Source organism: Psychrobacter sp. 16-MNA-CIBAN-0192, from assembly GCF_040309565.1.
GTDB lineage: Bacteria > Pseudomonadota > Gammaproteobacteria > Pseudomonadales > Moraxellaceae > Psychrobacter.
In genome coordinates, this window is record NZ_JBEOOX010000007.1 from 57,672 (window position 1) to 115,342 (window position 57,671).

Sequence of the window (57,671 nt, forward strand, 5' to 3'; positions counted from 1 at the left end):
TGATCAAGGTGATAGTCACCACTGATGCGACTGCTATTTGGCAATTGGCGAAGTTCTTATTAGCCTCTTATGTCGCTCTATTTATCATGTTATTGGTGCACGCCTTCATTATTGCATTGACGGGTCGCTCACCGATTACCCATTTTAAGAAGATTGCACCGGTCTTAACTTTTGCCTTTACTTCACGTAGTTCGGCGGCGTCTATTCCATTGAATATTGATGCGCAGATTAACGAGCTGGGCGTGGCCAAACCTATTGCTAACTTCTCTGCATCTTTTGGCGCGACTATTGGGCAAAATGGCTGTGCCGGTGTCTATCCTGCTATGCTGGCGATTATGATTGCGCCGACGATGGGTATTGACCCTTGGTCGTTTGGTTTCCTCGCCTCTGTGATAGGTATTTCTATGATTGCCTCATTTGGCGTAGCAGGCGTGGGTGGTGGCGCGACGTTTGCTGCTATTATCGTGTTATCGACTTTAGGTATGCCGTTAGAGCTTGCCGGATTGTTGATTTCGATTGAGCCGTTAATCGATATGATGCGCACGCTGGTGAATGTCAGTGGCTCTATCACCTCAGGTGTCGTCGGTAACCGTGTCCTCGGTAAGTCTATCGGAGCAGATGATTTTGCAGGGACTACGATTGGTAATGAAAGTTATAATGCAGCGAATAAGGCGGCCTAACTTTTCTTTATTGACCTAATCATAAAACAGGCTATGAAGTGGCTTCCTTGCTGCTTCATAGCCTGTTGTCTTAGCAGACTTTCAATAGTAGTAGAAGATAAATATCTTTAATGTTCATTTAGCTTTAGTTGCGCTTTAGCTATAACCTATTGATCTTATTTACCTACCACCCTACATACATCCCTAACTATTCCAAAATATTCTTATATCTGCCTAATGACCGTTGCGTTGTATCACTCTTTACTTCCCTGCCAACATCTTTTGCAATTTTGCCAATATCACACCGTATAGCGGCAAAAAGACACATACTCCTATCACCATCTTAAATAGATAATCCATAGTACCGATTTCGATCCAATGTGTTGCCATAAAAGGGTCTGGACTTTTATAAAAAGCAATGGCAAAAAAGCAAAGGCTATCGATTAAATTACCAATAAACGTTGAGGTAAGCGGCGCAATCCACCAAGTTTTAAGCTGACGTAATCTATTAAACACTTGAATATCTAAAAGTTGACCAATGACATAAGCGGCAAAACTTGCCAAGACTATGCGAAATACAAACAAGTTAAAGTCTAACAGATGCTCATGACCAACAAACTGACCGTCTGCAAACACTACGGAAAAATAATAAGAGATAGCCAGTGCTGGAAGCATCGCGAAAAAAATAATTCGTCTTGCCAAATTCTGACCAAAGATACGCACGGTCAAATCAGTTATTAAAAAAATAAACGGAAAGGTAATCGCACCCCACGTGGTAATAAAGCCAAATAGTCCGACAGGTATTTGTACCAAGTAATTACTGATAGCGATGATAAAGATGTGCAGACTCGCTAGCCAAAATAAAGCACGGCTGTAGCGAATGGATTGAATGGGAATAGTTGACGTCGTACTGATGCTCATAAAAGAGTCCTTTTTTTAAGTCAGGGTTGAGGGAACCTGAGAGCGCACTATTATAAAACACAAATAAGATAATAGCGAAAGTCGCTGCAATATATAGCTTAAATACAAGTATACCCAGTTGTATGCCGCGTTTTTTACCTTATAGTTTGTCCTTTATGAATTATAACATTTATGAACGATAAATAGCTTTGATACAAATCACCCCTATTTAATAATCATTCATTAAGGTTTTAATCACTTGTCATTCAACTATGATACAAGTGTAATACATCAGCACAAAATACGACTTGCTTAGTCTGTAAACGCTTAGTATAGTAAAACTTGAAAAAATATATGACCTATTATAAATATGTAGCAATACAAATAAATGCTGCTTGAGCTAATATATGCATATGTGTAACCGCATCAGCTGCTATATTTTTCTTCAGTATTTTAGCTCAATTATATCAAACAATAAATTCATACAATCAAAACTTCAAAGGACAATTTTATGGCTATTAGCTTAACAAAAGGCGGCAACGTCAACTTATCAAAAGAAGCGCCGGGCTTAACCAACATTACCGTTGGTTTGGGTTGGGATCCTCGTGCAACTGACGGTCAAGATTTTGACTTAGATGCTATTGGTTTCTTAGTTGATGAAGCTGGTAAAGTGCGTAACGACCAAGATTTTATCTTCTTTAATAACTTAAAATCAGATAATGGCGCGGTTGAGCACACTGGCGATAACCGTACTGGCGAAGGCGATGGTGATGATGAAGCCATTAAAGTAAACTTAGCAAACGTGCCAGCTGACGTCAGCAAAATTGCTTTATGTGCCATTATTTATGAAGGTCAAGCGCGCAACCAAAACTTTGGTCAAGTCGGCGATGCTTACATCCGTGTGGTCAATGATAATGGCGCAGCTGAAATCGCTCGTTATGACTTATCAGAAGATGGCAGCACTGAGACGGCAATGATTTTCGGTGAATTGTATCGTCATAGCGGTGATTGGAAATTCCGCGCTGTCGGTCAAGGCTTTAGCGGTGGTCTAGGTCCCTTAGCATCATCTTATGGCGTTAATGTTTAAGCCTAAATATCTAAGCTCTAAAGCTGAATCGGTAACTTAAAAAAGCCATCAAGTGTGCCCTACTATCACATTTGATGGCTTTAAAAGTAATTGGCAAGTGAAAATATGTTTTGGAACCTATTTTTTTGGAACTTAGTTTTATAGAAATATTCAGAACTATATTAAAGTATCACTAACATTAACGTCTCAATATTATTAAAGCATCAATATAAGGATTTCCCATCTATGGCAGCAACTTTCAGCTTAATCGGTACGATTGAACCTTTTTTACATTGTAACCTCAAAAAAGGCGATTCAATTTATTGTGAAGCCAATGCCATGGTAATGATGGAGTCTAACCTTGAGCTTAAAGGTAAGCTACAAGGCGGATTAGTCCAATCCTTGATGCGCCGTTTTGCCAATGATGAGTCATTATTTCAGCAGCAGATTGAGGCGGTGAATGGCGAAGGTGATTGCCTGCTTGCTCCCACACTTGATGGCGATATGCAGATATTGGACGTGGGCGTACAGCAATATACTTTGAGCGATGGTGCCTTTGTTGCCGCGCAAACGGGTGTTGACGTTAAAGCCAAAATTCAGCGTAATTTGGGCGGCGCTATATTTGGCGATACCGGCGGATTTATGGTCATGCAGACTCAAGGTAACGGTCAAGTCGTGGTTTCAGGCTTTGGCTCGTTGTTTGAGATTGATGTTGAACCCGGTAAAGATGTGATTATTGATAATGGTCACGTGGTCTGTTGGGATTCGCGCTTAGAGTACAAACTCTCCGTTGCCACCAGCAAGAAAAAAGGCTTTATGGGCAATATTATCAACTCTGTCACCAGTGGCGAAGGTATGGTTTTAAACTTCTCCGGTACAGGTAAAGTGGTCATTTGCTCACGTAATCGTGACAGTTATCAAGGCTGGCTACAAAGTATCTTGGGCACCAGCTCGGGCGGTCGCGGTGGTAATAGTGGCTTTTTAGGCAATGTATTGTAAGCAAAACCCTGACAAGCAAAGCTCTGAATATTTTAGCGACATTTCATTAGTACCAATTTATTAGTATCAATTTATTTTTTTAACGTAAACAATAACTATTATAAGGATTATCGCATGGCAGTCAGTCTACAAAAGGGACAAAAAATCTCCTTAAGCAAAGAAGCAGGTGGCACGCTTACTCAAGTAAAATTAGGTTTGGGCTGGGATGTTGCACAAGCGCCTCAAGAGAAAAAAAGTGGATTATTAGGTAAATTATTCGGCGGTGGTAGTGGTGGTGATTCTATTGACTTGGACGCCTCTTGCATCATGTTTGATAGTAATAAGCAGCCCGTTGATACCATTTGGTTCAGTCAATTAAAGTCAAAAGATGGCAGCATCGTCCACACTGGGGATAACCGTACCGGCGATGGTGACGGCGATGATGAAGTTATCAATGTTGATCTCTCAAAAGTGCCTGCTAGCGTCGTGTCATTAGTATTTACGGTCAACAGCTTCACTGGACAGAGCTTTGAAACGGTTGAAAATGCATTCTGCCGTATTGTTAATGCCAATAATAATAGCGAAGTGGCGCGTTATAACTTGTCATCGCAAGGTCCTCATACGGCAATGATTATGGCAAAAGTCTATCGTCATAATAATGAGTGGAAAATGCATGCCATTGGTGAAACGGCTTCAGGTCGTACTTTCCATGACTTGATGCCAACGATCATACCGCATGCCTAGCCAATGAAGGCTGAGGTAGGCTACATAGAAAAGTTGTCATAAAAAAAGCATCCTGATTCTTATAGGATGCTTTTTTTATTGGAGTATCTTTATATTTATCTAACTTGGTAATCCCCAATAAATAAAAACTGTTCTATGCAGCTTTAGAATTATTCCGTATGCAAATCATAAATCCACCAGGTTTGACTCGGTTTACAATTTAAAAAATAGGCAGCTCGTTTGCGATTATGTACCACTCGTTTGATATAAGCACGTTTCGTTCGATTTACAACATGATTAAGCCCTTCTATATTACAATTTTAGCGGTGTAAGACAGGTAAATTATATTCTCTGAAATGGATTATTTGGGGTGAACGACATGTCAAAGAACGATGCTAATAACGTGGACAAAGTAGATAACATAGAAATAGGATATGAGAAAAAAAAGTTCGAAATGCCGCACATCTACGTCATCTTATTCGTATTTAGTGCCATTGCAGCAGTGCTTACGCATCTAATCCCTTCTGGTAAATATGACCGTGTCCTTGGACCAGAAGGTAGAACGACAATTGATGCCACGTCCTATCATCTTATAGAGCAAACGCCAGTTGGGGTTACCGAATTTCTAACTGCTGTTCCTAGAGGTCTTATCGATGCGGGTGAAGTTGTGTTCTTCACATTCATTATCGGTGGGATGTTTATGGTACTTAGAAGGACAGGAATTATCGAGGTCGTCGTTGATAAGCTAGCACGTAAATTTGCTAATAATGGCTTACTATTAATAGCGGTATTGACAACAACATTTGCTTTTATTGCCACGCTAATTGGTACGCCAGAATTATCATTAGTATATATTCCAGTCATTATGCCCTTAATTATCGCCTTGGGATACGACTCGGTAACGGCTGCTGCAATTTCATTATGTGGAACTGGGGCTGGTTTTAGCGCTGGTGTGCTCAATCCAATCAATACCGGTCTTGGTCAAAAGTTATCTGGATTACCTGTATTCTCAGGAATGGGATTACGTTCAGTCGTATTCGTTCTGGCAGTAACTGCAGTTATCTTCTTCATTATAAGATATGCAAAAAAGATTAAGAAAGATCCTTCCAAAAGTTTGGTGTATGAAGAAGATAGTGCAAAACGAATAGAGTTTAATCAGATTACCGGTGGTACTGCTCTTACCATGACGTCTCGTCAAAAACTAGCTGCATATGCAACGCTTATTCTACTTGCAGTACTAGTATACGGCGTACTTAAGCAAGGCTGGTTCATGATAGAGATGTCCGGACTGTTTGTCATCATGGGCATCGTCGTTGGAATGATTGCTGGTCTCAAGCTTACTGAGATATGTGATGGATTCAACCAAGGCTTTAAAGATGTATTAATGGGAGCATTTATCGTCGGCTTAGCTCGTGCCGTTGCTGTAGTCTTAGAAGATGGCAACGTCATGGACACCCTCGTACATGCTCTAGGAACTTTAGTTGGCGATTTACCTCCTGAGTTGGCAGCTGTTGGTATGTATTTTGTCCAAACAGCCATTAATTTTGTAATATCCTCTGGTAGTGGACAAGCGCTGGTCACGATGCCTATTATGGCACCGCTGGCTGACCTTGTTGGTGTAACGAGACAAACTGCGGTACTAGCCTATCAACTTGGCGATGGCTTTACGCACGTACTCTTCCCTACAAGTGGTTATTTTATGGCAGCACTAGTTATCGCCGGTGTTCCTTACCAAAAATGGTTACGCTTTTTCTTACCGCTTTTTGGAGTATGGGCGACAATCTCAATCGTTGCATTAGTATTTGCACAATTGATAGGCTGGTCATAATTGATTGGAAATTATTAGTAAGTCACAAGTAGCAAGTACGTACTCGATAATAAAGCTGAGAAGAAGAGAGGGTATTTTATCCTCTCTTCTTTTATTTAAAATCAAAACCAGAATTTTTTATCACAACTTTTAAATCATTTTATAATCCGAGCACTTGTTTTACTGCTTTTACATAGGAGCGACTTACCGACACTTTTGAGCCATCTTTTAGAATGATTAAATAGGTTCGATTAAACCAAGGCTCTAAGGCGGCTATTTGTTTAATATTAACAATATAACCTCTATGTACTTGGACGAAACTGTCTCCCAGCTTGTCCATTATTTTATAAAGTAAGGTATCGGTTTCATATTTTTTATCTATAGTTTGAATATAAGCTTGCCGATTTTCCGTGCCAATATATAAGATATCCTTGGTCTTAATAACAATAATACGATCTTCTTCTTTAACCGTAATACTATATTTCTTATCCTTATTTTCTTTATTTTCTAAAACTGGCGGCTCAACTTTAGCTTCTAATTCGGGCGCTCCAGCCAGCTTTATCAGCTTATCAACTGCTTTTGTCAGCCTCGCTTTATCAATAGGTTTGACAATATAGTCTATAGCATCAAGCTCAAACGCCTTCACGGCGTATTCATCATAGGCAGTCACAAATACAATCATCGGTGGCTTTTTCATATTCCTAAATTGCTTAGCAAGGTCTAAACCATTACCACTTTCAAGCTCTATGTCCAAAAATACTGCATCTGGCTGTTTTTCATTGATATCCCACAGAGCTTGATGAATATCCTCTGCTTCACCAACCACAGCTACCTTGCCTGTATCATTTAGCAAATAAATCAATTCTTGTCTTGCCAATATTTCATCTTCAATCACATAGACATTCATCAGCACTTTTCCCTAAGTTTTAGCTGGCAAGGTAATGGAAACACACGTTCCCTTGCCAGGATTGCTACTAATAGCGAACCTAGCATCTTGACTATATAACGCTGTAAGTCGTTCTTTTATATTAAATAGTGCCGTGCCACTGCCATCCTTTGAGGACTTGACCACACGTTCACCCAAGTCTACCCTTCGATTTGACGCTACGCCAACACCATTATCTTTAACTTTAATGGCAATTAAATTATCAGCACTTAACTTAATTTCAATGGAAACGATGCCTTTTATTTTGGCTTTTTTAAACTCGCCATGTTTGATGGCATTTTCAACTAAAGGTTGGATAATAAATGGTGGAATAAGCAGTTCATTGGCATTTTCATCGATGGCTATCTGCACATCAAATTTATTGGGAAAACGTGCTTGTTCAATGGCTAGATATGCTTGTACATTCTCCATCTCTTTATTAACTGATACCAAAAATTCCCCAATACCTGATAAGTTATTGCGCAGATAAGTGGATAAATGCAGCAGTAAATCTCGTGCGAGCATGGGATCAATTCTACATAATGCCACAATGGTATTGAGCGCATTAAATAAAAAATGAGGTTGGATTTGTGATTGTAGCGCCTCTATTTTCGCATTTTGTAATAACTTATTGTGTCGTTCAATCTCGCCAATTTCTAACTGACTTGAAAATAACTTGCTTAAGCCTTCGATTAGCTCTCTTTCAACAGCAGTAATGTGTATCGAGCTTCCATAGTAGAAGGTAATGGTGCCAATTGTCTTATCGTGAACCCAAAATGGCAGTACTACCGATGCGCGGCTCTTAGCTTTATTTGAAAATACCCACTTTGATTCTGACTCGCTTAGTACGGATTTACCCGTTTCTAACACCTTTTTGCGTAGCTTTAAATCCTGCTCAGCGTTTCTCTTTTGATCCGTGGCTGTTCCTGTATACGCAAGCTCGCGTAAGCCTCTGGTTATTGCAACATGCTCCACCCCTGTTAATTGTTTGATTACTTTTATACTTTCTCTGGCAGAGGTTTCATCCAATCCGGCGCGAAATAGAGAAAAGGTACGATCAGCGATTGAGAATGTTTTTACTGTCTGGTTTGCGCGTGTCCTCTCCTCCTCTTGCACTGCATTATAAAATATCATCGCACATATCCAGATACCAAGACTATTGATAACAATGATCGGTATACCGGTAAAACTGATTAATTTGAGCGCGCGCATATGATCAGTAGTTAAGATGGGTACGGCTATGATCTGAATGGTTAAAATAATGATACTGATAAAAAACATGTGTTTGGGCTTAATAAGACTCATGCCTCGACGCTTATAGCCAAACCATCCTGCAAGAGCACCGCCTAAAATAGATATCCAAAAAATAGAGCCGCTAATAAAGCCGCCCATTAACAAGCGATGCCCGCCTGCAATCAACGACGCCCCGATACCAACGATTGGACCGGCAAAAAACCCACCGATAATAATGCCGATATTGCGGGTATCCGCTACAGCATTATTAGACTCAAGGATGGGATTCCATAAGCTTGACACTATTGTCTGACTGCCGGGTTCTATTACTAAGGCGGTATAATTACCAATAACTCCAAACATACCAAATATAATGATTAAGATAAACAAACCACCAATACCAACCCGGTGATAAATCATTTTTCTAAAGATAGATAAGCGGGTGATAAGAAAAGCAATGGTGATAATCAGTGTCATCCTTGACAGCATTTGCGTGATCAATTCCCACATTAAGACATCTCATCGTTATAATGAATATAGATATTAACTCTTAAAACAAAAGCTCTATTTACTGCCCCGCTTCCAGCTAAAGCCCCAGTTAAAGGCTTTGTCCATCTCTTGATGACCTTTAAAATATTCATTAATACGCTCAACATTGATGCTGCCATTTTGATTGACCAAGCGGGCAATGGCACACATCGGTAGATTACCAGCGCCTTCGGTTAATTGGGTTTCAATCGGTGGCTGCTCAGGCACGTGAATGGTAACCACGCCATTGGTTTGCGCCCAGTTGGGTGCACCTTCATAAATAAAAGCAAAGATAAACACCTCTTCGATTTGCGCCCAATGTTGACCGTTAATATCGAGCCACTCACCGCCACTGGTCTGCCCTGTTCTATCATCAGCGCGCAAACATACGTAAGGTTCAGAGGATAGGCTACCAAAGCGATTACCCAACGCCTGAATGAGCGTTTTTTCACCATTTTTTAGATGAATCATCGCGCCAACATCAAGGTCTATACCGCCGTCTTTATGCTGCTTAAACAAGTCGCCTAGCAGTCCTTTTTTAGGGGCTTGTTTGTCTATATTAGGGCGCTGATTCCAGTTAAGGTTGACGGATATTTTGCCAAAGTCATCACGCTTGGTTAAGTTAATACTAGATTGATTCTTGGTTAAGGTAATTTTATTTAAATTAATAGCCGGTTTTGCGGTGTTGTGAGCGGTAGGAATCGGTGGCGGACTGCAGGCTCTTTGAGTGTTAATAGGTTTTTGGGTATTAATAGACGCTAATGTATTAGTCTGATTTTGAGCTTGAGCTTGAATAGGAACATCGTCGGCAATCTCAACGCCAAAATGCTCGGATAAAGGTTTTAGCCCGCCATTAAAGCCTTGGGCAATAAAGCGAAACTTCCAGCTACCCTGCCGACGATAACATTCTGCTAAGATAATGGCTTTTTCACTGCGACCTGCTGCACTAAGCTGAGAGGTAAGCAGCACCTGATTGCCTTGCAGCACTTGGATATCAACATCGCCGATTTGCGCAAGGGGCTGATCACTTGAAAACGCCAGAGCAATCTTATCAATACTGGTAGGCTGTGCAGGCAAGTTGATATCAAAAAATCCATCACTATCATGACCGCGAAAGCTGACCGTACCATCATCACTTTGCTTTTGACCATAAAATATCATATCACCGTCACCACGCACGCGTCCGTCCGTTGTTAACCGATAAGCGGCGCAGTCAATGGCATTTTGACTGACAATACGGATGCTAATATTATCATTTGGTAAGGCTGCGTTTGCTCCAGCAATCAAGGTTTGGCTCATGGTTTATCCTTATCATTCATATTATTTTTTATAGCGTTGCTCGCCATATAGTAGCACGAATGTCGACTATTGCTTAATGGGCTGATCTAGCATAATAATTACAGCGAACCAATATGCAAGTTGTCGTTAAGCATTTATATCCGGCTGCATTTGTATATAATGGCGATAATAAAATATCATCAATAAATCATTAAAAATAGAACGCCGTCAATAAGATATCAATCACGCCAGCTGAGAGAATTATGCCCAAACCTATGAATAACGGTCCTAGCAATGACTGTAGTAATAATAGTAACCATGACCCATCTAAAAGTGGTGGTAAAAATCCATCTGACTTAATCTCAGTATGGTTGGCTGAAGGTCAATCCAGCCAGCGCGATATGCTTGCCAGCTTGCAAGCGCTCAAGTTAACGTCCGATAAACCCTTACATATTGTTGCGTCTCATCGTCATGAGCGTCCAGAGATTTTTGAATTTGCCGATACCTGTTATTACGAGCCGTCTCAGAGCACTACTCATCAGGATGATGAGGATATTAATGCTGAACCACTCTTGCCACGTTGGCAGTTTGTGTTGGAGCAGGCACAACAAAATAATGTCAAAGTACTACTAACTGGTCGTAATGGTATTGATTATGAGGCGCAGCGTGACGCATTCACGGCAGCTGGCATTCGCTTATTAACGGGTGCTACTAGCGTGTTTGCGCTTGAGATGATTGAAGATAAATTTGCCTTTATGCAACATTGTCACACGCATGATATTCCGGTCGCTGAAGCGTGGCGTTTTGACACTATAGACGAGCTTAATGCCTTACTTGCCGAGCATGACCATCAACCACTATGTGTGAAGCCAGTAACGGGTATATTTGCACAAGGGTTTTGGCGGCTTGATACCGGTAAAGACAATGATGAGCGCTATGATAGCTTTGAGCATTTATACTTCACGGAAGATAAAAAAATAAGCACCGAGCAATTTATTAATGCTTATCAGCACAGTCAAATGGTGCAAGAGCAGCCGATTCCAATGCTATTAATGCCTTATCTTGCCGGACAAGAGTATTCTATCGATGTGGTATGTGAGCAAGGTGAAGTGTTAGCCGCCATCACACGCCATAAAACGGGTAAAATTCAGCATATTGGCTATGACGAATCAGTTATGGAAGTAGTTATACCCTTAATTAAAGCGTTTGGCTGTGATGGTATCGTCAGCGTACAGACCAAAGCGGACGATAGCGGTCAGCACCGAGCCCTTGAGATTAACAGTCGTCCCTCTGGTGGCATTGGCTATACCACGCATAGCGGTGTCGACTTAACGCAAGTTGGCTTTGGCTACTGGCTAGGGTTAACAGAAAAACCAAAATTAGAAAGCATCACTAAGCAAATTACACCGTGTCAGGTACGCTCAGTGATGACCAGTGTGAAGCTTTAATAAGCGGCATGGTATCAGGACAAACTAGCTGTTCATACGTCCACACGTCGGGCAACCAAACAATGACAATTTATAGCCATAGAGACAACCTCAACTAATCATTAAAACCAATACGAACGCGGCAGCTGACAAACTGAATTTAAAAATAAAATAAGCCAATAAAAAGGGCGCTAATAGCTGAAACTATTAGCGCCCTTTTATCATACTACTCAAAAATATCTGTCATAAAAAGTAAAAAACATCTACTCGTCTTATTAAGTGGCTCGCCTTCAAGCCCTTAAAGAACTATGACAATGCAGGTGGCGTACCTTCAGCATTAGAAAGCACCGCATCAATTTGTATTAAAGCATCCATAGGAATAGCGGACACGCCAATGACCGTTCTAGCTGGTAAATCACTATTAAAGAAGCTCGCATAAATATTATTTACCGCAGCAATATCAGCAATATTTTTAAGTTGAATCGTTACTTTAACGATATCGTCCATGACATGGCCAATACTCTCTACTATCGCTTTGATATTGTCTAAGCACTGCGTTGCTTGTGCTGTGATATCGCTTACCACTATCTCTCCTGATGCAGGACTGATAGGCAGTTGCGCTGAGATATTATTATAATGAGAAAATGCAACGGTTTGCGTGCTAAGTGAATTTTTTGGCGCGTTAGTGGTGTTATTGGCTTTGATAACGATGCCATGGCGGTCTTCAACGGCTTGCGGAGGCGTGCCATCTCCGTGCGATACTACAACATCAATCTGTACTAACGCAGCCATCGGTAACGCTGACGCCGCACTGACAGTTCGTGCCGGCATATAGCCTACGGTTCTAGCAATCGCTGAATCTGGGAAAAAGGTCGTGTAAACTTCATTGACAGCATCAATATTTGCAAGGTCTGTTAAATAGATATTTACTTTGACAATATCATCAACAGGCACATCGATACTCTCTAAAATAGCCTTGATATTTTTTAGGCACTGTCCGGTCTGCTCTTTTACGCCGCCAGTCACTAAGCTGCCGGTGTTAGGGTCGATAGGCAATTGCGCTGAAATATTGTTGTAATGAGAAAAAGCAACCGTTTGCGTTGACACGGAATTTTTTGGGGCATTATCAGTGTCGTTTGTTACTTTTACCAAATCACAAGCGGCTTGCGGATGCGTGCCTTCACCGTTTGAGATAACAGCGTCTATTTGTATCAATGCCTTATCCATAGGTAGCGCAGCTACGGCTAGTACCGTACGTGTCGGCAGATAGCTTTGGAAAAAGTTAGCATAAACCGCATCTACAGCGGCAATATCCGCGATATCTTTTAGGAAAATCGTTATTTTGACGACATCATCCATGACATGATCGATGCTATGGGCGATGGCTTTTATATTGTCTAGACACTGTGTTGCCTGCGCAGTTATACCACCTGCGACTACCTCATTTGTTATTGGATCAACAGGTAATTGACTGGAGAGATGGTTATAATGAGAAAATGCAACGGTTTGGGTTGATAGTGAACATTTTGGGGCACTGTCCGTGTTTCTGGATGCTTTTACAATGATAGTATTCATGCGCAGATAAGTCCTATTTAATATTTATTGTTATATCGCTTTTGGATGAGTGTGGCTTTTGGTTTGATACGGTTTTTTTTGATACTTTTTTTCTAAAATTGCTTATTTTGAGACAAGACCATCGAAGCTAAAAAACTACCACTAATGGTAGATAACTTTACCATAATAGCCATTCATATACCTACTAATAAACTTGGTTTGGGATAAGTAACACAAAGCATAAGAAGATATTTCAATTCAACATAGTAAGTGCAATAACAGTAAAACGTCACTGTTGTGGTTGTGATAAAATCGCGGCAATTAATAGTAATATACAAAACTTTTTAAACACGGGATACATCTACACGATGACTGAGACTTACAATGGCGCCACCGCTGATCATTTACATCAATGCGCCATCACCCTACCTCGTGGCACGCTTGCCCTAACCTATCAGATAAATGCAGCGACCAAACGCGTCAATGATAAGCACAACCTAGATACCGACGTCCAACCTTATCAATTGGCAGACTTGTTAGATTTTGCGCAACGTATCAATCCAAAGCGCGCCTTTTTATTTGTATCAAAAGTGCTCGGTCGGCATATTCCTATTGCACCCAGTACCATGCGTCAGGCTTTTACTGATTTGGCACATTTAGTGCCAAATCATTTACCTGAGCCTATTTTAGTGATTGGTATGGCAGAAACTGCGGTTGGTCTGTCGGCTGGTGTCCATCAAGCCTTGCAAACTCGCTATCCACAGGCGTTACTGTTGAACTCCACTCGTCACGCCCAGCACGATGATAATAACCAAGAAACCCTGCTGACCACTTTTAACGAAGACCATAGTCATGCCAGTCAGCATCTGATTTATCAAAGTGCCGATAGCGTTACCCAAGCGCAATTACTCGCCAGTAAAACTCTGATTATGGTCGATGATGAAGCCTCAACGGGCAATACTTGTATCAATGTGGTTAGCGCCTTACGTGATGCAGGATTGACGCAGTTAGAACAAGTACACTTAACGACCTTGGTCGATTGGTCATTAGCTCAGGCAGGCATGGACGACAAGATAGCCGAACGCTTACCAGACATCGAATTTCACCGCCACCATTTATTATCTGGCGCGTGGCAATGGACGGATGCGCCAAATCCTGAACCGATTGTCATGCCCTCAGTCAATACAACGGCTGCCGGTACTCAAACTTTAGGTAATACGGGTAATTGGGGGCGTTTTCCGACCCTTGATAGTGAGGATGGTTTCAAGGATTATTTAGCCCAATTTCAACAAAACTTCTCTAAGTTTAAGGGTCTACCCTCATTTTCTATAACGAGTTTGCCAAAAAGAATCTTAGTATTGGGCAGTAATGAATTCGTTTGGCTGCCGTTTTTACTGGCTGAATGGTTAGAAGCACAAACGCAAGAATCAGATATTGCAACAGCATCAACGGTTAAATTTAGCGCCCTGACACGCTCACCGATCGCCCTTGGCGGTGCCATTACAACCATGCTGAGCTTTACCGATAACTATGGGCTTGGTATGACCAATTTTGCTTACAATGTCGAGCCTAGCGATTGGGATTTGATTGTCTTGTGTGTAGAAACAGCAGCGGATAGCGTCGATACAATGTGGACAGATTTAGGTAATGTGTTAGTGGTGAGTCCTGCCTCGTCAATTCTATTATAAAATTAAAATTTATGGCGTACGGACAATCCTATGACGACTACTTTTTTTCAGCCTAATTTAACTATTATCAAACCCTATGCCTTAATGGATTTGGACGATACCTTATTTCAAACGCAACGTAAGATTGATACTTGGCATTTACCTACCGCTGAGCCTGAAAACTTAGTGTGCGCGACGGTCAATAAACAAAGCGAGCCATTAAGTTTTATGAGCCAGCGTCAAGCCACGTTCTTTAATTGGCTACTTGCCAGCACCGAACTGATTGCTGTGACGGCGCGTGATACTTCTGAAATTAAACGGGTTCTATTACCACTTGATAGTTGGCAAGTATTGACTCATGGCGCAATTATTTTAATGCCAAATGGTCAGCCGCTTAGTGACTGGCAGCAAAAAATTAGTGAGCAACTCTGCCCTCTACAAAATAACTTAAATCAGCTTATTCAGCTAATCTCTGAGCATCATGCACAAAACGATAACGGTCATAATGATTTAATATTTACGATGCATACTGACTGCTTTCATAATAAAGAGTTAGCCATTTACTTGGCAATTAAACATGCTAAAAAAGACCATCAAGCGTTGGAATTATTAGCCAAGCAGTTAGCGATGCTGATTCCAGATTTTGATACGCATTTTTATGTGCATGTGAACGCCAATAATTTAGCGATACTACCGCACGCTGTTCATAAACAATATGCGGTACAGTTTTTATTAGAGCATCATTTAGACCACGCGCGACCCAGCTTTGGCTTTGGTGATAGCTTGGCAGATTTACCTTTTTTACAGCTATTAGACTGGTATGGCATGCCGAGTCGCGGTCAACTCCATTCACAACTTAAAACTGGGTACGTTTAATGAATGCTACCAACCTAGCTAACCATATAGAGTCTAGCCCAAATAAAGTAACATTAGATAATTTTGGCTCAGGCAGTTATCTCGCCTCTGATGTGACCGTGTTATTAGATATGGTCGATAAAAATGCGGTTGCCGATGTGCCTGTTGCGCAAAAAGAAGCGTTAATTCAAAGTGGTCAGCGTCATTATTCAGATATGATTACCTTAGAGAGTGCGCCCAGTGCAATACATGAGCAGCTATATCAGCAAGCGCTAGCACAAGGGACAGAGCGAACCGCAACGGACATTGCTAATCTTGCTTATACGCTGCAGCAGACTTTTGCGCACACCGTAACCCTAGAGCAACCGCTGATATTGGTCAGCCTCGTTCGTGCTGGTCTGCCTGTTGGCGTATTATTACAGCGCGCACTGATGGATAGCAGTAGTGGCTATACTCTGCCAAGTATTCATTATGGCATCAGTATTATTCGTGATCGTGGTCTCGACCCAGTTGCACTACAAATGATTTTGAATGCGCATTCAAATAGCCCAATAGTATTTGTGGATGGTTGGACGGGTAAAGGGGCAATTTATCAAGAACTCGCAACGAGTCTTGCGCCATTCAGTGATCCTAATCATCCTAATTTTGCCAATATCTTTCATCAAGGTAAGGGTGTCATTCCACTACTAACCCTTGCTGATCCAGCCGGTGTTGCTTGGCTTGCGGCAAGTGAAGATGATTGGCTGATTCCATCAGGACTGCTTAACAGTACGGTATCTGGGTTAATATCGCGTAGTTTATATACTGAGCCGCAACAAGGCTTGCATCGTAGCGTGTTTTATAATGACTTAGTAGACGTTGATCACAGCTTGGCGTTCGTTACTCATATTGATACGGCTCGACAGAAGTTAACGGCATTACCTGAGCAATTACCAACCTTTAAACAGCCTCGCTATAACACTAAGCCCATCATTGACAGCTTGGCAACGCACTATCAAATCAGTAATCGCAATCGCATTAAACCCACTATTGCTGAGGCAACGCGAGCGATATTACGCCGTGACCCTGAATGTGTGTTGCTGGCAAACGTTGATCATCCTGATACTGCTTTATTGCGCCATTTGTGCGCAGAGAGAGATATTCAGGTGGCAATATTAGGCGCTAACATACTCCCTTATCAAGCGGTTACGATTATCAAACAGCGTGGCACCAATCACTAATTGCACCGCTAAGGGTGGCGCTATTATACTTTCCTTTCTTATTCATTATTATTTATGACACCTACTATGCTCGATACATCCGCTACTCTGTACCAAAATACCCAGTCTTACGCGCATCTGATTACTGAGCGCCATGCCATGCTTAAGCCGCATATGTATCATCCTTATCAGCTGGGGGCGAGTCTTTACATGCCTGCCACTCGGCAGGATATCTGGCAAGTGATTAAGCGTGACAAGTTACCCGCTATTAATAGCATCATTATTTGCTTAGAAGACGCGGTAAGTCATAGCGATGTTGAACTTGCGCTCACGCGACTGCAGACTTTATTGAATACGTGGGCATCGCATGTAAATAGTATCAATGCGCCGTCAAACCCAACAGAGACGCATACTCAGCCTACCCGTCCATTGGTGTTTGTCCGTCCGCGCAATCCGTTAATGCTCCAGCAACTGGCAGACTTTGATAACATCGAGTTACTTGATGGCTTTGTCATGCCCAAAGTCGATATGTATAGCTTATCCAATTGGCGTATGGCCTGTCAAAATCTCAGTAGCGAGCAGTTATTGATGCCAACTTTAGAGACGGCAGCAGTGTTTAATCCGCATCACAATCAAGAGCTGGCAATTGCCTTTAAAGAAGCCTTTAGTCAGCCTATTTTTGCGCTACGTGTTGGCGGTAATGACTTGTTTGCTGCCTTGCGTCTACGCCGACCAAAAGACAGTATTATTTATGATACTCCGATTGGCACCCTAGCCTATCAACTGCTAGGCTGCTTTGTGCCGCATGGTTTTTATTTGACCGCGCCGGTCTTTGAATACTTGGATCAACCGATGCTGTTTATGCAAGAGCTGACCCGTGATGTGAGCTTAGGATTGGTTGGCAAAACCGTCATTCATCCCAGCCAAATTGCCTTAGTTCAACAAGCTTATTGTGTGCCTTTAAGTATGTTGGACGAGGCGCAAGCTATCTTGCATACTGAGGCAAAAGCAGTATTTAAATACAATAATACCATGCTAGAGCCCGCCACTCATGGTGCGTGGGCACATGAAATCATCAATCGCGCTGAAGTATTTGGTACGATTAATGATGGAAATAGTGACTATAAACCATTGCTTTAAAACCACTGCTTTAAGCTTCAATAATATAAGTCTTAAACTGCCAATAAAAAAGCCGCTATCTGGATGGATAACGGCTTTTTTATGACCTCTAAAAATTAAACACAGCATGTTAAAAATTTATCCATGATTGCATTAACCTGCTCTGGTTCTTCTACTGTTGCCGTATGTCCAGCGCCATTAACAACCGCAAGCTTTGAGCCTTTAATCGCAAAGTGCATGCGCTCAGACTTGGAATATGGCGTTGCCACATCTTCATCACCGACGACAACTAACGTTGGTATATTAATCTTCCTTAGCTGCTCATAAACCCCTTGACGTTCAATGACGCCCATCGTTACCTTAACGATGCCCACTTTATCATTTGCTTGCATCTGCTGTATCCAATATTTGTAGTCGGCTTTACGCATCTTATCGTTTAAAAAACGCTGCCCAAACATAATTGGCATGACCTTTTTACTGACTCGCTTCATACCCATCCAGCGAATAGCACTGATAAGCTTGCGGTATTGCGGTGCGGTTGTTGGATCTTCTGGATCGGCTGAAGTTTCCATTAACATGATGGACAACAGTTTTTCAGGATGGCGAATTGCCAAACGCAGCGCTATAAATCCGCCCATCGACAAGCCTACAAAATGGCATTGCTCAATATTTAGCGCCTGTAATAGCCCAAGCGTATCTTCCGTCAAACTCTCCATTCCATAACCATCAATGGTCACTTTTGAGCGCCCTTGCCCGCGAAAGTCAAACGCTATACAGCGATAATCGTCTTTAAAATGAGCAACTTGCGCATCATACATGCGCGTACTCCATAGCAGACCATGGGCAAATACCATTACCGGCTTTTGCGTATCATTTGGCGCGCTGTCCTCATAATACAGAGTGACATCATTCACTTTAATCTCAGGCATTTTACGTTCCTTGTTTAGCAATTCTAACGAGATAAGATTGTTTTATTAAGCCGTGAGAGTGCTGGCTTCTTTACTCACAGCTATTCATTATCAGTAATCAATTGAGAGCAAATTATTAATACTCATTCTTTAGCCGCCTTTTATAGGTAGCATATGATTGATAACATAAGCGATAACTTGCCATTTCCAAAAATGATTTAGGATAAATCACAAGCAGTCATTTTCATAGGGTTATTTTATAGCTTCACTCTAAAAATATGGTTATTTATATATGTTCACTTATATAAAGTAATGACGCCAACAAAATCAGGCTCGCTAGCTTGTAAGGCTGTCTTTAGCGTCCATGAAACTTACTTTTATAATCACGCCAAACTGTTATAGTGCTTCTTATTCACACATCATGCCTACCTCATTATATAAGGAATTACCATGACATCGTCTCTCGTTGAGTATCGCATTGAGCAACATATCGCGACTATCACTATGAACGACCCTAGAACGCTAAACGCGTTTAGTACGTCGCTAAAAACTGAGATGATGGATGCGTTAAACCAAGCAGATACTGACGAGCAAGTGCGCGTCATTGTGCTACAAGGCGCGGGTAATAATTTCTCAAGTGGGGGTCATATTGGTGAGATGTTAGAGAATGGTATAGATAGCGATGCCCTTGCTGACAAAATCAATTTTATGGTATCAGAAGTTGCGGAAATAAGTCTAAAACTGCGTAATATTCACAAGCCAATTATTGCCAAATTAGAAGGTGCAGTTGCTGGTGCTGGCATGAATCTCGCCTTAACCTGTGATTTTCGTATTGCAGCGGATAATGCTAAATTTGTACAAGCCTTTGTTAATATTGGATTGGTACCGGATGCTGGCGGTATTTATCTATTAAACCAATTGATTGGTGCTGCGAAAACAACTGAATTGGTCATGCTGGGTGATAAATTGACAGCGGAAGATATGGCGCGCTTAAACTTGCTTAATGAGGTTATCAGTAGTGATAGATTAGATGCCAGCGTACTTGCTTTGGCAACTCGTCTCAGTAATCTACCTGCAAAAGCACTTGCCTCGATGAAGCATATGATTAACACCCATGCGTTTATGGGGCTAAATGAAGCGCTCGATATGGAAATTAATCAACAAACGATGATGGCGCAAACCGAGGATTTTAAAGAAGGGATTAGCGCCTTTATGGAGAAGCGTCAGCCGGTCTATCAAGATAAATAAAAGACCGATAATGGGACTTTTTACTATGCTATTAATAAGGCTGCCTAGTGTCAGCCTTTTATTTTTAGGGAAAATAATGTAAAGAAATTCTACGTTAATAATATCTTTACTTATTAAACAGTAGAAGTAGTCTGATTATGGTGCGGTAAAGTGAATATCTTGTCAAAACCCAAGGTAAAGAGGAAAGTATAAATCAAGAAAAATAGCAGTAACGCAGCTTCCATCATAAAGGCTTTGATAAAACCAACGTCATACCAAATCATATATAACGGCAAGCAAATCAACACCAAGCCGCCTTCAAACCCTATCGCATGGGCACTGCGTATGAAGAACGTGCGCTTTGTCACCTGCCGGCGCCTCTCCCACGCTTCGAACGCGGTATTATAAATAAAATTCCAAATCACTGCTGCTACCGACACCATGGCAGCAACTGGTAATGACTCCGCCGCATCGCCACCGCTGAGCTTCATCAACACAACAGTAGAAGAAATAATAGCAATAATCTCAAAGATGGTGACGTATACAATACGACGTTTGAGTGGGGATAAAGTAATCAACCAAGACTCCAAAGCACTTGAGCATAAAAAAAGTGCCTATCAAAGTATCGGTCCGTCCCGAGAAAATGAAAAATGAGTCAAACGCAGAGCCACGGTTTCCGCCTGCGCTTATATTATACCTAAGATAATGAGAGAAACCAGTCGTGGCTTTTAGCAAAACAAGACATAAAAAAGTGCTTATTTTGCTGGCAGTCCCCATTTATTGGTTTCAAGTTTAGTGTCAGTTGCAAGAAATACCAACAATATTATCGAGCCTATTAACGGAATAAACGCCAATAACATCCACCACCCCGAACGACTGGTATCATGTAATCTACGAATCGCTACCGAAACACTGGGTATAAACAACCCTAGCATTACTACCACATAGAACAATCCCGTCTCTGACCCGAAAATAATATAGTCTACTATCATCGCCGTTACTATTAAAATAGAGTGAACCAGCGAAAAATACCAATATTCCTTTCGACGGGCACGACCAGAAAAATTGGTATAATTTCTTAATCCTTTTTTGAACCAATCAATCATACCGTAGTTTGCTTCAGCAGCATGATTGTTAGCAACAGTAGTATTTGGTAGTGGTGGCGGCGTTGCTTTATTTAGCATATTTTGATTTTCCATAGTTTTTCTATTTATAACCTCTAAAAGTAAAATCAACAAAATTAGTTAACAAGCTTGATTATAGACACCCAATAAAAGTTTGCAAATAATTATTACTGGTTTTAGACTTATAAATAAAAACCCCGCATCATGATGATACGGGGTTTTTTATTGCTAGATTTTAAAAACTGATAACTTTAAAAACTAAGCCAATTGAGCAACACTGATTTTATCTGCTTCTTCAACATAGGTTTCCATACGGTCGAAGTTCATATATTTATAAATTTCTTCGCCCATGCTATCAAGCATACCAGCGTACTGCTGATATTCTTCATTGGTTGGTAATCTACCCAATACCGCAGCAACGGATGCTAATTCAGCAGATGCTAGATAAACATCCGCACCTTGACCTAAGCGGTTCGGGAAGTTACGGGTTGACGTCGAAACGGCTGTAGAGTTCGGCGCAATACGTGCCTGATTACCCATACATAATGAACACCCTGGCATTTCAGTACGAGCGCCGGCTTGTGCATAGATATTATAGTAACCCTCTTCCATCAACTGACGCGCATCCATTTTGGTTGGTGGCGCAATCCATAGACGAGTTTTCAAGCTACCTGCTGGCACATCTTGTAGCAATTTACCAGCAGCGCGGAAGTGACCGATGTTGGTCATACATGAACCAATGAATACTTCATCAATGGTATCACCAGCCACGTCAGCTAGCGTTTTTGCATCGTCTGGATCATTCGGGCAGCAAAGAATTGGCTCTTTGATTTCAGACATATCGATGACCATATCGATGGTATATTCTGCATCTTCGTCAGCGCGCATGAGGCTTGGATTCGCCAACCACTCTTGCATGCCTTCGATACGACGGCTGATGGTACGAGCATCGCCATAACCTTCTGAAATCATCCATTTAAGTAAAGTAATGTTCGAAGTCAGATACTCGGCAACTGACTTTTCAGACAAAGTAATGGTACAACCAGCAGCACTACGCTCGGCAGACGCATCAGATAATTCAAACGCTTGCTCAGCGGTTAAATCCTCTAGACCTTCAATCTCAAGGATACGACCGTTAAACTCGTTGATTTTACCTTTCTTATCAACAGTCAAATAACCTTCTTTAATCGCTTGATACGGAATTGCATGAACCAAGTCACGTAAAGTAATACCTTTTTGACGCTCACCGATGAAACGGACACGGACAGATTCAGGCATATCAAGTGGCATCACGCCCGTTGCCGCTGCAAATGCGACTAGACCAGAACCGGCTGGGAATGAGATACCAATTGGGAAACGCGTATGCGAGTCACCACCAGTACCAACGGTATCTGGAAGTAGCATACGATTCAACCATGAGTGAATGATGCCGTCACCTGGGCGTAAGCTCACGCCACCACGATTCATGATAAAGTCAGGTAGTGTATGCTGAGTTTCGATATCGACTGGCTTTGGATAAGCAGCCGTATGGCAGAATGACTGCAATACTAAGTCTGCTTGGAAACCTAGGCAAGCCAAGTCTTTTAGCTCATCACGAGTCATTGGACCAGTCGTATCTTGCGAGCCGACGGTAGTGATTTTAGGTTCGCAATACATACCCGGACGTACACCTGCTAAACCACACGCCTTACCAACCATCTTTTGCGCTAGTGTAAAGCCTTTACCAGTATCAGCTGGCTCTTCTGGCTTGGCAAATACGTCTGAATGACCGAGCCCCATATATTCACGGGCACGATTGGTCAAACCACGACCAACGATTAGCGGAATACGACCACCAGCACGAACTTCATCAAGCAAAGTTGGCGAGTTTAGCTTAAAGGTTGATAGCACTTCATCAGAGTCATGCTTAGTGATTTTGCCATCATACGGATAGATGTCAAACACATCGCCCATATTTAAGTTATCAACGGCTACTTTCTCAATAGGTAATGCGCCTGAATCTTCCATCGTATTGAAGAAGATAGGTGCGATATTGTTACCCAATACTAAACCGCCGCCACGTTTGTTTGGCACGTTAGGGATATCATCGCCCATCAACCATAGTACTGAGTTAGTCGCAGATTTACGGCTAGAACCCGTACCGACTACGTCGCCAACATAGGCTAATGGATGACCTTTTTCTTTTAGCGCTGCAATCTGTTTCATTGGACCAATTTCACCTTCAACGTCGGCAGTAATACCGTCGCGAGAGTTTTTGTGCATGGCTAATGAATGTAATGGGATATCAGGACGGCTCCACGCATCTTGTGCTGGTGACAAGTCATCCGTGTTGGTTTCGCCCGTTACTTTGAAAGTCGTATAAGTGGTTTTTGCTGGCACTGCATCACGGCTTAAGAACCACTCTGCATCTGCCCAAGATTGGATGACTTCTTTAGCAATCGCATTGCCCGCTTCTGCTTTTTCAGTGACATCATGGAACGCATCGAAAACTAATAATGTTTTCTTTAACGCGTCAGCAGCATCTTGGGCGACATCGCTATCATCAAGCGCTGCAACCAATGGCTGTACGTTATATCCACCTTGCATCGTGCCTAAAATTTGTACCGCTTTTTGCTTGCTAACCAACGAAGACGTTGCTTCACCTTTTACGATAGCCGCTAAAAAAGCAGCTTTGACGTAGGCAGCTTGGTCAACACCGGCAGGAATACGATTTTCTAACAAGTCCACCAAGAACGCATCTTCGCCCGCTGGTGGGTTCTTTAGTAGCTCAACCAATTCTGCTACTTGCTTCTCACTTAATGGAAGCGGTACAGTTCCTTGCTCGGCACGTTCTGCGACATGTTTACGATAAGCTTCTAACACAATAGTCGTCCTCGTCGGTTAGTTCAGCACACCACGTGGGTAGTCAGTATGACCGCCTGCATCGATATGCTGCATTGAATAATTACCCTTAATAATATAACGTAAATCGACTGAAAAGTTAATGACCCATTGGGAAATCGGTTACATAGCCAACATTTAGTAGAAAAATGGGAGGTATTTTTTATCGTGACTAATCATGTGCAAACCTTTGGTTATCAATCACTCGCTATTAAAATCACTCGCTATATAAATAGGATTAAATTAATTTTGCCGTGTTTTTCTGTCGTTTTTCTGTTAAATTAGCAAAACATAACTCTTTAATCATCGACAGCGTTATAAGCTAAGCTGGCAACACTATGGCATCATGGATTGTGCCCTTGCAGTGTTTATCACTGTTACTGTTTTGGTAATAGCTAATAGCTTTTATCATCAGCTTATTTGTCACACTATTCATTGGATAAATTGAGTATCATCACGGCTCAAACCTTATTTCAGTTAATACTATTTCCAGTTAATACCATGACGAATTATCCCCTCCATACCTTGTATCACGCTTAAGTGTTTTCATGCTTTATTATGACCTTTACTTTGTTGTTGTCTCTATTTGATAATAACGGTAAGCAGATGAAAAAATGCATAAATTTTGCTATAATCGCGCTATTAAATTTTCTATTTCACTGTCATTAAATAATAAACAAAACCCTTATCTTATAAAGACTTAGGATTGTAAGGGTTTAGGATAAGTCTATGAGCTCAATAGCGGTACAAACTTATGTTCCGGCGGCAAAAGCCAAACCGAAGAAAGCCATTCAAGGCGAAAAGCTACGCGGCTATGACAAAGTTGCGCGTATCCCAATTAAAGTGATTCCAACCGTTGAGGCAAAGAAAAAGCCCGATTGGATTCGCGTCAAATTATCATCTCCAGCAGAAGTGGCACGTATTAAAGCCAAGCTGCGCGAGCAAAAGCTTTATACCGTTTGTGAAGAAGCCGCATGCCCGAACTTGGCGCAGTGCTTCTCTGACGGTACAGCCACCTTTATGATTATGGGTGACATCTGTACGCGTCGCTGCCCGTTCTGTGATGTGGGTCATGGTCGCCCGAATGAGCTAGATAAAGATGAGCCGCGCCATACGGCAGAGACGATATTGGGTCTACAGCTTAAATATGCGGTTATTACCTCAGTTGACCGTGATGATTTAAAAGACGGCGGGGCGATGCATTTCGTTGAAGTATTGAATGAATCACGTGCGCTCAGTCCAAATTGCTTAATTGAAATCTTAGTACCTGATTTCCGTGGTCGTATGGATATCGCGCTTGATTTATTAACCGAGACTGCGCCTGATGTGTTTAACCATAACATTGAAACGGTGCCACGTTTATATAAAGCATTCCGTCCGGGTTCTGATTATCAGCATTCATTGGATTTGCTCAAAATATATAAAGAACGCCGTCCTGATATTGCGACCAAATGCGGATTTATGGTTGGCTTGGGTGAGACGGAAGAAGAGATTTATGCCTTACTTGATGACTTAAAAGCGCATAATGTCGATATGATTACCGTTGGTCAATATCTACAGCCAAGTAAGAATCATGCGCCTGTTGATCGTTATGTGCATCCTGACGAGTTTGAGCGTTATATGGAATATGGCAAAAAGATTGGTTTCTTTAATATTTGGGCAGGTCCAATGGTTCGCTCAAGCTACTTTGCTGACCGTCAATATTATGGTGAAGATTGCCCAGCGCCAATCCGTAGTCAAAAAGCACTGATTGCTGAAGGTAAACTGGGCTGTTAATTAATATCCTGTGATTAATGTTTTGGTAACTGCTATAAAAAAAGAGACCTGATGGGGTCTCTTTTTTTATAGGGTAAAAGATGCATACTTATTTTATTACTATCAATAAGCGCTGAAATAGCATTGACCTGATGGCGCTTTGTCGTTAAATTGGTGACACTTGTCGTTAAGTATGCGACGCTCATTAGCAAGACAGCATCATCATTGGTACGTTTCATTTTATAAAACTATATTATAAAAAGCGATGACACGATATTTATAATAATGATTATAGAGTCAATTTTATAGGCTTTTGCGCCTACTTACTTTTAGTATTATTTGTTTGGCATACTTTAATTTTAAAGCTATTTACGTTTTATGCTATTTATTTTTAACCCTTTCTATTGTTGATATTCTATTCCTCTAGACCACTTAAGGAACCGCTTATGAGTAACCCTGAGAACATTACCTCCTCTGACAATACTCATTATTTGTACCATACGTTTTTAGAACCCAGCCGACCTGATGTGGCGGTCAAAGCCACGTTATTGATTGTCCATGGCATGTGCGAACACAGTGGACGCTATGCCGACTTTGCCCAGTTTTTAGCCAATAATGGCATTGCAGTGGCGACTTATGATCAGCTTGGTCATGGTAAAACTGTAAAGTCGCCTGACGAGCTTGGTTTCTTTGGTCTTGAGCATCCCGTACAGTCATTATTAAAAGATGTCGTTATCATGGCGGATGCGCTAAAAGCACGGCATCCAAAAGTTCCGCATTTTATTCTGGGGCATTCTATGGGCTCTTTTATTGTGCGGACGGTACTTAAACACCATGCACATGACTTTGCTGGTGCTATCATTATGGGAACGTCCGATAACCAGCCACTATTAAAAGTATTACTGCCTATTAATAAAATTTTAGCAACAACAGCACCGAAAAAGCCCAATGCTTTATTTGCTGAATGGATGAATAATTTATTAAACAGCAGGTTTGACAATCGTATTTCCGATTCTGATTTTGCTTGGCTAAGCGAAAATACGGCAAATATTGTAGCCTATGAAGCAGATCCGTTAACAGGCTTTGATTTCACCAATAATGGTTTTATGACTTTAATGGTGTTGATGCAGGCAGGACTGCATAAAAAATGGGCAACGACCATTGCAAGAGACTTCCCTATGCTGTTTGTCAGTGGCAATAATGATGCAGTGGGCGATATGGGGCAAGGCATTCGCCGCATTGTGCGCAAACTGCGCCAACAACACTTTACTCAGGTCAATATGCGCTTGTATCCCAATATGCGCCATGAGCCGTTACATGAGCTGCATAACAGCGCGGTATATTATGATATTTTACATTGGATACGTACGTTAAGCACCTCACGCTCGTAACGAATGTGGTTTGCTAAAAGCCGATAAATTAGCGACAATATAGACTGCGTGTTTCATCTCAGTTTTTAGTAGCAGCGCCCCTATTACCCTTGTTTTTATTAGCCATGCTTTTATTATTTGCACTTTTATTAACAAAGCTGCTCATTATTCTGTGATGAATCAATAAGCAATACTTACTTTGACCTTTCTAGGGATTATTATGTCATTACAACAAGTTATCGAACAAGCTTTTGAACATCGCAATGAATATAGCCCAAGCACGATGCCACAAGATATTCGCGACGCTATCAATCAAGTGCTAGAGCAGCTTGATAACGGCAGCTTACGTGTTGCTGAGAAAAAAGATAGCGAATGGGTGGTGAATCAATGGGCGAAAAAAGCGGTATTATTATCGTTCCGTCTCAATGACAACTATGTCATGTCAGCTGGCGAACACGTGCAGTTTTATGACAAAGTGCCGACTAAATTTGCCGATTGGACGGAAGCGCAATTTAAAGAAGCAGGCGTACGCGTTGTGCCACCAGCTATCGCTCGTAAAGGCTCATACATTGCCGCCGGCGCAGTATTGATGCCTTCTTATGTGAATATTGGTGCATATGTCGACCAAGGTGCAATGGTTGATACGTGGGCGACAGTTGGTTCATGCGCCCAAATCGGTAAAAATGTGCATCTATCTGGTGGCGTAGGTATCGGCGGCGTATTAGAGCCATTGCAAGCCAATCCAACCATTATTGAAGACAATTGCTTTATCGGTGCACGTTCTGAAATTGTTGAAGGCGTCATCGTTGAAGAAGGCGCTGTTATTTCAATGGGCGTGTATATCGGTCAATCAACGCGTATTTATGATCGCGAAACAGGCGAGATTCATCGTGGTCGCGTGCCAGCTGGTTCAGTCGTTGTACCGGGCAGCTTACCGTCTGAAGATGGTACGCACAGCTTATATGCCGCTATCATCGTGAAAAAAGTCGATGCCCAAACCCGCGCTAAAACATCAGTCAATGAGTTATTACGTTTAGCGTAAAAGGTCGGTATTGAATTAGCAATTGCTTATAGAATGATGGTTTAAAAAAGATGCTGAAGAGATTCTTTAGCATCTTTTTTATACTTTTAATTTAATGCAGCGTACTCGGGTTCTGTACGTTATAATCCTTTGCTTATGACATTTTTCATATATTTTTTGAAAAATTCGTATAAATACGCCTAATGCTATTCATTAGCTGTGGCACTATTTTTTGTCAGTAAACTTATGCTGATTATCCCATTCTTTTATTTGATATTGACATTGTTATGACCAAGCCATCGCTACGTACCTCCGCCATTCCTGTCACTGACCCTGAAGCAGGTCTGCGCCTGACCGAGATTTTTTACTCCTTACAAGGTGAAGCCATTACTTCAGGCTTGCCGACGATATTCGTACGCTTAACCGGTTGTCCGCTGCGCTGTGTCTATTGCGATACCGAATATGCTTTTAGTGGCGGTGAGCGTCAGTCGCTTGAGGCAATTATGGTGACGATTGCCAGCTTCCCATGCAAGCGTATTTGCTTGACAGGCGGTGAGCCATTAGCGCAACCAAATGCAATTGAGCTAATGAAACGCTTACTGACTGATGGTTATGAGATTTCTCTGGAAACGGCTGGCGCATTATCGGTGCAAGACGTGCCTGTTGCGGTGAGCAAAGTTATGGATTTAAAAACCCCAAGCTCAGGTGAAGCGGATAAAAACCTTTGGTCAAATCTTAACTACCTGACTCAGCACGACCAAATCAAATTTGTCATTATGAACCGTACCGATTATAACTGGGCAAAGGCAAAATTGTTTGAGCATAATCTCGATAAACTGGTCGGTACAGTTTGGTTTTCACCAATGTTTAATGTCGCAGAAGATGACACCTTAAACAATAACAGTCCAGAGGTGCCCGTATTGGCGCGTGAGCTTGCCGAATGGATGCTTGCAGATGCGCTGCCCGTCCGCTTTCAATTGCAGCTGCATAAAATCATTTGGGCAGATGCTAAAGGTAAATAAGTAGATAAACGCATAAACATGCCGTTAGTAATACCTAGGTAACGGCATGTTTAAGGCAAGTCATCAAGCCAAGTCGTAAAAAAAAACAGTAAGGACACAAGGATGGTCAAACTCATTTTATTGGGCTTATTAGCAGGTGCCTTATTTAGCTCAACGTTTATTTTAAATGAGCTGATGAGTTCGGCTGGTGGGGATTGGTTTTGGTCAGCCAGTCTGCGTTATCTCTTTATGTGGCTGATGCTAACGGCGATTATCGCTATACAACAAGGCGCTGGACGTATTGGCGAGCTATGGGCAATATTTCGTGCTCATTGGGGCTTTTGGTGTGTAACCGGTGGCATTGGCTTTGGGTTATTTTATACCGGCATTTGCTATGCAGGCGACCATGTTGCAGGTTGGGTTGTTGCCGCTACCTTTATGTTTACCGTGGTGACAAGCCTACTGGTGCTCGTTGCCTTTGGACAACGTTTTGATAAAAAATTCGTCCTCTACGCACTATTGGTTTTTATCGGCGTAATATTGGTCAACGTTAGCGAAGGCTTACATGCCGCCAGCATTGCCGATGCAGCGTCTACGCCAATGGCAGAAATGCTGTTATATGGTGCCCTGCCCGCCTTAATCGCCGCATTTAGCTATCCAATTGGCAATCAATTGGTGTGGCAAGTGTCTTATAACTCGCGCAAACATAGCGCAGCGTTACAAAAGGCGCGTGACGATAATTCCACATACTCTAGCAACTCTAGCGATATCAATACTATCATAAATCCTGATGGCACAATTATCACCCAATCTGATGCCTGTGCTCATACTCATGTTCCCATTCAACATAAATCCGCATTGCAACAGCTAATTGCCCGCATCCCTGCTATCGAAACCGATTTATTGCAAAATGCCTTTAATAAAGTCTGGTTAATGTCGCTTGGCAGTTTGCCATTTTGGCTCGTTTTAGGCATTATAGTGCGTCCTGAATTGCCCAGCTCATCGCAAGTTTTTAATACCCTCCTCGTTGCCTTATTGGCAGGCGTTGGTGCAACCAGTATCTTTTTATATGCGCGTGAACAAGCGCAAACATCTAGTGAAGTTGCGGGCGTCGATTCAACGCAAGCCAGTGAAGTCATATTTGCCTTAATCGGTGGCATATTATTACTCGGTAATGTGTTGCCTTCAGCAATGGGCTTATTTGGCATTGGGCTGATTATATTGGGATTGATATTGTTTGCTAAAGACGGTTGATAATACTTAATTAATTATCTGATACTGTACTATCTGTTTTATAATTTTTCTCTATCATATATTTCTTTGCAAAAACCCTTTTAGTCAGTAATGATGAGCGGTATCAACATGTTCAGCGCTTTTATTTTCCCTGATATTTTACTGTATCTATTAGACATGATTGGCATTATTGCCTGTGCCAGCGCTGGTACGTTGCTAGCACAGCACAAAGGCTTTGATATTGCGGGTTGCATTCTGGTATCGATGGTCAATGCCATTGGTGGTGGTACGTTGCGCGATATGGCACTGGATCGGCATCCACTATTTTGGATGACGGATCTTAGTTATTTATTAGTTATCACAGTTACCTCCCTTATTTTACAAATATTTTTTAATCTTTTTGATAAAATTGATAAGACGCTTAAGCTATTTGATGCTATTGGACTGGCAGCCTTCAGCGTCATCGGCTTTAATGTGGCGCTCGGTCAAGACATGTCGCCTGTCATTGCCATTATGATGGGCGTATGGACAGCAATTCTCGGTGGCTTACTGCGCGATATTATATGTAATGAGATACCCCTTTTGCTCCAGCGCGAGATTTATATCACTGCCAGTATTGTCGGTTCAGTGATGTATCTGCTGCTTGAGCATTGGGGCGTACCTGCAAGATTGAATGAATTTATTATGCTTGGCGTCATCTTTGCAGTGCGGATGTTGGCACTGCGTTTTGATTGGCATCTTCCCTCCATTCGCTGGGTTGGCTAAACTCTTAGCTACTTTAGTGTTTTTTATGTGAACCATTATGATCAGTATTATCAGCGTCAATATTTATACGTGGCTTAACGCCTGCTGCCAGGCTTTATTTGGCAAATCTTTCGATCTGTTCTTGTCTCCTATATCAACCAGTCTCACGCTTGGCGCTGCTGCACCGCCCATTCCAGTCACACCCAAAGTGCATCCGCCAGCAGGTCTGACCACGGATTTTGTCACCCGATTTGAGCCCACCTCCTTTATGTTTTGGCTGGAGATGTTTGGTATCTTTGCCTGTAGTGTGTCGGGAACGGTGATTGCTAAACATAAGAACTTCGATATGTTCGGCTGTATTCTAGTGGCGATGATTGCTGCCATTAGTGGTCCGACCGCGCGTGATATCATTTTGGATCGCTATCCGCTGTTTTGGATGGTAAATATGAATTACCTACTGATTATCACCATCACTTCAGTGGGCTTTCAAATGTTTTGTAATCCAAAATCAAGCCATGTTGATGGTTTATTAAAACTATTTGATGGTATGGCACTAGCTATTTTTACCTTAATTGGTATTCAAGTGGCGCAAGAAATGGGCGCTAATATCCCCATTTGTATCTTGCTTGGCGTATTAAATATTTTGTTTGGTGGCGTGATTCGTGACATGCTGTGTAATGAGATTCCGCTGGTATTACAGCGTGAGATTTATGTTACTGCGGCGATTGTTGGCGGAATACTATATTTTGTCTTAGAAGGTATGGGCGTGACGCCTTGGATAAAAGAATCCTTGACCATGTTAACAATTTTTGTAATTCGTATGCTGGCAGTACGTTATGATTGGCATTTCCCAGATATTGGTTTAGTGAAAAAACAAACGCTTTAAACTGTTGAAAAACAACAAACAAAAAGGACATTAATCTGATTGATTAACGTCCTTTTTTTGATTAAGAATGACGGTAAAACTTAACTCTTAAGTATCAGTAATCACATCCAAATCTCTAACCATCAGTTGCAAGCTTTGTTTACCATTCCACTCATTAATATCTAGCTGAAATAGAATATGCACCTTTTCTGCGCGATAATCCCACACGCTACTATCATAATTAAAGCAAATAGCATCAATCGGATATTGCACATCGGGATAACGCAGTGATAATTTTAAATGTTTGTCTTTTAATACTTTAAAGCTGAGTACCTCAAACACACCATCAAACATCGGTGGCGCAAAACCATGTCCCCAAATACTCGCATCGGTTAAATGCTCAGCAAACCACAAGCTAAAATCACCAGCTTGCAACGCGCCATCGGTGAATTTTTGCTCAGTAAAGATACCATCTTCCAGCTGCGCCACCACATTATTAAAAGCGTCAACAAAGGGAGCAAAATTACCACGCTTAATGGTCAACCCCGCTGCCATCGCATGACCACCAAAATGAGTGATTAAATCTGGATATTGTTCAGCCACTTGTTCGATAGCATCGCGGATATGCACGCCAGCAATTGAGCGCGCCGAGCCTTTAATCGCATCTTCATCACCTGTACGCTCAATATCAGCAGGTGCAAAAACAATACTGGGAAGATAGTGGGTCTCTTTTAAACGTCCAGCCACGATACCGATTACGCCTTGATGCCAGTCATCTCGATATAGCACGATACTGCGCTTGCTGTTATCAACATTGTCGACCCCATTTTGCGCGTCATTTTCGTCATTTTCGTCATTAATCAGGCTACTATCATTGTCTGCTAAATCACTAATATTATTAGCAGCATTTAACGTTTCGATAATATCATCCGCTTGGCTACGCATCTCACCTTCAACTTGGCGACGATTGCGATTAAGCTGCTCAAGCTCATGTGCCAAACGTTGCGCGTCGCTCCAGTCCTCGGTCAGTAAACACTCGATACCAATGCGCATATTATCCATCCGCCCTGCCGCATTAATACGGGGACCCAAGATAAAACCAAAATCTTGTGCCTGCAACTTTTTCGGGTCACGTCCGGCTTGCTCAAGCAGCGCCAAAATACCCAAACAGCAGCGCCCTTGACGAATGGCTTGTAAACCATGATGGACTAAGATACGATTATTTTTATCTAGAATACCCACATCGGCAATCGTACCAAGCGCCACTAAGTCCAAATATTGACTGACTTGTACGGTAGACTTGCTCGCTTCACGGCGTAATTTTGCCAAGCGTCCGAGCACATAAAATGCCACACCAACGCCTACCAGTGCCTTACTACTAAAATCGCAGTGTTGCTGATTGGGATTGACCACGGCTTCGGCAGGCGGCACCGGCTTAGTGGTGAGATGATGGTCAGTAATAATGACGGTAATACCGTCGGCTTGCGCACGTGCCACGCCTTCATGGCTAGAAATGCCGTTATCAACGGTTACAATCATATCGGGATGATAGGTTTCAATGCCTAATTCGACAATCTCAGGGGTCAAACCATAACCATATTTAAAACGGTCGGGCACCAAAAAATCGACTTGTGCGCCCATAGCCGTCAAAGCGCGCATCATTAAAGCCGTACTGGTCGCGCCATCACAATCGAAGTCGCCAACGATAAGGATACGCTGACCTTTATCAATGGCAGTATCTAATAAATGCACCGCTTCACTAACGCCATGCAGCATCTCAGCAGGCAACAAACCCGCCAGTCCAGTTTCCAGCTCGTCAGGGTCGGTAATACCGCGTCCTGCATAGAGGCGCGCTAAGGTCAATGATTGGGCGGCAAGCGATTGCAATGCGGCGGGCAACTCGTCAATGCGAGTGCCGGTATATCGGGGGGTTAAATTTAGCATATCGGTATTCTACTGGCTTTAGTATGCGGTCACAATAGCCATATCAGGCGAGAGCGTGCAGCATGTGACATCTGTTGTCGCGGTAAGCCCAGTATTTCTTTTATTTTCAATCTTATTTTTATAATTATATTATCCCTACTGACTCTATAATTCTTATTAATTAGAATTTTGCTTTGGCTGATGAGTTGCTCACTTATCCTATATTTACAAAAACGATGCATAGAAACGGTATTATTTGTATTTTGATACAAAGCTATGATTGTATGCCGCGTATAAATCCATAAAATGAGTACTACTTATTAAAGGTAGATCTTGTTTAAGAACGTGTGTATTCATTATTATCTAATATACAGATTCCCTAGCTGAATCTTTAACTTAAGCTACCTTTTTTTAATTGATAAACTCTCATTGATAACATTGAAACTCTTATAAGGACATCTTCATGAAAACCACCCCTGCTGCTGAAAAAATCCCAAATACGATTGATCCAAGTTTAGATTTAGAACAAGTCAGACAAGAATGTTTAGCAATGGTTAAAAACCGCGCCAAGATTTCTGCTGGTGTGGCAATTGTTCCTATTCCTTTCTTTGACGTTGCCATTGATGCCAGCATGCTGACCATGCTACTACCAGAAATCAGTGAGCGCTTTGGTTTATTAGAAGATCGCGTTGCCGCTATCGACTTAGAATCTCGCGCTGTACATTGGGGCGCGCTAAAAGATCGCACTGTTGATTTTGCAGGGCTTATGGCAACACGCGGTATCGTTAAAAAAACCATTCAAGGATTTGGTGGACGTATCGCTGCCAAGCAAGTCACCAAGTTTATCCCACTTGGCGGACAGCTGGTTGCAGCGACTATGGGCTATACTATTTTTAAGAAAATCGCTAGTGACCATATTGAAGAATGCTATAACTTGGCAAAAAGTATCCAACAACAGCAACATGGTAAAAACGTATAATCATTAATATTAAACCTTAAATCTGTAAGCTTTAAGCTTTAAGCTTTAAGCTTTAAGCACTCTATTATTAAGCCAGCTCTTTGTAGTTGGCTTTTTTGTGGCTAAAAAAGTGATTAAGAACTGTTAAGAATAGAGACTTAATCCATTTAGAAATAGCATTTAAATATTGGTGTTTGACCAGCGGTAGTTTAGTATAGGTGGCTTATGATGGGCAAAATATAAAAACATATAGGATGACATAATGAAAAAATTACTACTATCAACGACAATGCTTGCGACACTTGCGCTGGCTGGTTGTGCCACCAATGGCACTAATATGGGTAATGGCACAGCAATGGGCACGGCAAGCGATATCGGTATGAGCGTCCTAAAAGGTGCTATCGACAATCAGTGCCGTATCGAAATACAAAAGCAACCAGCATGGCGCGTTGCTAGTGTGGTCATGTCATCAGACCAAAAAGAAGCGGTACAAAGCAAAGTCTGTGGCTGCGTCAGTGAGCAAGCACCACAGCAGGTGACGCTTGTTGAACTGGGCAACGCGGCAATCGATACCCAATATCGTGCAAAATTGGTCACTCGAGTGGTCGCAAAAACGCTGCAAAGCTGCTATTCAAGCATCACTAAATAAGTAGTTATCATCTGATATTACAATAATTTATTGAAAGACAGTTTTTTTTTAAAAAGTTCGATTAAAAGAGTTCATTAAAAAAGGCGCATTTATCAGTGATAAACGCGCCTTTTTAGTACTATCTTTATTGCTAATTACTGCTAATCAACACCAATAACTCAGTATTTATCAGTGATATTTATGGCTCAAGCGGTGAGCTTAACGGCAATACTCTATTGCGAAAATACTTCGACTCACCATCGATAATAGCATTCACTTCTTTGACCAAATCTTCAATGACGTCATCATAAATACCGTGCTCAAGCTCGCGCTCAAAAGCAGTAAAAGCATGCTTACGCGCAGCCGAGCGCACATCGGTAATGCCATGCTTGGTATAAAAAATATTCACCCGACCATCACTGTTGAGCACACAATTTAAGTCACCATTATCAACCATCATCTTTATACTCTCAGGCATAAAAATATAGTCATCAACATCCAACAATTCTTTTTCAATGCCACGCTTTAATAACGACTTGATATCAAACATAATCTATCCCTAACATTTATTTTTTGTAATGATGTATTCAGCACAGCGCACCTCGCTGCCCTGCTTTATGTGTCTATCCTATATAAACTGAGCGTTTTATTTAAGATGTAAAATGTAAAAGGGTGTTTGAGATTGGCAATGATAAATTTTTAATATTAGTGGCTTTGAAGTTATATTGTAAGTTAACCGTATTCTAATATGAAAAACAATAAACGATAAGGAAGAATTATATCTTTAGTTTATAGGCTTTTGAGATCTATTATTATCGATTTTAACGGAGTTGAGCGTCACAGTTAGTCTATCATAATCGCCTTTCACAGAATCAAGTATCGGAGCTGGTATATCAAAATTTGGTTTGGAACTTACTGGTTTATCATCAGACATTTTTACGTTCCTTATAAAGATTCTAAAATCATTCCAATTACGGCGAAAGAAAGTATAACAATGAAATACTTGAAACCTTTTTGAAGATATTTATGACCATCCTCAATACAATTAGCTTTCTCATCATTGACTAATTTATATTTAATAGTGGCTTCACTATACCCTTGATATAAATTATAATATATAGAGTTTATATGTTCATTATCATCTTTGAAAAGCTCAATTAGATTATCATTCAAAGGTAGTTTAGGAATATATATTATCTTAAACGTATTATTTAAACTTATCCAAGCTCTTGAAAAACATGCCACATCAATCATTATAAAAGGTATAGTGAGTAGAGATAATATACACCATTGCTCTGTTACGGTTAAAACCCAACTTAAGACTGGAATATATACTAGAGAAATAATAGATAAAGCAGTCAACAACTTAAAGCTTTTATCCTCTAAATCTTTAAACCTCTGCACTTCCTCTTTGTATAGTTGATTAGAATAATCGTATAAAAAACGATATTTATTATTGCGAAGTTCATCTTGAGGTGGAGTGTTCAAATATGGAAACAAGGGTTTAAAAAGTGCTTTACCGAAACTTTCTACTAATTTCATTGATATATCCTTTATATTTAGACGGTCTAATTTATACCAAAAAATATTCATTAGATGAAATAATGTCAGTGGATAATGGTATATCAATATATTGATTACAAATAAAAAGGGCGAGTTACACATATGTTAACCCGCGCTAATTATACATAATTAAAGTACTTGAATAGCCAATTATTAAAAGATAGTTGTTAAGTTAATAAATGCCATTTCACGAGAATCTTGACTATTTTCAAAGCTGATAACAGGTTTATTACTATTATCTCTTCCAGTAACCACTCTAGCCGTATCAATAGAATCTATATCGAATAGAAAAAATAGTTCTTTCGCATCAATAGTTTCTTCGTCACAAATACCATATACCTCTAGATTAGGATCAAGCTTACTTAACTTATCAATCAGATTACTCACCTTCATAGTTAATTTCCTCATTATATTAAATAATAAATTTCTAAATCAAATGCGCCTTTAACTCCAATACTTTATCTCGCGTTTTCGCGGCATCCTCAAACTTCAAGTCACGTGAGAATTGCTTCATTAGCTTCTCAAGACGATTGATTTCTTTAGCCAGCAAATCAGGACTGCGTAAGATACTGATATCGACATCAGGTAGATTGCTTTTGACCGGAATCGCTTGATTGTCATTAGCATCCAAATCTTCGCCCGTATCAATTTTATCCGTGACATTTCGGCGCGCGCCCCTTGGGGTAATATTATGCTCAAGGTTAAAGGCGACTTGTTTTTCACGGCGACGATCCGTTTCCTCAATCGCTTTTTGCATACTGTTAGTAATGCGGTCAGCATAGAGAATCGCCTTGCCATTGATATGACGCGCGGCTCGACCAATGGTCTGAATCAAGGCACGCTCAGAGCGCAGAAAGCCCTCTTTATCCGCATCAAATATCGCGACAAGCGACACTTCGGGCATATCGAGACCTTCACGCAGCAAGTTAATACCGACCAACACATCATGCACGCCCGTCCGTAGTTCATGGATAATTTGCATCCGCTCAAGCGTATCAATATCCGAATGCAGATAAGCAACTTTGACATCGTATTCTTTTAGATAACTGGTCAAATCCTCAGACATCCGCTTGGTCAACGTGGTAATTAAGACGCGTTCATCTTTTTCACGGCGCTTCGTAATCTCCGATAACACATCATCGACCTGCGTTAAGACAGGGCGAATCTCAATCTCAGGGTCAATCAGACCCGTTGGTCTCACCACTTGCTCAACGACTTGTTCGCTGTGCTCAAGCTCATATAACGCAGGCGTGGCGCTGACATAAATGGTGGTGGGTTTAATACGTTCCCACTCTTCAAACTTCATCGGGCGATTATTCATCGCACTTGGCAAACGGAAACCATAATTGACCAAGTTTTCTTTCCGCGATCTATCGCCTTTATACATCGCACCAATTTGCGACACGGTCACGTGCGATTCATCAAGGAACAACAAGGCATCTTCTGGAATATAATCAAACAAGGTTGGCGGCGCTTCCCCTGATGGACGACCGGAGAGATGCTGTGAGTAGTTTTCGATACCATTACAGTAGCCAAGCTGCTGAATCATTTCAAGATCATACTGGGTACGCTCTTTGAGTCGTTGCGCCTCAACCAGTTTATTATTTTCTCGGAAATACTCTAAACGTGGCTCAAGCTCCGCCCGAATGGTATGCGTTGCTGCTTCTAACTTATTACGTGGCGTCACATAATGCGATTTTGGATAAATGGTAATTCTTGGCACGCTACGCACGGTTTTGCCCGTTAATGGATCAAACCAAGAGATTTTTTCCACTTCATCATCGAATAGATGCACGCGTACCGCAAGCTGTTCCGACTCTGCCGGATAGATATCTAATATCTCACCACGCAAGCGATACGTCCCGCGCCCAAAGTCCAGCTCATTGCGCATATATTGCATTTCAACCAAACGCTTAATCACGGCGGTACGGTCAACTTTATCGCCCACCACAATATGTAGCAACATTTTTAGATAACTTTCAGGATCGCCCAAACCATAAATACAGGATACCGACGCCACAATAATCGCATCACGGCGCTCTAATAAGGCACGCGTCGCTGACAGGCGCATTTGGTCAATATGATCGTTAATCGCGCTGTCTTTTTCAATAAATGTATCGCTCGCCGCCACATAAGCTTCTGGCTGATAATAGTCGTAGTAGCTGACAAAGTACTCAACCGCATTATTTGGGAAAAACGCTTTAAACTCGCCATATAACTGCGCGGCAAGCGTTTTATTATGCGCCATAATAATGGTTGGACGCTGCGTTTCAGCGATGACCTTTGCCATGGTATAGGTCTTACCAGAGCCCGTCACTCCAAGCAGCAATTGCTCGTCCATGCCCGCATTAATACCTTTGACTAATTTTGCAATCGCTTGCGGCTGATCGCCTGCGGGCTCAAACTCTGTGACCATCTCAAAGGCGCGACTGGCTATTTGCGTGCCAGACGCATTCACACCACTAATTTCAGCTTCGCCTTGCAGCTGGGTGGCTAACTGATTTAACTGACGCGACGAGCGCGGTTCGGGCATACGCATACGGCTGTCTTCCTGATATTTATAGAAAATTATAAACGGTTATAAAAGGTAACGTTTGTCATAATATGGGGTTAAATGACTATTTTTAAAGGTTATTTGTCCGCTTAAATCCACCTATATTCATGATAGATTCAGACCAGTTAAACGCACAAAAACACGCAATAAAAAACGCCCAAATCAGGTATAGTTCAATGACAATTAATCAAGGAATGAGTTATGAAAGGTCATTGTCTGTGCGGTAACGTGACGATTGAATTAGAAGATATCAATACCTTTGAAGCGTGTCACTGTACGATGTGTCGCCGTTGGGGCAGCGGACCATTGATGGCGATACACAGCCTGTCAAAACCTGACATCCAAGGTGAAGACTCTATGACTGTCTACCCATCATCAGCATGGGCAGAGCGTGCATTTTGTCATAAATGCGGCACTAATTTATATTATCATCAGCTCGCTTCTGAGACTTATGTACTGTCGCTTGGACTGTTCCAAGACAATCCTGACTTGACCTTTGAGAGCCAGATTTTTATTGATAAAAAGCCTGAGTATTATGCTTTTGCCAATGATACGGTGAACCTAACCCAGCAGCAATTGTTTGATAAATTTGCAGAAAAAGGCATTAGACCTAAAGATTAATCTCGATTATGCTTTTTGACTAAATATCTCGAATATTAGCTAGCTTTATTTTTTAAATCAGCCCCTTTTAAGCTTTCTTAGAAGGGGCTTACTTGTGCGCCAATTGTTATCAACTCGCCCGTTTTAAGCATTATACTTACAAAGCTTTTCATGATTAACACACTCATTACACGACCACTGTATAAAGCCTAAATCTTAGGGGTTTCATCTGTTATTTAAGGTGCTATTATCGATACTGAATTTACAAGCAGTCATTCACAATTGAGATAAATAAAAATTTAAAGCACTGTTAACAATAGACATTTATTAGAAATCTAAACTTATTAAAATAAAATAATGGAGTAGAACATGAGAGAACGTTTCGCTAGTGGTATTGATGATGCAACTGCCCAAAAAATGATTGATTTGTTAAACGCTAACCTAGCAAATCTGATCGATTTAAGTATGGATAGCAAGCAGTGTCATTGGAATCTGCAAGGTACTGGCTTTATTGGTGTGCATCAGTTATTAGATGACACTCATGCGCGTTTGACTGAAGCTTATGATACAGTTGCTGAGCGCATTGTTATCCTTGGCGGCAAAGCAAATGGTATCTCTAAACGCGTGGTTGAGGACTCTATCTTAGAGACGTATCCTACTGATATCACTGAAGTTGAGCAGCATGTTCGTGAACTGACCAATCGTTATAAAACTATTGCGGCATCATTACGTGAAGGCATTGATACTGCTGGTGATGCTGGTGATGAAGACACCGCTGACTTATTAACTGAAGTAAGCCGTATCGTGGATAAAGACGCATGGTTTATTGGTGCGAATGCGCCAAAAAAATAAGCTCTGTCTTAAGTAAGTTCTATTTTAAGTAAACAGCACATAGCAATTAAAAAAGTCACCGATTAGTAATAACTAGTTGGTGACCTTTTTTTATGGCTTGTTTTTAGTTCATAATCTTTGAAAATAGCCATTTAAAAAAATAAGCGTTCAAATCTTTATTTTTAATGGGCTATCACCTTTTAAACTTCAACACCGGAGCATTAGGCACTGATAATGTTAAAATAGCTTCTTGAAATATTGGATTGGCGCGGAATTGATTTTCGATATCTTCAAATTTTTGAGCAACATCGTTTTCTTGTTGGTTACCAGTAATATCGACCGCTGCTACCATAAATATCTTTTTGGGTCCTACCCACTCTAAATGCAGGTATGACACGCTTTCAATATCGGCATGTGCTAGCAACTCACCCAACACATAATGGTGCATTTTATCCGTCACTTTATGCCCAACTAAAAAATCACGGTTACGACTGATAAGAAATATCGCAACGCCACCTAGCAATATTCCAACGACAATAGAACCTAGGGCATCCCAAAATGGCTCGCCAGTATAAGCATGCATACCCATCGCAGCAGCCGCAATCACTAAACCAATAACCGCCGCTAAGTCTTCAAAAAATACCCCACGCAAGGTCGGGTTAGAAGTATCAATCACATAGCCAAGGGCACTAACATTAAGCGCTTCGCCATGCTTTTTGCTTTCTCTATAAGCTTGCAATAATGAGATGCCTTCAAGGACAAAGGCGACCGCTAAGATAACAAAACCAATCGTATAGTCGGTATCAGTCTCAGCCGCATTCCACTCTGTCACGCCTGTATAAATAGAGACAATCGCCCCTGCCATAAACACGCCAAATGCCGCTATCATCGACCACACATAGGACTCTTTGCCATATCCTAACGGATGACTTCTATCGGCAGGTTTCACTGATTTTTTTTCAGCGACAATTAATAAGGTACCGTTACCCGCATCTGCCCAAGAGTGAGCCGCTTCTGCAATCATGGATGCAGAACCCGTCATCACAGCACCCACTGTTTTGGCAATGGCAATCAGTAAGTTTGCCCCGACAGCGATTAATACCGTAGTAAGTGAGCTTGAATGTTTTTTATTTTCTTCAGTAGAGGGACTACTAAATGTGTTCACGCTATCAGAATTATCATTGATGTTAGATATAGGAGACATGGCTGCACCGCGCGCACGAGGCACATTTCGTGCTTGATGATGAGCGGTTAGCTGGGTATTGGGCTTAGCAATAGATGGTTTTAGGCTCATATCGACTCACTCTTACAGCGCAATTACGACAACTACTGTGAACGGTAATATGTACCACAGCATTATTATCTGTGCCTGCTCATTGGTTACAGATGTTTTAGCTTAAGATAGCAGTCGCTAATTATCAATAACTGTTTCGTGAGTCGCTGTATAGCCTATTTAGAATTTATCATTTATTAATTAGAGCTTATTACTATTACTTAGACTTTATTGACTGGTATCTTCACAATCATCGCTATCAGTGAGTAAGGAAATATCACAGCTTGGACGGTTTGCCCCTTCTTGATGCATACGTTTGCGCTCTAAAGCGGCATCAAAGCGACATTGTTGCAATGGATTCTTGATATTCAACGGCGGAATTGGCGTCGGTTTGCCATTATCATCAACCGCTACCATTGTAAAATAACAGCTGTTGGTATGGCGAATGGTACGTGCACGTACGTCTTCAGCCTCAACGCGAATACCAATTTCCATCGATGTTCTGCCAACATAATTGACGCTGGCAGCAAAAGTAACCAGCTCACCGACGTAAATTGGCTCAAGGAACATCACTTGGTCGACTGATAAGGTAACGACATAGCTACCACTGTACCGGCTGGCGCAAGCATAGGCAACTTGGTCAAGCATCTTAAGCAAATCACCACCATGTACATTACCAATGAAGTTTGCCATATCAGGCGTCATCAGTATCGACATATATAGTTCGTGATTTAAGGGGGCTTTTTTGGCAGTTGAAGAGGTATTATCTTGAGGCATAGCAATCCTTACTATTATAAACATCCATGGTTGGTGCGCTATTTAAGATAGCACAGATTTAGGTTAGCGCCTATTTAGGATTTTATTTAGTGTGCGTAAGTATTTAGTTATTTAGTATAAAAAATTCATCTGTCTCTTTTTTAAATACTATCAATTTCATTATCAAATTTTTAATACCAACTGGAATACAGCATTGTCACTTCTATGTTTGTCACTTTCTATATTTTTTATACTTTCCGTTAAAGTGTGCTTAAGACAGTGTTGTATTGTCATGTTACAATGCGATAAACCAAATTTTAGAGCGCTAAGCTTAGCGACTTAACACCGACTATCATTCTTATACCGCCTATTCTCACTGTACATAAACCGTTGATAGTTCTGTTATCACTGGTATTGATGTACTTAAAACTCAAGCAAAAACTACAAGGATTTCCAATGAGCGAACTGCAATTGTCTGACCGCGTCAACAGCATTAAACCTTCACCAACGCTTGCCATTACCAGTAAAGCCGCAGAGCTTAAAGCAGCGGGTAAAGACATCATCGGTTTAGGTGCCGGTGAGCCGGACTTTGATACCCCAGAACATGTGAAACAAGCCGCGATTAAAGCGATTAATGAAGGCTTTACCAAATATACCGCTGTTGACGGCACACCTTCACTTAAAAAAGCCATTATTGAGAAGTTCAAACGCGATAACGACATCAGCTATGCACCGAATGAGATTTTGGTTTCTGTTGGTGGTAAGCAGTCGTTCTTTAACTTGGCGCAAGCCTTTATTAACCAAGGTGATGAAGTCATTATTCCTGCGCCATATTGGGTCAGCTATCCTGATATGGTCATTATGGCTGAAGGCGTACCAGTTATCGTTAAATGTCCTGCTGAACAAGACTTTAAAATCACCCCAGAGCAATTAGAAGTCGCTATCACTGAAAAAACCAAACTATTGGTACTTAACAGCCCTTCTAACCCAACGGGTATGATTTATAGTTTAGATGAGCTAAAAGCCCTTGCTGAAGTGCTCAAAAAGCATCCACAAGTTTATGTTGCATCAGATGACATGTATGAGCACATTCGCTGGACTAGTGACAAATTCTACAACATCTTAAATGCAGCGCCTGAGCTAAAAGAACGCGCCATTATTCTAAATGGCGTGTCAAAAGCGTATGCTATGACGGGCTGGCGTATCGGTTATGCGGGCGGTCCAGCAAAATTGATTGGCGCGATGAAAAAAGTACAAGGTCAATCAACCTCTTGCCCAACCTCAATCAGCCAAGTGGCGGCTGAAGCGGCTATCAGTGGTGATCAAAGCGTCCTAGAGCCAATGATTGCCGCTTTTGAGCAACGTTGTGACCTCGTTGTTGATGGCTTAAATGCGATTAAAGGTATCACTTGCTTGCGTCCAGATGGTGCGTTCTACGTATATCCAAATATCGTGCCATTAATTAAAGCCGCTGGTCTAAAGTCTTGTACTGAATTCTCAGCATGGTTACTTGAAAAAGTTGGCGTTGCTGTCGTACCTGGTGATGCGTTCGGTCTTGGCGGTCATATGCGTATCTCTTACGCGACCGATGAAGCGACTTTAAAAGACGCGTTATCACGTATCGAAAAAGCCGTTGCTGAGCTAGATGTTGTCGCATAAGCACAAGGTAAAGCTACTACCAGCTCTGTGAAAAATAAGAAAAGACGTCCAAAATTGGACGTCTTTTTATGTATTTTGCTTTTTTATCGTAAAATAATGACTAAATATACGCTATTTCATAGTTTTTATTAAAAATTTCAAAATAAAGCTTGACGAATTTTTTATCTTTGCTAGAATACGCCCCACTTAGGATGAACTCGAAAGCGTTTATTCTAAGCTCGCAGTAAGATACTAACCCTTACCGCTTATTCCTCAATAGCTCAGTTGGTAGAGCGTCGGACTGTTAATCCGTGTGTCCCTGGTTCGAGCCCAGGTTGAGGAGCCACATTCTAGTAGTAAATATTTGAATCCCTTTTGATTCGATTATGGCATTTGCCAAAACCCTCATCTCTTTGATGAGGGTTTTTTTATGGCTGTTACTTTTATATGCCTATTTATATTGGTGCTGAGTTTATTCTATATTTTTAATAGCAGCGCTATATCATAATGAAGAAACCCTCTTTTTTTGACAACATTTATCGTGTTTTCTGATAACCATTACGTTACACTAGGGTCAATTTCATTAATAACTTTGTTTAGATACGCTAATGTGGGAACTTTTAAATACCTCAGCTTTTGCGCCTTTTGCCATTGCTGCTTTAGTTTTGCTTATTTTACTGGTCGTTGAGCTACTGGGATTTTTCTTTGGTGGCATCAGCGGCTTTTTAGATAATCTCTTGCCTGATGCATTAGCCGATGCGGATTTCGATAGCAATGTCAACATGACTGCAGATGCTGATATCAGCTTAGGATTAAAAGCGCTTGACTGGCTGTATGTCGGTCGTATTCCCACGATGATATTACTCATTGTGTTGATTGCCAGCTTTTGTATTTCAGGCTTTGTGATTCAGCAACTGGCATTTGCGGTATTAGGCAGCTTTATATCACCTTGGCTTGCCAGCCTTGATGCGCTGGTTATTAGCTTTCCCTTACTCAAAATCATTGCAAGTGTGCTGTATCCTATCTTACCCAAAGATGAAAGTAGCGCGGTCAGTGCCGACTCATTGGTCGGACGACAGGCGCGTATTATTTTAGGCTATGCCAGTATCGGGCAGCCAGCTCAAGCCAAGCTCACTGACGAGCACGGGCAAACGCATTACGTCATGGTTGAGCCTGACCCTGCTTTTGTCGCTGATAACTTTGCCAGCAGTCGGGTATCGTTACCCATTGCCAGTGATATTAATAACCCTACTATCACTATTACGGCTGCAGATGTGCTCATTATTACCAAAAAAGCCAGCGGGCATTACTTGGTCAAAAAATTATAATTTTTAATAACCCTTAAAATATTCAAAACCTTAAGACATTCAAAAAAACTCATTCCAAATAACAATAATACGCAATACTCCCTTTCTCATACTGATTTAAATACTCATACTGACACATTTATAGGATTGCTATGGATACCTTAATTTATTGGCTCGTTATCGCAGGGGTTATTGTCGTTGCCTTGCTTATTATTGGCTTTATTTTCACACGGCTCTACACTCGCGCCAGTAAAGAGGTGTCTTTTGTGCGGACGGGTATGGGCGGCGAAAGCGTTATTTTGAACGGTGGCGCGTTTGTGCTGCCGGTATTGCATGAAGTTATTCCGGTCAATATGAATACCCTACGCTTAGAAGTGCGTCGCGCTGATACTGAAGCCTTGATTACCAAAGATAGGATGCGCGTCGATGTCAAAGCCGAGTTTTATGTGCGTGTCAGCCCGCTAAAAGAGTCGATAGCCACCGCCGCGCAAACCTTAGGTATGAAAACCATGGCACCCAGTGAGCTAAAAGAGCTGGTCGAAGGTAAATTCGTTGATGCCCTACGTGCCGTTGCTGCTGAAATGCAAATGGAAGAGCTGCATGAAAAGCGAGTGGACTTTGTGCAGCGCGTGCAGCGTGCCGTATCAGAGGATTTGGCTAAAAATGGTCTGGAGCTAGAAACAGTTTCACTGACGGGACTTGATCAGACTAAGTTTGAATACTTTAATCCCCAAAACGCTTTTGATGCTGAGGGTATGACGCGTCTGACCAAAACCATTCAAGAGCGCTTAAAGCTACGTAATGATATTGAGCAAGAAACAGATTTGGCGATTAAAACCAAAAACCTAGAAGCCGAACGTAGCCGTATTAATATCGTTCGGGAAGAAGAGTATGCCAAGCTTGAGCAGGAGCGTGAAATCTCTATTCGCCGCGCTGAACAAGCCTCTAATATCGCAACCGAAGAGAGCATCAAGCAGCGTGAAGCTGAAGCAGCCAAAATCTCAGCGCAACGCGAAATCGACCTGCAACGTATCAATGCTGACCGTGATACCAAAAATCAAAATATCATGAAAGAGCAAGCAGTTGAGCAAGCCAACATCGAACGCCAAAAATCACTTGAACTATCAGAACAAGAACGACAAATTGCCGTCGCTGAAAAATCACGGGCAGAGTCGATGGCAAAAGCCGAAGCCGATAAAGCCCGTGCCCTTGCCGTCCAACAGGCAGAAAACGTCACCACCGTGCGTGAACGTGAGATTGCTGAGCGCGCCAAAGCCGTACGCTTGATTAAAGCCTCAGAAGAAGCCGAAATAGATGCCATTGAAATCAAAGTCGCTGCCCAAGCTGAAAAACAAGCCGCTGCTGATAGAGCGGAAGCGGTGCGCATTGAAGCCCAAGCAGCAGCAGATAAGCAGCGTTTAATTGCACAAGGTGAGGCAGATGCACAACTGGTCATTGCCCATGCAACAGCCGAAAAATACCGCGTGAAAGCCGAAGGACAAGAAGCACTCAATAAAGCGGCAAATATGCTGTCATCTGATCAAATCGACATGCAAATTCGTATTGCCTTGCTTGAGCGCCTACCCTCAATCATCGCCGAATCGGTCAAGCCTATTCAAAACATTGACGGTATTAAAATATTACAGGTTGGTGGCAATGGCGCAGGCATGCTGGGTGGACCAGCAGCAAATGGCGTTACAGCAGATACTACAGGCAATGGCTCATCCAGTAATTCATTAGCCGATGATATGGTCAGCTCCGCCTTACGTTATCGCAGTCAAGCACCGCTCATTGATCACTTGTTGGGTGAGCTTGGACTGGCAGGTGGTGGCGACATGAATGCCTTAACTGAAGCCTTAGTAGATTCACAGTTTAGCCCTGTCAACAACAAGCGCACCGCTAATAGTAAAGCTAACAACAGTAATCGTACTTAGAGGTCAAATAACCGCTCATCTCCAAATAAACATAGTGGCAAAAATATCTAATAACCCCTATTTATACTAATAGCTATTTTATATATTCTTAGGATTATTTAGCCTTAGTAATAGGGCTGACCCTTAAAGAAAAAAGGAACTTTGATACAATACCTTAAATTTTATAATAAATTGGTCATTAGGGTTGACAGTTATCAAAACCTTGGCTAGAATACCTCCCACATAACGCAAACACTGTTAGAGAGTTTGTAGCATATTTAAAATAACGACTACGTTATTCCAATCATGCAAGTTATGACATTCTATTCCTCAATAGCTCAGTTGGTAGAGCGTCGGACTGTTAATCCGTGTGTCCCTGGTTCGAGCCCAGGTTGAGGAGCCATATTCAAAGAGACCTTCACTTTTAACGGTGAAGGTTTTTTTATGGTTGATTATTTTACCATTTAGCGGTTATTTTGACGACTCTCTACACCAGTCGCTACTTGATTCATGCCTTAGCATTCTATTTTACCGCGCTTTACTGTATGGTAAGTATAACCGACTCTCGTCTACACCCTGACTTCCTATTTACTATAAAGAATGGTTTATTATGATACCTGTACGCATCAAAAATAAGTTCTCAGATCATCCACAAAAAATCATGCGCCCTATTAGTATTCGCCTGTCAGAGGAGATGATTGAGCTACTAGGCGCAACCTCAGAGGAGCTTGGTTTTAAGCGTATTCAAGGGCTGATACGGCTCTACATTCGCCAAGGGCTTGACCGCGATCATCAGGACTATACGCTAGCGCATGATGAAGTATTTATTGAAACATTACGCAAAAATGGTGTCAGTCAACGTATTATTGATGAGGCTATTGTGGTAACGCATAATCAGCACATAACTCAGCCATTAACCAAGCTACAAGATAAATAACCCTATAAATAATAGTGCTTATCACTATGCATCCAGCCTGACGCAACAACTCTCGTTTTTCATTGCCAGCACTCTTTTATCTGATATTCTTATATAAACAAGGTATATTCATTACAATGATTGATACTTCGTTAATTTATTAAGTAGTGTTGCCATTATCAATAATTGACAGTACATAATGAGCATTGAAAAGGAGGTCGATTATGTTTTTCAGGTTAAAAGAGCTGTTATCCACCGATAAGCATATAAATATACAGCCATTTATCTCATTAAAATATGCTAAAGCGCAATATTATCAGCATACCTCGCGTCAATTGCTGGTACGACTGTCATTAATGATGCCGCTTATGATAATAACGCCATTAATGATAGGGTGTTCAGGAACCCAAACCGATCCCAATCAACAAAGCATCCCGACCGACTCCAATCAATGGCAAAAAAAACTGGGTGCTACTTTTGAGCAATTGCCCGTATCTGATCAGCAATTATTAAGTCGCTATATGCTGCGTATGAAGCTGAGTGAAGCGTACGAATCGGGGGCTATGCCGCGCATCACTATCAAGCAGGCCTTGATACAACAGCGAGAGTATGAGCGCTTACATCCAAACAACCCAACCGGTAAGAAAAGCCCTATGGTTACCTCTGACATAGCGGACAAGCAACATTACGCCATTGCCCTACTTCCTGTCAAAGCCAGCACTGATGATAGTCTAAACCAAGTCAAACTACAGTTTGTACTGTCTAATGAGGGCGCAGTGCCCATCCGAAGCTTTCAGGGCACGCTGCTAATGCAAGATGCTAAGCTTACTAACGGTAAGCGTTTTGATGTGCCGCTTAGCGCATTTAACCCGCCTATCGCTACGGATCAGTCCAGCATTATCATCATTGAGTCCAGCATTAAAGACGTCAATGTGATGCGCGCTATTAAAAACGCCCAAGATGTCACGATTGTTATTGATGAAGGGGTGATGGAGCTGAGCGATGGAGAAAAAATCGTATTTACCCCTCAGTCTGTTGATGTTAAATGATTGGGTTTAGGCGCGTATAATTGCGTTTAAGACACATAAAATAAAAGCCCCAATCAGAGAATGATTGGGGCTTTTTTATTAAAACATTAATAATTTTAATATTTTAATAAGTAGCAAATATTTATTTTAGATCACCATCAAAAAAGATACCTCTATTTTTAGCGCCATTGGTGCCTAATAAGATAAGCCCACCGTCTTCGTTTATAAGCGCAACACCTGTGTGAGTTTCACCATTCGCAAGACAATCACTGCTAGCAAACTTAACACTTGCTTTAAAATAACGACCAGAGCCTGCAAGTGTTAGGTTACCTGACATTTTGCAGCGTTCAACTTGACCAATAAAACTACCTTTATTAGAAAAAACGACCGTTCCACGCGCCTTACCGTCATCATCAGTCATATAGGTATCGCCCATGAAAGTTTTACTATCTAGCATACTCAAACTCTGCTTTTGGCTAGATAATTTTTCATTATACTTTACGCTATAATTTGTTGCGTTTGGCAAGTTATCGTAGGTCTTACCTATTACCATATTTGCAGTGGTATAGTCACCCTCTATAGTGATAGGATTCGCTATTCGGTCTTCATAAGAGTATTCCACCCCTTTAACGGTAAAGCTGCCGTTACTACCTCTGATATTCGTATTACTGTTAGTAAATCCTAAAATATCACCTTTATCGCTATTAGCATGGATAAACCACAAGTTCTCATTATCATCAACTAAGCCATTTAATACATATGATTTACCGGTCACATCTGTAGAGGTTCCACTATAGATACCAGAAAGCAATTTGGCTTCTGTTTGCGTTCCATCAGGAAATGCAGGTGGTGTATTTGAGTCAGTCGGTGGCTGATTGGGCGTCGAGCCGCCTTGGTTGGGAGTGGTCGGTTGACCTGTGCCGCCAGACGGTAACCCTGGCATAACGCCCGGTCTAGAGTCGTCACTACCACAGCCTAGAAGGGTTGCGCCTACTACCAAGTACAAAGCTAATTTTTTCAATATTCTTGCCTCAAATGATATTACTCAAAGCCTGAGAGAATAAACAATATTTTAGTCATTGGCAACTGTACTGTTAAGCCATATTGGTTCTTTATAGTTATTTTTGTAATTATAATTTAATTAGGCATAAAAAAATCCCCAATCAAAATATGACTGGGGATTTTTTATTTTTAACTACTTTTTTCAATTTGGCGGAGACGGAGAGATTCGAACTCTCGAAGGGCTATGAACCCTTGTCGGTTTTCAAGACCGGTGCATTCAACCGCTCTGCCACGTCTCCATTGGTGCATCATTATATAGAGAAATGAGCAGAATACAAGACCTTTGATAAAAAAAATGAAATATTTTTATTTAAGCCGATTCAGCAGTCAATAATTTACGAGAAATAGGGGTATTAGATGCCAGCTGCAAGCACATATCGAGCAGACGATTGGCATAGCCCCACTCATTATCATACCAAGCAAATACTTTATACTGATTGCCCACTTGCATGAGCTGGGCGCCATCAATAATAAGTGACTGAGGTTGATGGATAAAATCGCTCGATACCAGCGGCTCGTCAGTATATGCCATGATGTTATGTAAATAACCGTTACTGGCAGTCTTTAATACATTTCTAATATCTTCAATGGTGACACCTGAGGTAGTAAATACAAAGTTGACATCAATGGCAGCCACGTTAATAGTCGGAACGCGAATAGAATGCCCATTGATTTTACCAATCATGGCGGGCAAGACGCGCTCGGTGGCGGCAATACTGCTCGAGGTGGTTGGGATAATATTATAGCCCGATGCGCGCGCCCGTCTTGGGTCGCGGTGGGCTTGGTCTAGCACGGTTTGGTCAGCGGTCACTGCATGTATTTCCGTCATCATCGCTGACTCGACGCCAAAGGCTTTATCTAGCGCATCAATCAGCGGTACTAATGCTTGTGTGGTACAAGAGACACTGGAAATAATAGGCAAATTCGTGGTTAATTCGTCACTATTAACGCCCATTACAATACAAGCATCGACCGTATCAAAGGGCGCAGCACCAATAATAACCTGATGTGCACCGGCGTCAATATGCGTATGTGCCTGCTCGTAAGAGCGGAAATAACCAGTACACTCTAACACCATATCAATACCAAGCTCTTGCCATGGTAGGTTTTTAGGATCGGCTTCTGAGAGCATACGGATACAGTAGGTATAATCATTTTTGGTTAAACACAGCTGCGTCTCGCTGGTCTCATCAATACCATTAACCATCAATTCTGCATTCACTCCAAGCCGACTCAAGCGACCATGAGTACTATCAAACTTTAATAAATGCAATAAAATATCAGCAGGCGCTAAGTCGTTAATTGCCACCACATGAATCGCCCGTCCGAGCACTTCAAAGCGCTCTAGCAGGGCGCGCAGCACATTGCGTCCTATGCGCCCAAAGCCATTAATCGCTACTCTGAGCGGCTGAATATGGTCGCTATTGGCATGAAAAGCGGTCGCAACCGCAAAATCGGAAGTCAGGCAATATTTGGCGCTAGAAAAATCAGGCATAAAAAAGTATCACTATCCATGTGGAGATTAGGGTATGCGGGCGGCATATGAGAGATAAGAGCAAGAGGTTAAGCATGCTGATAGCAACATGCTTATAAATTCTTAGTCACTATGTGTGGTTTATAGCATTTACTGTAGCATGCCATATTTTTATCGCTATTTAAAAAGTGGTATTAAGGAGTGATAAAAATAAGTGCCAGACGTATGGCGTTGTAATCCAGCGTTTGTTTTAGATGCTCATAGATGGGCTTGATTTTAATATTGCCATCATCCGCAAAGTCATTGGGGTTGTTTGCGACTTTAATCGCCACATACGCATTACCAACAGCCGTCATTACTTCTGCATCAGGGCGCAAATGATCGCAAGCAAGGCTAAGATCTTGGCGTTTAAGATCACTAATATGGCGCATAATGGTCGATTGTGCAAGTCCACGCGCTTCAGCAATCTCCGCAATGCTCAGGCTTTCTTCTAATAACAACCGCGTGGCAAGTAAGGTACTGGCAGATTTATCAGCGATTTGATTGCCCAATTTCTGCTTTTTGTTTTGCTGAGCCAATTGCTGTTCGCGGCGCTTTTTTTGTAAGCTGGCATACGCATCAATGACGGATTTGCTTAATGTGCCGCCTGATTTCAGGATAAAGTTATCATGTTCTTGCTTCATACTTTTTTCATCAAGCATGGCATAATTAGCATCAGCTTCATCAGAAAGCACCAAAAAGCGCTTATCCGCACCGCGTGCCAGTGGGTCTAACTGTAAGCTCATCTCATTCATACCGAGCAGCTGTAAGCCCGCCAGCGATTTAAGCCGTGACAGCGCCACATAGCCTTGCCCCAGCTCAAAGGTGCGTGATAAATCAATCTCAGCAGCATCAAGGGTCATGCCTTGTGATTTATGAATGGTAATCGCCCATGCCAAACACAGTGGCACTTGCTCATAACTTGCCAGCACCTCGCCGTGCTCATCTTCAATAATCCACTCTTCTGGTTCAGCAACTACTTCACGCCCTGTATTTAATCTAACCACTGGCATTTTTTTGGTAGTTGCTACTTTATTCTTCTCTTTTGACTTTTCTTTCTTATCAGCTTTTGCTTTAGACTTACTGTCTGTGTTTGCGTCATCATCAATGAGTGCATCACTCTTACTGCTATCGTCTTCTACTTTTACCGCAGCAAAGCCAACCAATTCGCCCATCGTACCGTTAGAAACGCCAAGCTCAGTATTATTTTTGATAAACATCACTTTTGCGCCAATTTTTAAGATGAGTTCGTCTTGGGTACGCACGGTCTTTTTTAGAGTCTCAACCAGTTTAGGGTCACCGTTCAAAGTGGCATCAAAGCGCATCGTCTCACCTTTTAAATCAGCAAGCTCTTTATCATTGATTTTATTGACGTTGAGATTATGGGTATATAGGCGCGTACGTTTGATATCAATATCTTGATTAAAGGTATTTTCAAGGGCGGCAATCGATTCAAAGCTGACTTCTTGACGGCGAATTTGGTTCAAAATATCGTCCAAATCAATCCCGCCGTTCGCCTCTTCGCTCACCTGACGATGTTGCTCACTCAGATAACAAATGTGAAAGCCAGCATCGAGCCATGCTTGCGACATAAAGGCAAACTTCTCGCGATTACTCTCACCGCGACTGCCAATCGGTGGCAACTGAAAAAAATCGCCAGCAACCACCACTTGAATCCCACCGAACGCTAGCGGACTTTTACGCACGTGTTTAAGTACTTCATTAACGACATTTAGCTGCTTAGCATGGAGCATCGATATTTCATCAATAACCAGTACCGCAGTGTCTTTTAGCCTATCGGCTAAAAACTGCTTGCGTGCCAAATTGGTCAAATCACGCTCTGACAATTCATCTTTAATACCAATACCCGACCAGCTATGAATGGTCGTGCCATTCATATGGGTTGCAGCAATACCCGTACTTGCGGTGACAGCAACGGGTACACGGCGCGCGCGCAGATAGTTAATATATTGGTTAAGGGTATAGGTCTTGCCTGAACCTGCTGAACCCGTCAAAAAGACGTTTTGACCTGTTTTTAGAATATCAAGAGCAGAAGATTGACGCATATATCCAAACCAACCAGTAATATAAGAAGAGAAAAAATGAGATAAATAACGATAGCCGTTAAAAATATTTAGGAACAATTATAACAGCTCGCTTGCCATTGCAAACGACTTTAACGCCATATCGAGATATAACTTAACGTTATATAAATTGCTACAAACTACTATTAAAAGTAGCTATCAGTCCGGACAAAAGCTCAGTAGGATAGAGTGAGCTTGTAAAGACAGTAATACGATCAGGAAGATCAAACGTTGTCTCCGTTCATTAGCGAGGCAGATAACAAAACAAGGAGTGGTTCATGTTATACGCTTATCCAAATACTGAAAATAGTCCGGTACAATTTCGTAAAAAATACGATAACTTTATCAATGGCGAATGGGTTGCGCCCGTTGACGGTGAATACTTTGATAATCCAAGCCCGATTGATGGCAAAATTATCTGTCAAGTGGCTCGCTCTAAAGCCGCAGATATCGAAATAGCTCTAGATGCAGCGCATGCGGCAAAGGACGCTTGGGGGAAAACGAGCGTTACTGAGCGCTCAAATACCTTACTCAAACTTGCTGATAGTATCGAAGCTAACATAGAAAATATTGCTATTGCTGAATGCTATGAGAATGGCAAACCAGTGCGCGAAACTCTTGCTGCTGACATTCCTCTAGCCGTTGACCATTTACGTTATTTTGCGGGTGCTCTGCGGGCGCAAGAAGGCGGTATCAGCCAAATTGATGAAGATACGGTGGCATATCATTTCCATGAACCACTTGGCGTCGTTGGGCAAATTATCCCGTGGAACTTTCCAATTTTAATGGCAATGTGGAAACTTGCCCCTGCCCTTGCTGCTGGAAACTGCGTCATTCTCAAGCCTGCTGAGCAAACCCCTGCTTCTATCTTATATATGTTAGATATCATTGGTGCGGCGGATATTTTGCCTAAAGGCGTGCTTAACGTCGTTAATGGTTTTGGCGTTGAAGCGGGAAAACCGCTTGCCTCGAACCCGCGTATTAATAAAATTGCTTTTACTGGTGAAACGACAACTGGTCGCTTGATTATGCAATACGCCAGTGAAAACATCATTCCTGTGACGCTAGAATTGGGTGGTAAAAGTCCGAATATTTTCTTTGCCGATATCATGGATGAAGATGACGATTTCTTGGATAAAGCCATTGAAGGCTTATTGATGTTTGCCTTTAACCAAGGCGAAGTATGTACTTGTCCGTCACGTGCCTTAGTACACGAAAGTATCTATGACGAATTTATCAAACGCTGTATCGCGCGCGTAGAAGCCATTAAATTGGGTAATCCACTCGATACCGACACTATGGTTGGCGCACAAGCCAGCTCCGATCAGTTAGAAAAAATCCTCTCATATCTCGATATTGGTAAAAAAGAAGGCGCAAAAGTATTGGTTGGTGGCGAACAAGCCAAACATGAGGGCGACATTGGAGATGGCTATTATGTGCAGCCGACTATCTTTGAGGGCACCAATGATATGCGTGTGTTCCAAGAAGAAATCTTTGGACCCGTACTTGCCGTCACTACTTTTAAAGATGATGAGGAAGCCATGACCATTGCCAACGATACCCTTTATGGTCTTGGTGCTGGCGTATGGACACGTGATGGCACACGTGCTTATCGCTTTGGACGCGGTATTAAAGCTGGGCGTGTGTGGACGAATTGTTACCACCATTATCCAGCACATGCGGCATTTGGCGGTTACAAACAGTCGGGTATCGGTCGCGAAAACCATCTCATGATGCTGGGTCATTACCAACAAACTAAAAACATGCTGGTCTCTTATAGTAATAAGGCGATGGGGTTTTTCTAACTTATGCAGTCTAACTTAACCTGTCAGAAAATTTTTCTTGAAATATAATTAATAAATGCAATTTATCATCTGGTAGGTTGCATTTTTTCTTAATAGCGAAATAGCTTATTCATTATATTTTATTGTTTATAAGGAAATTGACATGAAAATTGCTGCTACAAAATCCTGTAAAGAACTGATTGAATTACTAAAATCCAAACATGGCGAGTTGATGTTTCATCAATCAGGCGGCTGCTGTGATGGTAGCTCTCCCATGTGTTATCCCTTAGGCGAATTTAAAATTGGCGGGCAAGATGTACTGGTTGGTGAGCTGGCAGGCTGCCCATTTTATATGGGAGCCGCCCAATACAAGCTATGGCAACATACCGATTTAACCATCGATGTGGTCAATGGTCGCGGTGCTAGTTTTTCGCTAGAAATACCAGAAGGCAAACGCTTTATTGTGCGTTCAGAAATATGTGCGATTAAGGATTAGAGGCTATTGTTTGATAACCAATTAATAGTTATCGGCTAACCAATATTCACAATTCCCCAGCATTTAGGAAACTGCATACAGCCATAAAACATTTGACCTTGGCGCGCCCCTTTTTTGGCAACACGCTCAACCATGTCGCTATTACATTTTGGGCAACTAGGAGTATTAGAGGCGCTATCAGATGTATTGGATGAGACATTAGATGAGACATAGTTAGCGGTGTTAACTATATTAGCTGGTTCAGAACTGCTGCTTTTAGGAATGGTAGATTTAGGCATTGTAGTTTCAGGCGATACAGCCTCAGGAATATTACTTTTAGGTTGCTCAAAACCATTAAGATTAACGTTACTTAACGGTATCTCATCTACAACGGCGAATGGCGTAAGATACATTATATCGCAGCGGGATTGAATAACTGGTAAGTTTATTTTTTCAACTTCAGTTTGACCTGACCAACGCTGCACTTCTCTATTTTCGATAGGAACTTTTGGGTTTAGTGTAGGACTTGTTTTAGCAATAGGCGGTGCTTTTAACGCTTTTACAGGCTCATTTTTTAGCGCTTGATTACCATGTTTATTTTGTAAATACGCTTTATGCTGGCGATTGGTACGCCACGATTTGGCAAAGCGATTGTTTTCTATCTGCTCAACAATCGACTTAACATCTGCTTCGGTTAACAATATATTTTGCTTGTCCTTAATATAGGTGACCATGCCACTTTTCATCACGTTTTTTGGCAGCTCATCAGCCGTCTTAATCTCACATTCACCGATAAAAACAATCATGGAATGAAAATAA

At 41.7% G+C, this 57,671-nt stretch carries 50 protein-coding genes and 3 tRNA genes (2 of these 53 cut by a window edge); 31 read left to right on the forward strand and 22 right to left on the reverse strand.

Features of this window, described 5'->3' with window-relative positions; all coding sequences use genetic code 11:
• Nucleotides 1–680 carry the final stretch of a cation:dicarboxylate symporter family transporter gene (locus AAEY78_RS07655; protein ID WP_502943709.1) on the forward strand. 709 nt of this gene lie to the left of the window's left edge, so 680 of the gene's 1,389 nt are visible here — the last part of the coding sequence; the start codon falls outside the window, past its left edge; the stop codon is at nucleotides 678–680.
• A gap of 240 nt (nucleotides 681–920) precedes the next feature.
• On the opposite strand, the gene AAEY78_RS07660 is transcribed toward AAEY78_RS07655, so the two are convergent.
• Entirely contained in the window at nucleotides 921–1,580 is a 660-nt protein-coding gene (locus AAEY78_RS07660; RefSeq protein ID WP_352338688.1) for a 7-cyano-7-deazaguanine/7-aminomethyl-7-deazaguanine transporter, read from the reverse strand.
• 490 nt (nucleotides 1,581–2,070) lie between these two features.
• Between AAEY78_RS07660 and AAEY78_RS07665 the strand changes: the two genes are divergently transcribed.
• From AAEY78_RS07665 to AAEY78_RS07680, 4 genes are all read left to right on the forward strand, one after another.
• Nucleotides 2,071–2,646 carry a TerD family protein gene (locus tag AAEY78_RS07665; protein WP_352338690.1) on the forward strand — a complete coding sequence of 192 codons (576 nt, stop codon included), beginning with the start codon at nucleotides 2,071–2,073 and terminating at the stop codon, nucleotides 2,644–2,646.
• Nucleotides 2,647–2,871: 225 nt separating this feature from the next.
• Nucleotides 2,872–3,624: a TIGR00266 family protein gene (locus AAEY78_RS07670; protein ID WP_352338692.1), complete on the forward strand. Its 753-nt coding sequence runs from the start codon at nucleotides 2,872–2,874 to the stop codon at nucleotides 3,622–3,624.
• 114 nt (nucleotides 3,625–3,738) lie between these two features.
• Complete coding sequence (locus AAEY78_RS07675) at nucleotides 3,739–4,347, forward strand: TerD family protein (protein ID WP_352338694.1); 609 nt, start codon at nucleotides 3,739–3,741, stop codon at nucleotides 4,345–4,347.
• 433 nt (nucleotides 4,348–4,780) lie between these two features.
• Nucleotides 4,781–6,154 carry a YfcC family protein gene (locus AAEY78_RS07680; RefSeq protein WP_352338696.1) on the forward strand — a complete coding sequence of 458 codons (1,374 nt, stop codon included), beginning with the start codon at nucleotides 4,781–4,783 and terminating at the stop codon, nucleotides 6,152–6,154.
• A 139-nt stretch (nucleotides 6,155–6,293) separates the two neighbouring features.
• Here the strand turns inward: AAEY78_RS07680 and AAEY78_RS07685 are convergent, their stop codons facing one another.
• The 3 genes from AAEY78_RS07685 to AAEY78_RS07695 all read right to left on the reverse strand — a co-directional run bounded on the left by AAEY78_RS07685 (nucleotide 6,294) and on the right by AAEY78_RS07695 (nucleotide 10,118).
• Nucleotides 6,294–7,040 (reverse strand): LytR/AlgR family response regulator transcription factor, encoded by a 747-nt coding sequence (locus AAEY78_RS07685; protein WP_352338698.1) that lies wholly within the window; start codon nucleotides 7,038–7,040, stop codon nucleotides 6,294–6,296.
• Nucleotides 7,041–7,052: 12 nt separating this feature from the next.
• A complete protein-coding gene (locus tag AAEY78_RS07690) occupies nucleotides 7,053–8,768 on the reverse strand; it encodes a LytS/YhcK type 5TM receptor domain-containing protein (RefSeq protein WP_352338700.1) in 1,716 nt (571 codons plus the stop codon).
• Nucleotides 8,769–8,855: 87 nt separating this feature from the next.
• The gene (locus AAEY78_RS07695) at nucleotides 8,856–10,118 is read right to left on the reverse strand and encodes a TerD family protein (RefSeq protein WP_352338702.1); all 1,263 of its coding nucleotides are present in this window, start codon (nucleotides 10,116–10,118) and stop codon (nucleotides 8,856–8,858) included.
• A 242-nt stretch (nucleotides 10,119–10,360) separates the two neighbouring features.
• Here AAEY78_RS07695 and AAEY78_RS07700 point away from each other — a divergent pair, with 242 nt between their 5' ends.
• Complete coding sequence (locus tag AAEY78_RS07700) at nucleotides 10,361–11,545, forward strand: ATP-grasp domain-containing protein (protein ID WP_502943711.1); 1,185 nt, start codon at nucleotides 10,361–10,363, stop codon at nucleotides 11,543–11,545.
• A 285-nt stretch (nucleotides 11,546–11,830) separates the two neighbouring features.
• Here the strand turns inward: AAEY78_RS07700 and AAEY78_RS07705 are convergent, their stop codons facing one another.
• Nucleotides 11,831–13,099 (reverse strand): Rid family hydrolase, encoded by a 1,269-nt coding sequence (locus AAEY78_RS07705; protein WP_352338704.1) that lies wholly within the window; start codon nucleotides 13,097–13,099, stop codon nucleotides 11,831–11,833.
• Between the two features lie 347 nt (nucleotides 13,100–13,446).
• Here AAEY78_RS07705 and AAEY78_RS07710 point away from each other — a divergent pair, with 347 nt between their 5' ends.
• From AAEY78_RS07710 to AAEY78_RS07725, 4 genes are all read left to right on the forward strand, one after another.
• The gene (locus AAEY78_RS07710; protein WP_352338705.1) at nucleotides 13,447–14,766 is read left to right on the forward strand and encodes a phosphoribosyltransferase domain-containing protein; all 1,320 of its coding nucleotides are present in this window, start codon (nucleotides 13,447–13,449) and stop codon (nucleotides 14,764–14,766) included.
• Nucleotides 14,767–14,796: 30 nt separating this feature from the next.
• On the forward strand, nucleotides 14,797–15,621 hold the full coding sequence (locus AAEY78_RS07715) for an HAD hydrolase family protein (protein WP_352338706.1): 825 nt from the start codon (nucleotides 14,797–14,799) through the stop codon (nucleotides 15,619–15,621).
• Nucleotides 15,621–16,820: a cysteine protease StiP domain-containing protein gene (locus AAEY78_RS07720; protein WP_352338707.1), complete on the forward strand. Its 1,200-nt coding sequence runs from the start codon at nucleotides 15,621–15,623 to the stop codon at nucleotides 16,818–16,820. The genes AAEY78_RS07715 and AAEY78_RS07720 overlap by 1 nt, the downstream gene beginning before the upstream one ends.
• Nucleotides 16,821–16,886: 66 nt before the next feature.
• Entirely contained in the window at nucleotides 16,887–17,939 is a 1,053-nt protein-coding gene (locus tag AAEY78_RS07725) for an HpcH/HpaI aldolase/citrate lyase family protein (RefSeq protein WP_352338709.1), read from the forward strand.
• 95 nt (nucleotides 17,940–18,034) lie between these two features.
• Here the strand turns inward: AAEY78_RS07725 and AAEY78_RS07730 are convergent, their stop codons facing one another.
• Nucleotides 18,035–18,847, reverse strand: coding sequence for an alpha/beta fold hydrolase (locus AAEY78_RS07730; RefSeq protein WP_352338711.1), 813 nt, complete (start codon nucleotides 18,845–18,847; stop codon nucleotides 18,035–18,037).
• A gap of 429 nt (nucleotides 18,848–19,276) precedes the next feature.
• Between AAEY78_RS07730 and AAEY78_RS07735 the strand changes: the two genes are divergently transcribed.
• Complete coding sequence (locus AAEY78_RS07735) at nucleotides 19,277–20,074, forward strand: enoyl-CoA hydratase/isomerase family protein (protein ID WP_352338712.1); 798 nt, start codon at nucleotides 19,277–19,279, stop codon at nucleotides 20,072–20,074.
• A 113-nt stretch (nucleotides 20,075–20,187) separates the two neighbouring features.
• On the opposite strand, the gene AAEY78_RS07740 is transcribed toward AAEY78_RS07735, so the two are convergent.
• From AAEY78_RS07740 to acnB, 3 genes are all read right to left on the reverse strand, one after another.
• The gene (locus AAEY78_RS07740) at nucleotides 20,188–20,631 is read right to left on the reverse strand and encodes a PACE efflux transporter (protein WP_352338713.1); all 444 of its coding nucleotides are present in this window, start codon (nucleotides 20,629–20,631) and stop codon (nucleotides 20,188–20,190) included.
• 177 nt (nucleotides 20,632–20,808) lie between these two features.
• Nucleotides 20,809–21,252, reverse strand: a complete 444-nt coding sequence (locus AAEY78_RS07745) for a DUF805 domain-containing protein (RefSeq protein ID WP_352338715.1) — start codon at nucleotides 21,250–21,252, stop codon at nucleotides 20,809–20,811.
• Nucleotides 21,253–21,435: 183 nt separating this feature from the next.
• The gene (gene acnB, locus AAEY78_RS07750; protein WP_352338716.1) at nucleotides 21,436–24,039 is read right to left on the reverse strand and encodes a bifunctional aconitate hydratase 2/2-methylisocitrate dehydratase; all 2,604 of its coding nucleotides are present in this window, start codon (nucleotides 24,037–24,039) and stop codon (nucleotides 21,436–21,438) included.
• Nucleotides 24,040–24,786: 747 nt separating this feature from the next.
• Between acnB and lipA the strand changes: the two genes are divergently transcribed.
• The 7 genes from lipA (at nucleotide 24,787) to AAEY78_RS07785 (ending at nucleotide 32,067) form a co-directional block, all read left to right on the forward strand.
• Nucleotides 24,787–25,833, forward strand: a complete 1,047-nt coding sequence (gene lipA / locus AAEY78_RS07755; RefSeq protein ID WP_352338717.1) for a lipoyl synthase — start codon at nucleotides 24,787–24,789, stop codon at nucleotides 25,831–25,833.
• A 425-nt stretch (nucleotides 25,834–26,258) separates the two neighbouring features.
• Nucleotides 26,259–27,203, forward strand: coding sequence for an alpha/beta fold hydrolase (locus AAEY78_RS07760; protein ID WP_352338719.1), 945 nt, complete (start codon nucleotides 26,259–26,261; stop codon nucleotides 27,201–27,203).
• 199 nt (nucleotides 27,204–27,402) lie between these two features.
• Entirely contained in the window at nucleotides 27,403–28,224 is an 822-nt protein-coding gene (gene dapD, locus AAEY78_RS07765) for a 2,3,4,5-tetrahydropyridine-2,6-dicarboxylate N-succinyltransferase (protein ID WP_352338720.1), read from the forward strand.
• Nucleotides 28,225–28,490: 266 nt separating this feature from the next.
• Entirely contained in the window at nucleotides 28,491–29,225 is a 735-nt protein-coding gene (gene queE / locus AAEY78_RS07770; RefSeq protein WP_352338722.1) for a 7-carboxy-7-deazaguanine synthase QueE, read from the forward strand.
• A 102-nt stretch (nucleotides 29,226–29,327) separates the two neighbouring features.
• On the forward strand, nucleotides 29,328–30,458 hold the full coding sequence (locus tag AAEY78_RS07775) for a multidrug resistance efflux transporter family protein (protein ID WP_352338723.1): 1,131 nt from the start codon (nucleotides 29,328–29,330) through the stop codon (nucleotides 30,456–30,458).
• Between the two features lie 108 nt (nucleotides 30,459–30,566).
• A complete protein-coding gene (locus AAEY78_RS07780) occupies nucleotides 30,567–31,202 on the forward strand; it encodes a trimeric intracellular cation channel family protein (protein ID WP_352338725.1) in 636 nt (211 codons plus the stop codon).
• Nucleotides 31,203–31,323: 121 nt separating this feature from the next.
• Entirely contained in the window at nucleotides 31,324–32,067 is a 744-nt protein-coding gene (locus AAEY78_RS07785; RefSeq protein ID WP_352338726.1) for a trimeric intracellular cation channel family protein, read from the forward strand.
• A gap of 87 nt (nucleotides 32,068–32,154) precedes the next feature.
• On the opposite strand, the gene recJ is transcribed toward AAEY78_RS07785, so the two are convergent.
• On the reverse strand, nucleotides 32,155–33,990 hold the full coding sequence (gene recJ, locus AAEY78_RS07790) for a single-stranded-DNA-specific exonuclease RecJ (RefSeq protein ID WP_352338727.1): 1,836 nt from the start codon (nucleotides 33,988–33,990) through the stop codon (nucleotides 32,155–32,157).
• 442 nt (nucleotides 33,991–34,432) lie between these two features.
• Between recJ and AAEY78_RS07795 the strand changes: the two genes are divergently transcribed.
• Nucleotides 34,433–34,948 carry a hypothetical protein gene (locus AAEY78_RS07795; protein WP_352338729.1) on the forward strand — a complete coding sequence of 172 codons (516 nt, stop codon included), beginning with the start codon at nucleotides 34,433–34,435 and terminating at the stop codon, nucleotides 34,946–34,948.
• A 241-nt stretch (nucleotides 34,949–35,189) separates the two neighbouring features.
• Complete coding sequence (locus tag AAEY78_RS07800; RefSeq protein ID WP_352338731.1) at nucleotides 35,190–35,576, forward strand: hypothetical protein; 387 nt, start codon at nucleotides 35,190–35,192, stop codon at nucleotides 35,574–35,576.
• A gap of 178 nt (nucleotides 35,577–35,754) precedes the next feature.
• Here AAEY78_RS07800 and AAEY78_RS07805 read toward each other — a convergent pair whose 3' ends face one another.
• From AAEY78_RS07805 to uvrB, 5 genes are all read right to left on the reverse strand, one after another.
• A complete protein-coding gene (locus AAEY78_RS07805) occupies nucleotides 35,755–36,105 on the reverse strand; it encodes a hypothetical protein (RefSeq protein ID WP_352338733.1) in 351 nt (116 codons plus the stop codon).
• Nucleotides 36,106–36,339: 234 nt separating this feature from the next.
• Complete coding sequence (locus AAEY78_RS07810; RefSeq protein ID WP_352338735.1) at nucleotides 36,340–36,489, reverse strand: hypothetical protein; 150 nt, start codon at nucleotides 36,487–36,489, stop codon at nucleotides 36,340–36,342.
• 11 nt (nucleotides 36,490–36,500) lie between these two features.
• Nucleotides 36,501–37,097: a hypothetical protein gene (locus tag AAEY78_RS07815; protein ID WP_352338736.1), complete on the reverse strand. Its 597-nt coding sequence runs from the start codon at nucleotides 37,095–37,097 to the stop codon at nucleotides 36,501–36,503.
• Nucleotides 37,098–37,271: 174 nt separating this feature from the next.
• Nucleotides 37,272–37,511 (reverse strand): hypothetical protein, encoded by a 240-nt coding sequence (locus tag AAEY78_RS07820; RefSeq protein ID WP_352338738.1) that lies wholly within the window; start codon nucleotides 37,509–37,511, stop codon nucleotides 37,272–37,274.
• A gap of 34 nt (nucleotides 37,512–37,545) precedes the next feature.
• Entirely contained in the window at nucleotides 37,546–39,657 is a 2,112-nt protein-coding gene (gene uvrB, locus AAEY78_RS07825; protein ID WP_352338739.1) for an excinuclease ABC subunit UvrB, read from the reverse strand.
• A 216-nt stretch (nucleotides 39,658–39,873) separates the two neighbouring features.
• Here uvrB and AAEY78_RS07830 point away from each other — a divergent pair, with 216 nt between their 5' ends.
• Together AAEY78_RS07830 and dps are read left to right on the forward strand one after the other, a co-directional pair.
• Entirely contained in the window at nucleotides 39,874–40,293 is a 420-nt protein-coding gene (locus AAEY78_RS07830; RefSeq protein WP_352338740.1) for a GFA family protein, read from the forward strand.
• A 348-nt stretch (nucleotides 40,294–40,641) separates the two neighbouring features.
• Nucleotides 40,642–41,124 carry a DNA starvation/stationary phase protection protein Dps gene (gene dps / locus AAEY78_RS07835; protein WP_352338742.1) on the forward strand — a complete coding sequence of 161 codons (483 nt, stop codon included), beginning with the start codon at nucleotides 40,642–40,644 and terminating at the stop codon, nucleotides 41,122–41,124.
• A 172-nt stretch (nucleotides 41,125–41,296) separates the two neighbouring features.
• Here dps and AAEY78_RS07840 read toward each other — a convergent pair whose 3' ends face one another.
• The gene (locus AAEY78_RS07840) at nucleotides 41,297–42,397 is read right to left on the reverse strand and encodes a cation diffusion facilitator family transporter (RefSeq protein ID WP_352338744.1); all 1,101 of its coding nucleotides are present in this window, start codon (nucleotides 42,395–42,397) and stop codon (nucleotides 41,297–41,299) included.
• A 207-nt stretch (nucleotides 42,398–42,604) separates the two neighbouring features.
• Nucleotides 42,605–43,153, reverse strand: coding sequence for an acyl-CoA thioesterase (locus AAEY78_RS07845; protein WP_352338746.1), 549 nt, complete (start codon nucleotides 43,151–43,153; stop codon nucleotides 42,605–42,607).
• A gap of 435 nt (nucleotides 43,154–43,588) precedes the next feature.
• Here AAEY78_RS07845 and AAEY78_RS07850 point away from each other — a divergent pair, with 435 nt between their 5' ends.
• The 7 genes from AAEY78_RS07850 to AAEY78_RS07880 all read left to right on the forward strand — a co-directional run bounded on the left by AAEY78_RS07850 (nucleotide 43,589) and on the right by AAEY78_RS07880 (nucleotide 49,955).
• Nucleotides 43,589–44,791: a pyridoxal phosphate-dependent aminotransferase gene (locus AAEY78_RS07850; RefSeq protein ID WP_352338747.1), complete on the forward strand. Its 1,203-nt coding sequence runs from the start codon at nucleotides 43,589–43,591 to the stop codon at nucleotides 44,789–44,791.
• Between the two features lie 249 nt (nucleotides 44,792–45,040).
• Nucleotides 45,041–45,116, forward strand: a tRNA-Asn gene (locus AAEY78_RS07855).
• A gap of 262 nt (nucleotides 45,117–45,378) precedes the next feature.
• On the forward strand, nucleotides 45,379–46,098 hold the full coding sequence (locus AAEY78_RS07860) for an OB-fold-containig protein (RefSeq protein WP_352338749.1): 720 nt from the start codon (nucleotides 45,379–45,381) through the stop codon (nucleotides 46,096–46,098).
• 131 nt (nucleotides 46,099–46,229) lie between these two features.
• Nucleotides 46,230–48,011, forward strand: coding sequence for a flotillin family protein (locus AAEY78_RS07865; protein ID WP_352338750.1), 1,782 nt, complete (start codon nucleotides 46,230–46,232; stop codon nucleotides 48,009–48,011).
• Nucleotides 48,012–48,317: 306 nt separating this feature from the next.
• A tRNA-Asn gene (locus AAEY78_RS07870) sits at nucleotides 48,318–48,393 on the forward strand.
• Between the two features lie 207 nt (nucleotides 48,394–48,600).
• Nucleotides 48,601–48,927, forward strand: coding sequence for a CopG family transcriptional regulator (locus tag AAEY78_RS07875; protein WP_352338751.1), 327 nt, complete (start codon nucleotides 48,601–48,603; stop codon nucleotides 48,925–48,927).
• Between the two features lie 203 nt (nucleotides 48,928–49,130).
• Nucleotides 49,131–49,955: a hypothetical protein gene (locus AAEY78_RS07880; protein WP_352338752.1), complete on the forward strand. Its 825-nt coding sequence runs from the start codon at nucleotides 49,131–49,133 to the stop codon at nucleotides 49,953–49,955.
• Between the two features lie 121 nt (nucleotides 49,956–50,076).
• On the opposite strand, the gene AAEY78_RS07885 is transcribed toward AAEY78_RS07880, so the two are convergent.
• From AAEY78_RS07885 to AAEY78_RS07900, 4 genes are all read right to left on the reverse strand, one after another.
• Nucleotides 50,077–50,955, reverse strand: a complete 879-nt coding sequence (locus AAEY78_RS07885; protein WP_352338754.1) for a hypothetical protein — start codon at nucleotides 50,953–50,955, stop codon at nucleotides 50,077–50,079.
• A gap of 189 nt (nucleotides 50,956–51,144) precedes the next feature.
• Nucleotides 51,145–51,235: transfer RNA gene (locus tag AAEY78_RS07890), tRNA-Ser, on the reverse strand.
• 71 nt (nucleotides 51,236–51,306) lie between these two features.
• Nucleotides 51,307–52,491, reverse strand: a complete 1,185-nt coding sequence (locus AAEY78_RS07895; protein ID WP_352338755.1) for a type I glyceraldehyde-3-phosphate dehydrogenase — start codon at nucleotides 52,489–52,491, stop codon at nucleotides 51,307–51,309.
• A 173-nt stretch (nucleotides 52,492–52,664) separates the two neighbouring features.
• Nucleotides 52,665–54,575 carry a DEAD/DEAH box helicase gene (locus tag AAEY78_RS07900; RefSeq protein WP_352338757.1) on the reverse strand — a complete coding sequence of 637 codons (1,911 nt, stop codon included), beginning with the start codon at nucleotides 54,573–54,575 and terminating at the stop codon, nucleotides 52,665–52,667.
• A 296-nt stretch (nucleotides 54,576–54,871) separates the two neighbouring features.
• On the opposite strand from AAEY78_RS07900, the gene exaC reads away from it, so the two are divergent.
• Both exaC and AAEY78_RS07910 read left to right on the forward strand, forming a co-directional pair.
• Nucleotides 54,872–56,398, forward strand: a complete 1,527-nt coding sequence (gene exaC / locus AAEY78_RS07905; protein WP_352338759.1) for an acetaldehyde dehydrogenase ExaC — start codon at nucleotides 54,872–54,874, stop codon at nucleotides 56,396–56,398.
• A gap of 142 nt (nucleotides 56,399–56,540) precedes the next feature.
• A complete protein-coding gene (locus AAEY78_RS07910) occupies nucleotides 56,541–56,873 on the forward strand; it encodes a DUF779 domain-containing protein (RefSeq protein ID WP_352338760.1) in 333 nt (110 codons plus the stop codon).
• Nucleotides 56,874–56,908: 35 nt separating this feature from the next.
• Here the strand turns inward: AAEY78_RS07910 and AAEY78_RS07915 are convergent, their stop codons facing one another.
• Nucleotides 56,909–57,671, reverse strand: partial view of an NERD domain-containing protein gene (locus AAEY78_RS07915; protein ID WP_352338762.1) — the 3' portion only. It continues 335 nt past the right edge of the window; the window shows 763 of its 1,098 coding nt (coding positions 336–1,098); its start codon lies off the right edge, out of view; it ends in the stop codon at nucleotides 56,909–56,911.

Bases quoted from the DNA above. Each gene is read 5' to 3' on its own strand.
- AAEY78_RS07660 (WP_352338688.1), bottom strand. From the start codon at position 1,580: ATGAGCATCAGTACGACGTCAACTATTCCCATTCAATCCATTCGCTAC.
- AAEY78_RS07665 (WP_352338690.1), top strand. From the start codon at position 2,071: ATGGCTATTAGCTTAACAAAAGGCGGCAACGTCAACTTATCAAAAGAA.
- AAEY78_RS07670 (WP_352338692.1), top strand. From the start codon at position 2,872: ATGGCAGCAACTTTCAGCTTAATCGGTACGATTGAACCTTTTTTACAT.
- AAEY78_RS07675 (WP_352338694.1), top strand. From the start codon at position 3,739: ATGGCAGTCAGTCTACAAAAGGGACAAAAAATCTCCTTAAGCAAAGAA.
- AAEY78_RS07680 (WP_352338696.1), top strand. From the start codon at position 4,781: ATGCCGCACATCTACGTCATCTTATTCGTATTTAGTGCCATTGCAGCA.
- AAEY78_RS07685 (WP_352338698.1), bottom strand. From the start codon at position 7,040: ATGAATGTCTATGTGATTGAAGATGAAATATTGGCAAGACAAGAATTG.
- AAEY78_RS07690 (WP_352338700.1), bottom strand. From the start codon at position 8,768: ATGACACTGATTATCACCATTGCTTTTCTTATCACCCGCTTATCTATC.
- AAEY78_RS07695 (WP_352338702.1), bottom strand. From the start codon at position 10,118: ATGAGCCAAACCTTGATTGCTGGAGCAAACGCAGCCTTACCAAATGAT.
- AAEY78_RS07700 (WP_502943711.1), top strand. From the start codon at position 10,361: ATGCCCAAACCTATGAATAACGGTCCTAGCAATGACTGTAGTAATAAT.
- AAEY78_RS07705 (WP_352338704.1), bottom strand. From the start codon at position 13,099: ATGAATACTATCATTGTAAAAGCATCCAGAAACACGGACAGTGCCCCA.
- AAEY78_RS07710 (WP_352338705.1), top strand. From the start codon at position 13,447: ATGACTGAGACTTACAATGGCGCCACCGCTGATCATTTACATCAATGC.
- AAEY78_RS07715 (WP_352338706.1), top strand. From the start codon at position 14,797: ATGACGACTACTTTTTTTCAGCCTAATTTAACTATTATCAAACCCTAT.
- AAEY78_RS07720 (WP_352338707.1), top strand. From the start codon at position 15,621: ATGAATGCTACCAACCTAGCTAACCATATAGAGTCTAGCCCAAATAAA.
- AAEY78_RS07725 (WP_352338709.1), top strand. From the start codon at position 16,887: ATGCTCGATACATCCGCTACTCTGTACCAAAATACCCAGTCTTACGCG.
- AAEY78_RS07730 (WP_352338711.1), bottom strand. From the start codon at position 18,847: ATGCCTGAGATTAAAGTGAATGATGTCACTCTGTATTATGAGGACAGC.
- AAEY78_RS07735 (WP_352338712.1), top strand. From the start codon at position 19,277: ATGACATCGTCTCTCGTTGAGTATCGCATTGAGCAACATATCGCGACT.
- AAEY78_RS07745 (WP_352338715.1), bottom strand. From the start codon at position 21,252: ATGGAAAATCAAAATATGCTAAATAAAGCAACGCCGCCACCACTACCA.
- lipA (WP_352338717.1), top strand. From the start codon at position 24,787: ATGAGCTCAATAGCGGTACAAACTTATGTTCCGGCGGCAAAAGCCAAA.
- AAEY78_RS07760 (WP_352338719.1), top strand. From the start codon at position 26,259: ATGAGTAACCCTGAGAACATTACCTCCTCTGACAATACTCATTATTTG.
- dapD (WP_352338720.1), top strand. From the start codon at position 27,403: ATGTCATTACAACAAGTTATCGAACAAGCTTTTGAACATCGCAATGAA.
- queE (WP_352338722.1), top strand. From the start codon at position 28,491: ATGACCAAGCCATCGCTACGTACCTCCGCCATTCCTGTCACTGACCCT.
- AAEY78_RS07775 (WP_352338723.1), top strand. From the start codon at position 29,328: ATGGTCAAACTCATTTTATTGGGCTTATTAGCAGGTGCCTTATTTAGC.
- AAEY78_RS07780 (WP_352338725.1), top strand. From the start codon at position 30,567: ATGTTCAGCGCTTTTATTTTCCCTGATATTTTACTGTATCTATTAGAC.
- recJ (WP_352338727.1), bottom strand. From the start codon at position 33,990: ATGCTAAATTTAACCCCCCGATATACCGGCACTCGCATTGACGAGTTG.
- AAEY78_RS07795 (WP_352338729.1), top strand. From the start codon at position 34,433: ATGAAAACCACCCCTGCTGCTGAAAAAATCCCAAATACGATTGATCCA.
- AAEY78_RS07800 (WP_352338731.1), top strand. From the start codon at position 35,190: ATGAAAAAATTACTACTATCAACGACAATGCTTGCGACACTTGCGCTG.
- AAEY78_RS07805 (WP_352338733.1), bottom strand. From the start codon at position 36,105: ATGTTTGATATCAAGTCGTTATTAAAGCGTGGCATTGAAAAAGAATTG.
- AAEY78_RS07810 (WP_352338735.1), bottom strand. From the start codon at position 36,489: ATGTCTGATGATAAACCAGTAAGTTCCAAACCAAATTTTGATATACCA.
- AAEY78_RS07815 (WP_352338736.1), bottom strand. From the start codon at position 37,097: ATGAAATTAGTAGAAAGTTTCGGTAAAGCACTTTTTAAACCCTTGTTT.
- AAEY78_RS07820 (WP_352338738.1), bottom strand. From the start codon at position 37,511: ATGAAGGTGAGTAATCTGATTGATAAGTTAAGTAAGCTTGATCCTAAT.
- uvrB (WP_352338739.1), bottom strand. From the start codon at position 39,657: ATGCGTATGCCCGAACCGCGCTCGTCGCGTCAGTTAAATCAGTTAGCC.
- AAEY78_RS07830 (WP_352338740.1), top strand. From the start codon at position 39,874: ATGAAAGGTCATTGTCTGTGCGGTAACGTGACGATTGAATTAGAAGAT.
- dps (WP_352338742.1), top strand. From the start codon at position 40,642: ATGAGAGAACGTTTCGCTAGTGGTATTGATGATGCAACTGCCCAAAAA.
- AAEY78_RS07840 (WP_352338744.1), bottom strand. From the start codon at position 42,397: ATGAGCCTAAAACCATCTATTGCTAAGCCCAATACCCAGCTAACCGCT.
- AAEY78_RS07845 (WP_352338746.1), bottom strand. From the start codon at position 43,153: ATGCCTCAAGATAATACCTCTTCAACTGCCAAAAAAGCCCCCTTAAAT.
- AAEY78_RS07850 (WP_352338747.1), top strand. From the start codon at position 43,589: ATGAGCGAACTGCAATTGTCTGACCGCGTCAACAGCATTAAACCTTCA.
- AAEY78_RS07860 (WP_352338749.1), top strand. From the start codon at position 45,379: ATGTGGGAACTTTTAAATACCTCAGCTTTTGCGCCTTTTGCCATTGCT.
- AAEY78_RS07865 (WP_352338750.1), top strand. From the start codon at position 46,230: ATGGATACCTTAATTTATTGGCTCGTTATCGCAGGGGTTATTGTCGTT.
- AAEY78_RS07875 (WP_352338751.1), top strand. From the start codon at position 48,601: ATGATACCTGTACGCATCAAAAATAAGTTCTCAGATCATCCACAAAAA.
- AAEY78_RS07880 (WP_352338752.1), top strand. From the start codon at position 49,131: ATGTTTTTCAGGTTAAAAGAGCTGTTATCCACCGATAAGCATATAAAT.
- AAEY78_RS07895 (WP_352338755.1), bottom strand. From the start codon at position 52,491: ATGCCTGATTTTTCTAGCGCCAAATATTGCCTGACTTCCGATTTTGCG.
- AAEY78_RS07900 (WP_352338757.1), bottom strand. From the start codon at position 54,575: ATGCGTCAATCTTCTGCTCTTGATATTCTAAAAACAGGTCAAAACGTC.
- exaC (WP_352338759.1), top strand. From the start codon at position 54,872: ATGTTATACGCTTATCCAAATACTGAAAATAGTCCGGTACAATTTCGT.
- AAEY78_RS07910 (WP_352338760.1), top strand. From the start codon at position 56,541: ATGAAAATTGCTGCTACAAAATCCTGTAAAGAACTGATTGAATTACTA.